At 58.9% G+C, this 56,805-nt stretch carries 53 protein-coding genes (2 of these 53 running past the window's edge); 25 read left to right on the top strand and 28 right to left on the bottom strand.

Annotation, left to right across the window (positions count from 1 at the left end):
* The 4 genes from proB to rplU form a co-directional block, all read right to left on the bottom strand.
* Positions 1–623, bottom strand: partial view of a glutamate 5-kinase gene (proB, locus tag ACZ9BB_RS28150; RefSeq protein WP_019581269.1) — the 5' portion only. 496 nt of this gene lie to the left of the window's left edge; only the first 623 of its 1,119 coding nucleotides appear in the window; the start codon lies at positions 621–623; its stop codon lies off the left edge, out of view.
* Between the two features lie 123 nt (positions 624–746).
* Positions 747–1,970 carry an Obg family GTPase CgtA gene (gene cgtA, locus ACZ9BB_RS28145; RefSeq protein ID WP_253418535.1) on the bottom strand — a complete coding sequence of 408 codons (1,224 nt, stop codon included), beginning with the start codon at positions 1,968–1,970 and terminating at the stop codon, positions 747–749.
* A gap of 195 nt (positions 1,971–2,165) precedes the next feature.
* The gene (gene rpmA, locus ACZ9BB_RS28140; RefSeq protein WP_003228360.1) at positions 2,166–2,423 is read right to left on the bottom strand and encodes a 50S ribosomal protein L27; all 258 of its coding nucleotides are present in this window, start codon (positions 2,421–2,423) and stop codon (positions 2,166–2,168) included.
* A 33-nt stretch (positions 2,424–2,456) separates the two neighbouring features.
* The gene (rplU, locus tag ACZ9BB_RS28135) at positions 2,457–2,771 is read right to left on the bottom strand and encodes a 50S ribosomal protein L21 (RefSeq protein ID WP_007901869.1); all 315 of its coding nucleotides are present in this window, start codon (positions 2,769–2,771) and stop codon (positions 2,457–2,459) included.
* A 240-nt stretch (positions 2,772–3,011) separates the two neighbouring features.
* Here rplU and ACZ9BB_RS28130 point away from each other — a divergent pair, with 240 nt between their 5' ends.
* The 3 genes from ACZ9BB_RS28130 (at position 3,012) to ACZ9BB_RS28120 (ending at position 4,933) form a co-directional block, all read left to right on the top strand.
* On the top strand, positions 3,012–3,980 hold the full coding sequence (locus ACZ9BB_RS28130) for a polyprenyl synthetase family protein (RefSeq protein WP_476218029.1): 969 nt from the start codon (positions 3,012–3,014) through the stop codon (positions 3,978–3,980).
* A 145-nt stretch (positions 3,981–4,125) separates the two neighbouring features.
* A complete protein-coding gene (locus tag ACZ9BB_RS28125; RefSeq protein WP_476218027.1) occupies positions 4,126–4,467 on the top strand; it encodes a zinc ribbon domain-containing protein YjdM in 342 nt (113 codons plus the stop codon).
* A 208-nt stretch (positions 4,468–4,675) separates the two neighbouring features.
* Positions 4,676–4,933: a PA4570 family protein gene (locus ACZ9BB_RS28120; RefSeq protein ID WP_476218025.1), complete on the top strand. Its 258-nt coding sequence runs from the start codon at positions 4,676–4,678 to the stop codon at positions 4,931–4,933.
* Positions 4,934–5,066: 133 nt separating this feature from the next.
* On the opposite strand, the gene ACZ9BB_RS28115 is transcribed toward ACZ9BB_RS28120, so the two are convergent.
* The 3 genes from ACZ9BB_RS28115 to ACZ9BB_RS28105 form a co-directional block, all read right to left on the bottom strand.
* Positions 5,067–5,684, bottom strand: coding sequence for an FKBP-type peptidyl-prolyl cis-trans isomerase (locus ACZ9BB_RS28115; protein WP_007901858.1), 618 nt, complete (start codon positions 5,682–5,684; stop codon positions 5,067–5,069).
* Positions 5,685–5,814: 130 nt separating this feature from the next.
* The gene (locus ACZ9BB_RS28110) at positions 5,815–6,111 is read right to left on the bottom strand and encodes a DUF6482 family protein (RefSeq protein ID WP_476218023.1); all 297 of its coding nucleotides are present in this window, start codon (positions 6,109–6,111) and stop codon (positions 5,815–5,817) included.
* 200 nt (positions 6,112–6,311) lie between these two features.
* Positions 6,312–6,800 carry a TIGR00645 family protein gene (locus ACZ9BB_RS28105; protein ID WP_223485901.1) on the bottom strand — a complete coding sequence of 163 codons (489 nt, stop codon included), beginning with the start codon at positions 6,798–6,800 and terminating at the stop codon, positions 6,312–6,314.
* Between the two features lie 159 nt (positions 6,801–6,959).
* Here ACZ9BB_RS28105 and ACZ9BB_RS28100 point away from each other — a divergent pair, with 159 nt between their 5' ends.
* A complete protein-coding gene (locus ACZ9BB_RS28100) occupies positions 6,960–8,789 on the top strand; it encodes a hypothetical protein (RefSeq protein WP_476218020.1) in 1,830 nt (609 codons plus the stop codon).
* Positions 8,790–8,794: 5 nt separating this feature from the next.
* Here ACZ9BB_RS28100 and ACZ9BB_RS28095 read toward each other — a convergent pair whose 3' ends face one another.
* Positions 8,795–9,136 carry a PA4575 family protein gene (locus tag ACZ9BB_RS28095; RefSeq protein WP_258617202.1) on the bottom strand — a complete coding sequence of 114 codons (342 nt, stop codon included), beginning with the start codon at positions 9,134–9,136 and terminating at the stop codon, positions 8,795–8,797.
* Between the two features lie 326 nt (positions 9,137–9,462).
* The gene (locus ACZ9BB_RS28090) at positions 9,463–11,901 is read right to left on the bottom strand and encodes a Lon protease family protein (protein WP_476218017.1); all 2,439 of its coding nucleotides are present in this window, start codon (positions 11,899–11,901) and stop codon (positions 9,463–9,465) included.
* Positions 11,902–12,186: 285 nt separating this feature from the next.
* On the opposite strand from ACZ9BB_RS28090, the gene ACZ9BB_RS28085 reads away from it, so the two are divergent.
* From ACZ9BB_RS28085 to ACZ9BB_RS28070, 4 genes are all read left to right on the top strand, one after another.
* Entirely contained in the window at positions 12,187–12,675 is a 489-nt protein-coding gene (locus tag ACZ9BB_RS28085; RefSeq protein ID WP_476218015.1) for a DUF3015 domain-containing protein, read from the top strand.
* A gap of 93 nt (positions 12,676–12,768) precedes the next feature.
* Positions 12,769–14,622 carry an Lnb N-terminal periplasmic domain-containing protein gene (locus ACZ9BB_RS28080; RefSeq protein WP_476218013.1) on the top strand — a complete coding sequence of 618 codons (1,854 nt, stop codon included), beginning with the start codon at positions 12,769–12,771 and terminating at the stop codon, positions 14,620–14,622.
* Between the two features lie 127 nt (positions 14,623–14,749).
* Positions 14,750–15,106 (top strand): hypothetical protein, encoded by a 357-nt coding sequence (locus tag ACZ9BB_RS28075; protein WP_476218011.1) that lies wholly within the window; start codon positions 14,750–14,752, stop codon positions 15,104–15,106.
* Positions 15,107–15,178: 72 nt separating this feature from the next.
* The gene (locus ACZ9BB_RS28070) at positions 15,179–15,673 is read left to right on the top strand and encodes a GreA/GreB family elongation factor (RefSeq protein ID WP_476218009.1); all 495 of its coding nucleotides are present in this window, start codon (positions 15,179–15,181) and stop codon (positions 15,671–15,673) included.
* Between the two features lie 158 nt (positions 15,674–15,831).
* Here the strand turns inward: ACZ9BB_RS28070 and ettA are convergent, their stop codons facing one another.
* Positions 15,832–17,496 (bottom strand): energy-dependent translational throttle protein EttA, encoded by a 1,665-nt coding sequence (gene ettA / locus ACZ9BB_RS28065; protein ID WP_476218007.1) that lies wholly within the window; start codon positions 17,494–17,496, stop codon positions 15,832–15,834.
* A 262-nt stretch (positions 17,497–17,758) separates the two neighbouring features.
* On the opposite strand from ettA, the gene ACZ9BB_RS28060 reads away from it, so the two are divergent.
* The 5 genes from ACZ9BB_RS28060 (at position 17,759) to ACZ9BB_RS28040 (ending at position 26,220) form a co-directional block, all read left to right on the top strand.
* Complete coding sequence (locus ACZ9BB_RS28060) at positions 17,759–21,607, top strand: sensor domain-containing protein (protein WP_476218005.1); 3,849 nt, start codon at positions 17,759–17,761, stop codon at positions 21,605–21,607.
* Between the two features lie 280 nt (positions 21,608–21,887).
* Positions 21,888–23,141, top strand: a complete 1,254-nt coding sequence (gene glyA, locus ACZ9BB_RS28055; RefSeq protein WP_008008672.1) for a serine hydroxymethyltransferase — start codon at positions 21,888–21,890, stop codon at positions 23,139–23,141.
* 277 nt (positions 23,142–23,418) lie between these two features.
* Complete coding sequence (locus ACZ9BB_RS28050) at positions 23,419–24,732, top strand: C4-dicarboxylate transporter DctA (protein ID WP_476218002.1); 1,314 nt, start codon at positions 23,419–23,421, stop codon at positions 24,730–24,732.
* Positions 24,733–24,799: 67 nt separating this feature from the next.
* Positions 24,800–25,504 (top strand): FadR/GntR family transcriptional regulator, encoded by a 705-nt coding sequence (locus ACZ9BB_RS28045; protein ID WP_476218000.1) that lies wholly within the window; start codon positions 24,800–24,802, stop codon positions 25,502–25,504.
* A 26-nt stretch (positions 25,505–25,530) separates the two neighbouring features.
* Positions 25,531–26,220 carry a GntR family transcriptional regulator gene (locus ACZ9BB_RS28040; RefSeq protein WP_476217998.1) on the top strand — a complete coding sequence of 230 codons (690 nt, stop codon included), beginning with the start codon at positions 25,531–25,533 and terminating at the stop codon, positions 26,218–26,220.
* Positions 26,221–26,343: 123 nt separating this feature from the next.
* On the opposite strand, the gene yjiA is transcribed toward ACZ9BB_RS28040, so the two are convergent.
* From yjiA to ACZ9BB_RS28025, 3 genes are all read right to left on the bottom strand, one after another.
* Positions 26,344–27,315, bottom strand: coding sequence for a GTPase (gene yjiA / locus ACZ9BB_RS28035; protein ID WP_476217996.1), 972 nt, complete (start codon positions 27,313–27,315; stop codon positions 26,344–26,346).
* Positions 27,316–27,436: 121 nt separating this feature from the next.
* Positions 27,437–27,634, bottom strand: a complete 198-nt coding sequence (locus ACZ9BB_RS28030; protein ID WP_007895266.1) for a YbdD/YjiX family protein — start codon at positions 27,632–27,634, stop codon at positions 27,437–27,439.
* Positions 27,635–27,648: 14 nt separating this feature from the next.
* A complete protein-coding gene (locus tag ACZ9BB_RS28025) occupies positions 27,649–29,715 on the bottom strand; it encodes a carbon starvation CstA family protein (protein ID WP_476217995.1) in 2,067 nt (688 codons plus the stop codon).
* A 160-nt stretch (positions 29,716–29,875) separates the two neighbouring features.
* Here ACZ9BB_RS28025 and ACZ9BB_RS28020 point away from each other — a divergent pair, with 160 nt between their 5' ends.
* A complete protein-coding gene (locus tag ACZ9BB_RS28020; protein WP_064620492.1) occupies positions 29,876–30,244 on the top strand; it encodes a PilZ domain-containing protein in 369 nt (122 codons plus the stop codon).
* Positions 30,245–30,311: 67 nt separating this feature from the next.
* Here the strand turns inward: ACZ9BB_RS28020 and radA are convergent, their stop codons facing one another.
* The 3 genes from radA to katB are packed head-to-tail and all read right to left on the bottom strand — an operon-like array spanning position 30,312 to position 33,878.
* A complete protein-coding gene (radA, locus tag ACZ9BB_RS28015) occupies positions 30,312–31,679 on the bottom strand; it encodes a DNA repair protein RadA (RefSeq protein ID WP_476217993.1) in 1,368 nt (455 codons plus the stop codon).
* 45 nt (positions 31,680–31,724) lie between these two features.
* Positions 31,725–32,279, bottom strand: coding sequence for an ankyrin repeat domain-containing protein (locus ACZ9BB_RS28010; protein ID WP_476217991.1), 555 nt, complete (start codon positions 32,277–32,279; stop codon positions 31,725–31,727).
* Between the two features lie 57 nt (positions 32,280–32,336).
* On the bottom strand, positions 32,337–33,878 hold the full coding sequence (katB, locus tag ACZ9BB_RS28005; RefSeq protein WP_476217989.1) for a catalase KatB: 1,542 nt from the start codon (positions 33,876–33,878) through the stop codon (positions 32,337–32,339).
* 285 nt (positions 33,879–34,163) lie between these two features.
* On the opposite strand from katB, the gene mscL reads away from it, so the two are divergent.
* Positions 34,164–34,577: a large-conductance mechanosensitive channel protein MscL gene (mscL, locus tag ACZ9BB_RS28000; protein WP_237883028.1), complete on the top strand. Its 414-nt coding sequence runs from the start codon at positions 34,164–34,166 to the stop codon at positions 34,575–34,577.
* A 34-nt stretch (positions 34,578–34,611) separates the two neighbouring features.
* On the opposite strand, the gene ACZ9BB_RS27995 is transcribed toward mscL, so the two are convergent.
* The gene (locus ACZ9BB_RS27995; protein WP_476217987.1) at positions 34,612–35,388 is read right to left on the bottom strand and encodes a ferredoxin--NADP reductase; all 777 of its coding nucleotides are present in this window, start codon (positions 35,386–35,388) and stop codon (positions 34,612–34,614) included.
* Between the two features lie 295 nt (positions 35,389–35,683).
* Here ACZ9BB_RS27995 and ACZ9BB_RS27990 point away from each other — a divergent pair, with 295 nt between their 5' ends.
* Both ACZ9BB_RS27990 and ACZ9BB_RS27985 read left to right on the top strand, forming a co-directional pair.
* A complete protein-coding gene (locus ACZ9BB_RS27990; RefSeq protein WP_476217985.1) occupies positions 35,684–36,394 on the top strand; it encodes an autoinducer binding domain-containing protein in 711 nt (236 codons plus the stop codon).
* 191 nt (positions 36,395–36,585) lie between these two features.
* Positions 36,586–37,710, top strand: coding sequence for a methyltransferase (locus ACZ9BB_RS27985; RefSeq protein ID WP_476217983.1), 1,125 nt, complete (start codon positions 36,586–36,588; stop codon positions 37,708–37,710).
* A gap of 70 nt (positions 37,711–37,780) precedes the next feature.
* On the opposite strand, the gene ACZ9BB_RS27980 is transcribed toward ACZ9BB_RS27985, so the two are convergent.
* Genes ACZ9BB_RS27980 through ACZ9BB_RS27970 form a run of 3 tightly spaced genes read right to left on the bottom strand, consistent with a single transcriptional unit; the run spans position 37,781 to position 40,450 of the window.
* Entirely contained in the window at positions 37,781–37,948 is a 168-nt protein-coding gene (locus tag ACZ9BB_RS27980; RefSeq protein ID WP_258622847.1) for a DUF2474 domain-containing protein, read from the bottom strand.
* Between the two features lie 51 nt (positions 37,949–37,999).
* Positions 38,000–39,007 carry a cytochrome d ubiquinol oxidase subunit II gene (gene cydB, locus ACZ9BB_RS27975; RefSeq protein ID WP_476217982.1) on the bottom strand — a complete coding sequence of 336 codons (1,008 nt, stop codon included), beginning with the start codon at positions 39,005–39,007 and terminating at the stop codon, positions 38,000–38,002.
* A 3-nt stretch (positions 39,008–39,010) separates the two neighbouring features.
* The gene (locus ACZ9BB_RS27970; protein ID WP_476217981.1) at positions 39,011–40,450 is read right to left on the bottom strand and encodes a cytochrome ubiquinol oxidase subunit I; all 1,440 of its coding nucleotides are present in this window, start codon (positions 40,448–40,450) and stop codon (positions 39,011–39,013) included.
* A 525-nt stretch (positions 40,451–40,975) separates the two neighbouring features.
* On the opposite strand from ACZ9BB_RS27970, the gene ACZ9BB_RS27965 reads away from it, so the two are divergent.
* Positions 40,976–42,214: an MFS transporter gene (locus ACZ9BB_RS27965; RefSeq protein ID WP_476217979.1), complete on the top strand. Its 1,239-nt coding sequence runs from the start codon at positions 40,976–40,978 to the stop codon at positions 42,212–42,214.
* A gap of 11 nt (positions 42,215–42,225) precedes the next feature.
* Here ACZ9BB_RS27965 and ACZ9BB_RS27960 read toward each other — a convergent pair whose 3' ends face one another.
* Entirely contained in the window at positions 42,226–42,777 is a 552-nt protein-coding gene (locus ACZ9BB_RS27960; RefSeq protein WP_476217977.1) for a DJ-1 family glyoxalase III, read from the bottom strand.
* A 67-nt stretch (positions 42,778–42,844) separates the two neighbouring features.
* Complete coding sequence (locus ACZ9BB_RS27955; protein WP_476217975.1) at positions 42,845–43,291, bottom strand: DUF4879 domain-containing protein; 447 nt, start codon at positions 43,289–43,291, stop codon at positions 42,845–42,847.
* Positions 43,292–43,512: 221 nt separating this feature from the next.
* Between ACZ9BB_RS27955 and ACZ9BB_RS27950 the strand changes: the two genes are divergently transcribed.
* On the top strand, positions 43,513–44,808 hold the full coding sequence (locus ACZ9BB_RS27950) for an NCS2 family permease (RefSeq protein ID WP_105343705.1): 1,296 nt from the start codon (positions 43,513–43,515) through the stop codon (positions 44,806–44,808).
* Complete coding sequence (trmA, locus tag ACZ9BB_RS27945) at positions 44,805–45,884, top strand: tRNA (uridine(54)-C5)-methyltransferase TrmA (protein ID WP_476217972.1); 1,080 nt, start codon at positions 44,805–44,807, stop codon at positions 45,882–45,884. Before ACZ9BB_RS27950 ends, trmA begins: the two co-directional genes overlap by 4 nt.
* A 52-nt stretch (positions 45,885–45,936) precedes the next feature.
* Here trmA and ACZ9BB_RS27940 read toward each other — a convergent pair whose 3' ends face one another.
* Together ACZ9BB_RS27940 and ACZ9BB_RS27935 are read right to left on the bottom strand one after the other, a co-directional pair.
* Positions 45,937–46,383 carry a DUF2442 domain-containing protein gene (locus ACZ9BB_RS27940; protein WP_018925807.1) on the bottom strand — a complete coding sequence of 149 codons (447 nt, stop codon included), beginning with the start codon at positions 46,381–46,383 and terminating at the stop codon, positions 45,937–45,939.
* Complete coding sequence (locus ACZ9BB_RS27935; RefSeq protein ID WP_476217970.1) at positions 46,380–46,808, bottom strand: DUF4160 domain-containing protein; 429 nt, start codon at positions 46,806–46,808, stop codon at positions 46,380–46,382. The genes ACZ9BB_RS27940 and ACZ9BB_RS27935 overlap by 4 nt, the downstream gene beginning before the upstream one ends.
* A gap of 285 nt (positions 46,809–47,093) precedes the next feature.
* Here ACZ9BB_RS27935 and ACZ9BB_RS27930 point away from each other — a divergent pair, with 285 nt between their 5' ends.
* From ACZ9BB_RS27930 to ACZ9BB_RS27920, 3 genes are all read left to right on the top strand, one after another.
* Positions 47,094–48,014, top strand: a complete 921-nt coding sequence (locus ACZ9BB_RS27930; RefSeq protein WP_476217968.1) for a LysR family transcriptional regulator — start codon at positions 47,094–47,096, stop codon at positions 48,012–48,014.
* 130 nt (positions 48,015–48,144) lie between these two features.
* Positions 48,145–48,585: a type II 3-dehydroquinate dehydratase gene (gene aroQ, locus ACZ9BB_RS27925; RefSeq protein WP_476217966.1), complete on the top strand. Its 441-nt coding sequence runs from the start codon at positions 48,145–48,147 to the stop codon at positions 48,583–48,585.
* A 5-nt stretch (positions 48,586–48,590) separates the two neighbouring features.
* The gene (locus tag ACZ9BB_RS27920) at positions 48,591–49,445 is read left to right on the top strand and encodes a shikimate dehydrogenase (RefSeq protein ID WP_476217964.1); all 855 of its coding nucleotides are present in this window, start codon (positions 48,591–48,593) and stop codon (positions 49,443–49,445) included.
* A gap of 72 nt (positions 49,446–49,517) precedes the next feature.
* Here the strand turns inward: ACZ9BB_RS27920 and ACZ9BB_RS27915 are convergent, their stop codons facing one another.
* Positions 49,518–50,195 (bottom strand): TetR/AcrR family transcriptional regulator, encoded by a 678-nt coding sequence (locus ACZ9BB_RS27915; protein ID WP_476217962.1) that lies wholly within the window; start codon positions 50,193–50,195, stop codon positions 49,518–49,520.
* Positions 50,196–50,298: 103 nt separating this feature from the next.
* A complete protein-coding gene (gene quiC / locus ACZ9BB_RS27910) occupies positions 50,299–52,200 on the bottom strand; it encodes a 3-dehydroshikimate dehydratase QuiC (RefSeq protein WP_476217960.1) in 1,902 nt (633 codons plus the stop codon).
* 488 nt (positions 52,201–52,688) lie between these two features.
* On the opposite strand from quiC, the gene ACZ9BB_RS27905 reads away from it, so the two are divergent.
* Positions 52,689–54,026 (top strand): MFS transporter, encoded by a 1,338-nt coding sequence (locus ACZ9BB_RS27905; RefSeq protein WP_476217958.1) that lies wholly within the window; start codon positions 52,689–52,691, stop codon positions 54,024–54,026.
* 95 nt (positions 54,027–54,121) lie between these two features.
* Positions 54,122–55,744, top strand: a complete 1,623-nt coding sequence (locus ACZ9BB_RS27900; RefSeq protein WP_476217956.1) for a methyl-accepting chemotaxis protein — start codon at positions 54,122–54,124, stop codon at positions 55,742–55,744.
* 6 nt (positions 55,745–55,750) lie between these two features.
* Here the strand turns inward: ACZ9BB_RS27900 and ACZ9BB_RS27895 are convergent, their stop codons facing one another.
* Positions 55,751–56,629: a DMT family transporter gene (locus ACZ9BB_RS27895; RefSeq protein WP_476217955.1), complete on the bottom strand. Its 879-nt coding sequence runs from the start codon at positions 56,627–56,629 to the stop codon at positions 55,751–55,753.
* A gap of 174 nt (positions 56,630–56,803) precedes the next feature.
* On the bottom strand, positions 56,804–56,805 hold a 2-nt sliver of the coding sequence (locus tag ACZ9BB_RS27890; RefSeq protein ID WP_476217954.1) for a sugar phosphate isomerase/epimerase family protein. The gene runs 814 nt beyond the window's last position; only 2 of the gene's 816 nt are visible here; its start codon lies off the right edge, out of view; only part of the stop codon is in view: it crosses the right edge, with 2 bases visible at positions 56,804–56,805.

The raw sequence follows: 56,805 nt of genomic DNA, 5'->3' as shown, positions 1-56,805 counted from the left end.
CCACCCGCCACCGCATCCAGCGCTGGATCATCAGCCCGCGCCTCGTAAATCAGCTTGGCGTCCGGATTATTGCGCGGATCGGCATCGAACATGCCGTCACGATCGGTGAGGATCACCAGCAAATCAGCTTCGACCAGGTTCGCTACCAGCGCCGCCAACGTGTCGTTGTCGCCAAAACGGATTTCGTCCGTAACCACGGTATCGTTCTCGTTGATCACCGGGATCACTTTGAGCTCGACCAGCGCACGCAGCGTACTGCGCGCGTTCAGGTAGCGCTTGCGGTCGGACAAGTCGTCGTGGGTCAGGAGAATCTGTGCGGTATGCCGGCCATGCTCGGCAAAGCTCGACTCCCAGGCCTGCACCAACCCCATCTGACCGATGGCGGCAGCCGCCTGCAATTCGTGCATTGCACTGGGTCGCGAGGTCCAGCCCAAACGGCTCATGCCTGCCGCCACCGCCCCGGAGGACACCAGCACCAGCTCAACGCCCGCCTCATGCAGGGCAACCATCTGCTCGACCCAGACACCCATTGCCGCGCGATCCAGGCCCTTGCCGTCCGCCGTCAGCAAAGCGCTGCCGATTTTCACGACCCAACGCTGCGCACCTGTCACCTTGCTCCGCATCATCTTCAACCTTAGCTTGAGGACAGCACGACCCAGCGCTGCCCGTAACGTTATTCGTGACTACCGATTTCCAGATACTAAAACGCCGCTCTTGTGAGCGGCGCTTAAGTTTATCGCAACGAATCAGTCACGCACGTAAATGATTTCCGGACCGTCTTCGTCATCCACATCTTCTTCGTCCCAATCGTCGTCACCGATGTCATGGACCGACTTCACGCCGCTGCGACGCAGGGCACGCTGATCGTCCAGCGCCTGCAACTGGGCGCGAGCTTCGTCTTCGATGCGCTGATCGAGTTCAGCCAACTCTTCCTTGTAGGCTGGGTCGTTAGCCAGGCGATCAGCACGATCTTCCAGGTAACGCATGATGTCATGACACAGACGCTCGGTGCCTTGCTTGGCGATTGCCGAGATCACGTAGACCGGACCGGTCCACTCCAGACGATCAACGATTTCCTTGACGCGAGCATCGTGCTCTTCTTCGAGGATCTGGTCGCACTTGTTCAGCACCAGCCAGCGATCACGCTCAGCCAGGGACGGGCTGAACTTGGTCAACTCACTGACAATCACTTCAGCGGCATCTGGAGCACTGGTGTCATCCAGCGGCGCCATGTCGACGAGATGCAGCAGCAGACGGGTACGCGACAAGTGCTTGAGGAAGCGAATCCCCAGGCCCGCGCCGTCGGATGCACCTTCGATCAGGCCCGGAATGTCCGCCACCACGAAGCTCTTCCAGCGATCGACACTGACCACACCCAGGTTCGGCACCAGCGTGGTGAACGGGTAGTCGGCGACTTTCGGCTTGGCGGCCGATACCGAACGAATGAAGGTACTTTTGCCGGCGTTCGGCAAACCGAGCAGACCGACGTCCGCCAATACTTTCATTTCCAGTTTCAGGTCGCGCTGCTCACCCGGTTTACCCGGGGTGGTCTGGCGCGGCGCACGGTTGGTACTGGATTTGAAACGAGTATTACCCAGCCCGTGCCAGCCACCCTGAACCACGAGCAGACGCTGACCAGCCTTGGTCAGGTCGCCGATGACTTCCTGGGTGGCAGAGTCGATTACCGTAGTACCGACCGGCACCCGCAGGACCAGATCTTCACCTTTTTTGCCGGTGCAGTCGGTGCTGCCACCGTTGGAGCCGCGCTCAGCATCGAAGTGCCGGGTGTAACGGTAGTCGACCAGGGTGTTCAGGTTTTCGTCGGCCATCATGTAGATGGAACCGCCATCACCACCGTCACCGCCGTTCGGGCCGCCGTTTTCAATGAATTTTTCCCGACGGAAACTCATGCAACCGTTGCCACCGTCACCAGCCTTTACTCGAATCGATACTTCATCAACAAACTTCATAACAAAACGCCTCTCGCCATACGGACGAGCCGAAAAACAACCAAGACATAAGACTCTTGCAAAAATGAGCGCAGCGACCTCAATCAACGACCGCCAATACAGCGCTGGAGCCCATCACAAACAGCTTTGCAAGAGACTCACCCCACAAACGAAAAAGCCCCGTCGCAAGACAGGGCTTTTCCAGCGATCGCGCAATTAAGCTGCGACGACGCTCACGTAACGACGACCGAAGGCGCCTTTTACTTCAAACTTGATCACGCCTTCGATTTTCGCGAAGAGGGTGTGATCTTTACCCATACCAACGCCGTAGCCAGCGTGGAATTGGGTGCCGCGCTGACGCACGATGATGTTACCGGCCTTGATGACCTGGCCGCCATACATCTTCACGCCAAGGCGTTTGGCTTCTGAGTCGCGACCGTTACGGGTACTACCACCAGCTTTTTTGTGTGCCATGAGTTCAATTCTCCTAGTGAGGAATTAGGCTGATTAAGCCTGAATACCGGTGATTTTGATCTCGGTGTACCACTGGCGGTGGCCCATACGCTTCATGTGGTGCTTACGGCGACGGAACTTGATGATGCGGACTTTATCGTGACGACCTTGGGAGATCACTTCAGCCACAACGGTAGCGCCAGGAACAACTGGAGCGCCGATATTCACGTCGTCGCCATTGGCAACCAACAGAACGCGATCAAAAGTTACGGATTCGCCGGTAGCGATTTCCAGTTTTTCGATCTTCAGGTATTCACCTGGAGCAACTTTGTACTGCTTGCCACCAGTAACGATTACTGCATAAGACATGGTATTTCTCCGATAATCCTGCTCACCCAGCTCTTTATAAGAAGAGGTATTGGCTGGCATGGCTGCATAAGGCTGGAAGGCCTGTTTGCAATTGCGTAAGGCAGGTGCTGCCCAGGAAGTTCAGGGTGCGCGATTGTACGCAAGGCACGGGCGCCTTGCAATAGGCCGTCCATCGCGCCTTGACAGGCCCGGACGTGGGTCCTAGCATGCCGCGCAACCCTTCTGGAGCGACTGTCGCTGATGCAACCCCAAGCTTTCTACCGCGCGGTGGCGGACGATTTTAGCGCCGTCGACGGCATCATCAAGAAGCAGCTGACTTCCCGAGTGCCACTGGTATCGAAAATCGGCGACTACATTACCTCGGCCGGTGGCAAACGCCTGCGTCCTTTACTGGTCCTGCTGTGTGGCAAGGCGCTGGGCCGCGAAGGCGATGATCTGCGCCTGCTGGCTGCGACCATCGAATTCCTGCACACCGCCACCCTGCTGCATGACGACGTGGTCGACATGTCCGGCATGCGCCGTGGCCGCTCGACCGCCAATGCCATGTGGGGCAATGCGCCGAGTGTGCTGGTAGGCGACTTCCTGTATTCGCGTTCTTTCGAAATGATGGTCGAACTGGGCTCCATGCCGGTGATGAAGATCCTTTCGCAAGCCACGCGCATTATCGCTGAAGGCGAAGTGTTGCAGCTGTCGAAGGTCCGCGACGCCAGCACCACTGAAGAAACCTACATGGAAGTCATTCGCGGCAAAACCGCGATGCTCTTCGAAGCCTCGACCCACAGTGCCGCGGCCCTCGCCGGTGCCTCGCAGGAACAGAGCGAAGCATTGCGGACCTTTGGCGATCACTTGGGTGTGGCCTTCCAATTGGTCGACGACCTGCTGGACTACCGTGGCGACGCCGAGACCCTGGGCAAGAACGTCGGTGACGATCTGGCCGAGGGCAAGCCGACCTTGCCGCTGATCTACACCATGCGCGAAGGCACTGCGGAGCAGGCTGCACTGGTTCGTCAGGCGATCCAGAAAGGCGGCATCGAAGACCTGGAAAGCATCCGCGAAGCCGTTGAAGCTTCCGGCTCGCTGGATTACACCGCGCAACTGGCCCGCGACTACGTGGCCCGTGCAATCAAGTGCCTCGACGCCCTGCCCGCCAGCGAATACCGCGATGCATTGGTGGAATTGAGCGAATTCGCGGTCGCCCGCACGCACTGATCCCCGCCTTGTAGGAGCGGCCTGTGGCGAGGGGGCTTACCCCTCGCCACAGGCCGCTCCTATAGATCTATAGCATCCCGCCCGCTCTCGCATAAAACCCTATATAATGTGCGCTTTTTAGCCATCCTGAATCCAAGGAGCTTTAGTGAGCACGTTGCCACCCTGCCCGAAATGCAATTCCGAATACACCTACGAAGACGGCGCACAACTGATCTGCCCGGAATGTGCCCACGAATGGTCCGCCAATGGCGAAGCCGAAGTGGCCACTGATGACACCGTGAAAAAGGATTCGGTCGGCAATGTCCTGCAGGACGGCGATACCATCACTGTGATCAAAGATCTCAAGGTCAAAGGCACGTCGCTGGTGGTCAAGGTCGGCACCAAGGTCAAGAACATCCGCCTGTGCGATGGCGACCATGACATCGACTGCAAGATCGACGGTATCGGCCCGATGAAGCTCAAATCCGAGTTCGTCAGAAAAGTCTGAGCCTGCTGTACTCCATCCCGCGCCTGGCGTGGGATGGTGCTTCGCCATTCCCCGCGTCCCCCCCAGTATTCCCGCGCAATAGCCAAACGCCAGTCGGTTTGACCTCCTGCAATCTCTCTGCAGAAAAAAACACAAACCGCCAATAGACCCTTGCTATTTGATGAATAAGAATTATTCTCATTGAATCCAATCAATGGAGATGAGCCCCATGACTTATTTGATCGATGCCTGGCTGGACCGCCCACACCCCTACCTCAGAATCCTGCATCGGGAAACCGGGGAAGTTTGTGCGGTGCTTGAAGAAGAAGCCTTGAGCGAGCTGCAGGATCAGGGTGATCTGGACGTCAACGGCCTGAGTTCCAGCGAGCCGGTGGTACTCAAGGAACTGGTGCGCAATTTGTTTCTGTTCTGCTATGCCCGGGCGTTGCGCCCGACGAGTGAGCTGCACAACAAGATCGAAATATGAGTAACACTGCAAATCTCTGTAGGAGCGAAGCTTGCTCGCGAAACAAGCAACGCGATTTGAGCTTGAAACAGAGTTGATGCCTTCGCAGGCAAGCCTCGCTCCTACAGGATCACAGGATCACAGGATCACAGGATCACAGAACGTCGAGCAGTTCGACGTCGAATACCAGTACGCTGTGCGGCGGGATGCTGCCAACGCCTTGAGCGCCGTAAGCCAGTTCGCTCGGCACGTACAGACGCCATTTGCTGCCGGCATTCATCAGTTGCAGGGCTTCGGTCCAGCCAGCGATCACGCCGCCTACCGGGAATTCTGCAGGCTGACCACGATCGTAGGAGCTGTCGAACACAGTGCCGTCGATCAGGGTGCCATGGTAGTGAGTGCGCACTTGGTCTTCACGGGTTGGCTTGGCGCCTTCACCTTGAGTCAGCACTTCGAATTGCAGGCCGGAAGCCAGAGTAGTGATGCCTTCGCGCTTGGCGTTTTCAGCCAGGAAAGCCAGGCCTTCGCCCGCAGCGGCTTCAGCCTTGGCTGCAGCTTCGGCTTGCATGATTTCGCGGATCACCTTGAAGCTGGCGGACATTTCTTCCTGACCCACACGGCTTGGCTTACCGGCGAACGCGTCAGTCAGGCCTGCGAGGATCGCGTCCAGGCTAACGCCCGGTGGCGGGTTGTCACGCAGCTGGTCGCCCAACTGACGGCCAATGCCGTAGCTGACGCGGGTTTCGTCGGTGGACAGATTTACTTCGGACATGACACTGCTCCGTTGTGCGGACGGCCCTGGAACTTGCCGTGCGTGCACAGCGCATCCCGGAGCGCCCGGAATCAAAAGGGCGAGCAGACTAGCACAGATGCCGTTACGTTGATGAGCCGTGTCGGCCCTGTCACGCGGAACGGAAGGTGATAGGAACTTTCAGGCTTTCCTCGGTGCTGGCACCGCACATTTCATCCTGAACCGAGGTATGCACGACGTTGAACGACAACTTGGGACAGGCGTGAAGCACTTCACGCGCATGCTCGACCGAGCGCAGATGCATTGTTTCGCCGTGTGAATCGAGCAATCGATGCGACAAGCCATGCATCCGAGCCTCCAGCACGTAGAACACGCCTTCCATCGAGATCAGATTCAGCTCATCGACCTTTCCGGCGATGGCATATGCATTCAACTCTTGCAGGTTCATGAGCGCACCTCACAGTGGCGAGCCAGGTTCCTTACATGGATATGCCTCGACGCGCCAAAGTACAAGCCACAAACAACACCACCTGTCTGTTTCACAAAACTGTGGGAGCGTGGCTTGCCCGCGATGGCATCACCGCGGTTTATCGTCAGACCGAGGAGATGCTATCGCGGGTAAGCCACGCTCCCACAAGGATCAATCGATCAGTGCTTGGTCAGCTTGTCCAGATAGCCCATGGCAAATGCCGACACCACGAACGTCATGTGAATGACCACATACCACTTCAAATGCTCGGGATCGACGTTCTTGGCGTCCATGAAGATACGCAGCAGGTGGATGGACGAAATCGCCACGATCGAAGCCGCGACCTTCATCTTCAACGAAGATGAGTCCATGGTACCCAACCAGTTGAGCTTTTCCTTGCTGTCGTCGATGTCCAGCTGGGATACGAAGTTTTCGTAACCGGAGATCATCACCATCACCAGCAAGCCGCCCACCAGCGCCATGTCGATCAGCGACAGCAGCACCAGAATCAGATCCGACTCGGCCATCGAGAACACGTTAGGGATGACGTGGAAGACTTCCTGGAAGAATTTCAGTGCCAACGCCAGCAAGCCCAAAGACAAACCGAAATAGATCGGCGCCAGTAGCCAGCGGGAGGCGTACATTGCATTTTCGACAAAGCGTTCCATTAAATCTCACATCAGGGCTGAAAATGGCGGCGAGTATACCAGCCACCTGTTACACCCAGAAACCGCCGGAAAATCCGTGACCTGCGTGTGTGTGACAAAATTTTTCTGCTAGTGTCCTGATCATTGACAGGTCAACGACGTCGGACAGGAAGACTGGGAATGGATGTGCGATTGCCGTTAACGAGTGCCGGACTTTGCCTCGCGCTGCTGCTCGGCGGTTGTTCGCCCAGCGACGAGAAACGCCAGGTCAGCCTCGAAGAAAAGACCGCACAGTTCGAAAAGTCCCTGGATGCGATCGAGGATCCGAAACTCAAGGATGCCGTAGCCGCGCTCGGCGGTTCTCTGTTGTTACTTGAGCGCGCGCAACTCAAGCTCGACAGCAAACCGGTGGTCACCGAATACGGCGAAGACACCCTTGCCGTACTCAAGCACTACCCCACGCCCCAGGCGCTGGTCGATACCTACATCAATGGCCTGTTCGTACTGCACAAGGAGTCCAGCTCGGATTACCTGACCGATCTGCAGCCCGTATTCCCCTTCAACTTCAACATTCCGGGCGCGTTCTTTTTTCCTCATGGCCTGGAGTGGCAATCGGTGACCCTGAGCAATAAGCGCGTCATCCCCTTTCAGCCGGAATGGTCGGAAACCGATCCCGGCATTCAACTGAGCCCCTCGAGCGCCAACCTGACCAACCCCGATGATTTGACGGTGACCTACCCCTTCATCGAAGGCCTGGATGTGGATAAGAAGAGCCAGCCACAACCGGTGAGCCTGCAAGGCAAGGTGGAAGTCACCGCCCCGCGTCGGCTCTACAGCTTCGACCTGACGAAAAAGGACATCGGCCAGACTCGCACCAACGACAACCTCAGTGTCACCCTGCTGAAACTGGCCAACAACTACGCCGAAATCGAATTCAGTAACAGCTCGCCGCCAGCCCCCGAGATCGCAGATATACCGTTCAACCCGCTGATCGTTCAGGCCCGGGACGCTACCGGGCAATTCCTCTCTCGCTCGGGCGCGATCAACGAAACCGCCGAGCAAATTGCGTTCTATCAAAAACAACTGGCGCACATGCAACAGCAGAAGACCTGGAGCGAAGCGTTCGAAAAACAGCTCGATGACGATCAGCGGGCGTTTGAAAAGCGACAGACCCGGCACTACACCAAGGTGTACTTCAACGGGTCGATCGACACCCTTGAAGTCAGTCTGCTGGACTTTTCGGCAGTCACGGTAACCCGCAAGGACCTGAACCTGCTGGTACGCCGATTCGACCAGCACACCACGAAAAAAACTATCCAGCCACTGACCTTGCCCGTGGTGGTGTATGACGACCAGGCCGCGACCTGGCTCAAGGGTGCGACGCTGGGCGAGGAACAACTGAGGAAGAGCATCAGCATCCGTCAGTCGGTCGATGATCCGAGCGCCGCGCGCATCGAGTTCGATCACCCTAGAAGTTTCAATGACGAACTGCTCGGCACCTCGTTCAATCCCGGCGAAAGCCCGGTGACATTTTTTACCCAAGATGGCAAAGGCCAGCGCGATGGGCCGATCGAACTGCCGCCCGAGGCGTATCAGGTCGACCCGCTACGCGGCAGCATCACCTACGATCTGAATCTGTTTGCAGAAACACCGGCCTACGCGGTCGGCTCAATGCCGCTGTTCCTGGCGACTGTCGACAAGCAAACGTACGACGCCCATCAATTGCCCAAGGGTCTTGAGCTTAAGGGTAATGCGTTGGTGGTTGATCTGAAGCTGTTTCCCGCCCAGGACTGGCGTTTTTTCGCCAAGGACGACAGCGGTCATTATCTGAAGGAGATTCTTTCGGTCAGTCACGACGCGAGTGCACAAGGCCCGGCATTATTTGCAGTGCATTACTTCTATGGCCAGCCCACACGTCTGGAGACTTATCAGCGAACCGACCTCACCACCGTGCAATACGGTTTCGAGGTCAAGCTCGACAAGGCTGAGTCAGGCAACCTGGATCAATAGCCTGTTCAGTGCTCGGGCCGAAACTCGGGACCACTGAGGTTGCGATAACGGCCACCGTTGATCTCTCGCAACTGGGCTTGCAGATGCAGGCACCAGATTTGCGGATCATCAGCCAGCTCGTAGCCATGCAGGGTCAGACTTTCAACGATGGTGTCGAGGATCGATTCAGCTGCGACCGGCCCACGGAAAGGGCCTTGGGCCTTGATGGCTGAAGGCTGCTCGCCGGCCATGCCGGCGGCGAAGAGCAAGGTCCACATGCCCGTATCTCCCGCCAGTGGGCGGATGGCACACTCGATACGGGTCACAAGACCCAGGCATTGACGGGTGAGGCAGAGGTTGCGCGACATGGCGGCGACCCTCGGTAAATCCGGTATTCAACCTCCACGGGAAGGCTGTCTCGATCCAGTGATTACTGTCGATGTCCTTGAGCAGATAATAGAAGAAAAGTGTGGCTCGCACGCGAACCAGAACCAGAAGGCGCCGAGTGGTCACTGCGTGAATATTGACGCCATAATTGTGGCGAGGGGGTTTGCCCCCGTTGGGCCGCGAAGCGGCCCCGAAAGCGGCTGAAGCGGTTGATTAGAAACACCGTATCCATCGTTTACGACTGCTTCGCAGCCGAACGGGGGCAAGCCCCCTCGCCACAGGAAGCTTGCTACTTTTGGCGGACAACTCAAGCCGGTTTGATTTCCAGCATTGCTTCCTGCGCCAACTCCTTTTCGGCTTCCTTGAGGTCTTCCTCGCTGACCATTTCCGCAATCACCCGCAAGCGTTCCACTACCCGCGCATTGATGCTGCCTTCAGGGAAATCGCCATTCTCATCTGGCGCACCGGCCGGCTCGCCGACCAACAGGCTCAGGGCCTCGTCGGCCTGGCGCACCGCGTAGACATGGAACTGCCCCGCGCGCACCGCCGCCAGCACCTTCTCGTCGAGCATCAGCGTGGCCACGTTGGCCTGAGGGATGATCGCCCCTTGCTCACCGGTCAGGCCGCGAGCTTCGCAAAGCCGGAAGAAACCTTCGATCTTCTCGTTGACCCCGCCTACCGCCTGCACTTCACCGAACTGGTTGATCGAACCGGTAATCGCAAAGCACTGCTTGAGCGGGGTTTTCGACAAGGCCGAGATCAGCGTGCACGCCTCACCCAGGGACGCGCTGTCGCCATCGACATAACCATAGGACTGCTCCAGCGCGATGCTCGCGGAAATCGCCAGCGGGAATTCCTGGGCATAACGGCTGCCCAGGTACCCGGTGAGGATCATCACGCCTTTGGAGTGGATCGGCTGGCCGAGGTTGACCTCGCGCTCGATATCGACGATACCGCTGCCGCCCGGATAAACCGTGGCAGAAATGCGCGCCGGCACCCCGAAGGCCGAATCACCGACTTCCAGTACTGTCAGCCCGTTGCACTTGCCGACGGCCGCGCCATCGGTGTCGATCAGAATGATTCCGGCCAGCATGTCATCGAGAATCCGCGCCGAAACGCGCCCGGTACGAGTGGCCTTGGCCTTGAGCGCACGCTCGATGTGCCCGGCGTCGGTCATGTCGTCGCCCGCCAGGTCGCGAATGAAATCCGCCTCGCTGACCAGCTGGAACAGATCGCCGATTCGCGCCGACAAACGCCCCTGGTGCTCGGCCAGACGCGCGCTGTAAGTCGCCAGACGCGCCACCGCATCGGCGGTCAGCGGCGCCATGCCTTCCTCGGAGGTACGGGTTTTGAGCAACTGGGCGAACTGCTCCAGGCTCTCATCGACCATCGGGATGTCTTCGTCGAAATCCACCAGGACGCGGAACATCTCCTGGAAGTCCGGATCGAGGTCTTGCAGCGTGTAATACAACTGCCGGGCGCCGATGATGACGACTTTGACCTGCAACGGAATGTGTTGCGGTGTCAGCGTCACGGTAGCCAGGCGGCCCAGCTCGCCGAGTGGCGATTCCATTTTCAGCTTGCGCGATTGCAGGGCACGCTTGAGCGCATCCCAGACAAAAGGTTCGCTGAGCATTTTTTCCGCTTCGAGGATCAGGAAGCCGCCATTGGCCCGGTGCAGCGCACCCGGTCGCAGCTGCCGATAAGTGGTGTAGAGCGCGCCCTGATCGGTGCTGTATTCGATGCGACCGAACAGGTTGTCGTAGGTCGGGTGCGGCTCGAACACCACGGGCGCACCGCCGCTGAACGGATGACCGACCACCAGGCTCGGGGCGTATTGCTCTTCAAGCAATTTGCGGGCGATGGCGTCGGTCTTGCTGTCGTCCACCAGTTGCTCGACCACTGTCTTGAGCAGGTACACCTGCATCGCTTGCAGATAACCACAAACGCCAGCGTTTTCCGCGTACTTTTCCGACAGCGGCGCGAGCAATGGCTGCAAGGCCAGGGTGATGGTTTCTTCGTTGAGCTGACGCAGTTGATTGCTCGACTCGCGCTTCCATTGCGGCAGGCTGGCAAGTTCTTCGTTCAACCGCTCTTCCAGCCCGGAAATATCGTCATGAAAACGTTCGCGCTCGGCTTCCGGCAACTGGGCGAACTCAGCCTCATCCAGTGCCTTGCCTTCGCTCATCGGCGTGAAGGCGATGTTGCTGCTGTCGCGGTAGAGCGCGACCTCTTTTTCCAGCGCCAGACGTTCGATTACATCCAGTGCCCGGTCATAACGCTGGTTGAAAGCGCGGTCGATGGCGCTTTTCTTCTGCTGATAGGACGGGTGTTCGAACACTGCCGGAAAAGTCGCCAGCAGGTTGTCGATCAGGCCATTGATATCACCGATAAAGGCCCCGGCGGTGCCCGATGGCAACTCCAGGGCGCGAGGTTCGCGCGGCTCATCGAAATTATTGACGTAGACCCAATCCGCCGGGGTCTGCAGGCGTTTGCCTTCGGCCTTGAGGTAGCGTTTGACGAACGAAAACCGGCCGGTGCCGGGCTCGCCCATGACGAATACGTTGTAACCGGGGCGTGGCATGGCCACACCGAACTGCAAGGCTTCGACCGCACGTTCCTGGCCAAGCACACCGCGGAAGGGCTCCAGATCATTGGTGGTAGAGAAGCTGAACTGTTCAGCGGAAAACGGACGGGTCAGCGCTTCAGGCGCTAGACGCAAGCTGGCAGCAACAGGATCAGGCATCGGGCTTCCTTACATCAGGCGGGGCAGATAGCGGCATTCTGGCGCTGCCCGTACCTCACTGGCAAGGCGCACCTCAAGCCAAAGCCTGGACAAACCGTCAGCCTCGGGCCGAAAGGGTCAAAATCAATGTTTTCAGGGAATGTCTCGCAAAAAGTAACGCAACCCCCGGAACGTGCCTAAACTCCAAGCTGCGCGGCTGGAACGAAATAAACGAATAACCGGCCCACTGGCACCATTAGGGGCCAGCACCCTGTCCATTGGTATGCACACAAAGAGAACATAGCTATGAAACGGATTCTTCTCGGTACTCTCTTCACCGCTGTATCCATCAACGCCATGGCTCAGGCGCCAGGCGGTCCGGACTGCGGTTGGGGCAACATGCTGTTCGAAGGTCAGCGTGGCACCCCGGCACACTTCCTGGCATCCACCACCAACGGCACTTCCGGGAACGCAACCTTCGGTATGACCTCCGGTACCAACGGTTGCTCGACCAATGCGTCGCTGACCTATGGCGGCAAATCCTGGATCGCCATGAATGGCATGATGAACGAGCTGTCCGAAGACATGGCCAAAGGTCAGGGCGAAGCGTTGACCACTTACGCCGTGGTACTGGGCGTGGCGCCGGAAGACCGTGCGCATTTCGCCGCGGTGACTCATCAGCACTTCCAGCAAATCTTCAGCAAGGCTGACGTGACCGCTGAAGATGTGCATACCAACACCCTGGCCGTACTGAAGAATGATCCTCGTCTGGCCAAGTACGCTACTCAAGCTTAAGCTCGACCCGCACCCGCTCCTTTCGGGGAGCGGTTTTTGTTTTTTGGACCTGACCCTTTGGGTCTTTGTTTCCTCGAGTTCAAGTAGTCTCTTATGCTCAAACGCCTTGCCTGGCTGGCGCTCTGTGTCTGCGCCCCGCTGTCCGCCGCGCCACACATCGACAATCAACGTTTGCAGCAACTGGCCAACAATCCGTTCTGGATTTCCCTGGGACATTACGAAACCGCCAAGCTCGGCGGCTGGCGCAGCTATGTCAGCGACAGGAAATTCTTTCTCGCCCCCGATGGCAACGAACACCCCGACCGTGAACTGGCGGCGACCGTGCAGGCGCTGTATGCCCCGGCCAGTACCGGTGAGCAGCATGCCCAATGCGTCTATCCGGCCCGTACCCGCTGGCTGAAGGCGCAGCTTGAGCTGACCGGCCTGCCAACGCCGGACTGCGCCGAATTCAAGCAATGGTTCAAGGACGTTGCGCCCCACAGCGCGGTGATGATTTTCCCGGCGGCCTACCTGAACAGCCCGTCATCGATGTTCGGCCATACCTTGCTGCGCATTGATCAGGCTAGTGTGCAGAGCGACAAGACATCGCTGCTCAGTTACGCGATCAATTTCGGTGCCTACATTGAAGGGTCGGACAACAGCATTCTGTATGCCTGGAAAGGCTTGATGGGCGGCTATCCCGGCCTGTTCGCGCTGGTGCCCTACCAGGAAAAGCTCTCCGAATACCGCAGCCTGGAGAACCGCGATCTGTGGGAATACCGCCTGAACCTGACTCAGCAAGAAACCGAGCGCATGGTCGAGCACGTCTGGGAGCTCAAGCAGATCCAGTTCGACTACTTCTTCTTCGACGAAAACTGCTCCTACCGCCTGCTTGAGCTGCTGCAAGTGGCGCGGCCAAACCTGCATTTGACCGAGCAATTCCCGTTGACCGCTATCCCCACCGACACCGTCAAAGCGGTGAAAGCCGCCGGGTTGGTGGAGTCGATCGAGTATCGCCCGTCCCGTGAGCGTGAACTGCTGAGCCGTGCCGAGCCATTAACCTCTGGGGAGCAGGATTGGGTGCTGAAAGTCAGTGCCGATCAGCAGCAATTGCAGAGCCCTGCGTTCAAGGCTCAACCTCGCGACCGTCAGGCGTTGATCATTGATGCGGCTTATCGTCTGGAGCGTTATCGCGCCAACGGACAGGAACGCGACCCGGCACGGGCCCAGCGCAGTTTCGAATTGCTGCGCGCAATCAATCAAAACCCGCCCCCGGAACTGGACATACCGCAACCCGGTTTACCCGAAGACGGCCACGAGTCCCGCACCTGGCAGGCCGGCATCGGCACCCGGGGTGACAAGGCCTTCGGCGAATATGGCCTGCGCATGGCCTATCACGACCTCAATGACAATGCCGAAAGCTTCCCCCTCGGCGCGCAGATCGAAATCCTGCAGATGAAACTGCGCCAGTACGAAGGCAATGACTGGCAGTTGCAGCAACTGGATCTGGCGACCATTCGCTCCCTGACCCCGCGCAACGCGCTGTTGCAGCCGCTGTCGTGGCAAGTCACCGCCGGCCTGGAGCGCGTACCGGGCAAGCATGATGACGAAACCCTGGTCAGCCATGTCAATGGTGGCGGCGGCGGGACCTGGAAATTGGGCGACGACATGCTCGGTTTCGCCCTGGGCACCGTGCGTGTGGAGCATAACAACGACTTTGCGGGTTTCATTGCACCAGCGGCGGGCTTCAACAGTGGCCTGCTGTGGAGAAACCCGTTGGGCAATTTCGGCCTGGAAGCCAAGGGCGATTACTTCACCAATGGCGAAGTGCGCCGTAGTGTGAGCTTGAATCAGCAGTGGGAACTGTCGCGCAACCTCGGTTTACGCTTGAGCGCCCAACGCGAATTCAGCCACCTGGCCTCACCCGAAAACGAAGTGATGCTTGAGGTGAAGTGGTATCACTATTGATCTGACACACCACACCCCCTGTGGGAGCGGCGTTACCCGACAGATTAATCACCGCCGTTTCACATACATCCGACAAATCCGCTTCTAAACTTCCCTTATAGACCGTTGAGCGGCTCGGGAGTCCGGGATGTGGCGTTGCGTGGGTGTGTTGGGATTGTTGGTATTGCTCACGGGGTGCCAGTCGACCCACGAGGATCTGATCGCCAAGGGTTATCCGCCGGCGTTCGCCGATGGCTTCGATGACGGCTGCAGCAGTGGCCGGCAAGCCGCCGGGGCGATCACCGGTGAATTTCGCAAAAATGTGCCGCGTTACCTCAAGGACAAGCAATACGCCGAAGGCTGGACCGACGGTTTCCGTCAATGCCAGGCCATGCGGGAAAACGAGGATCGTAATGAGTACAGGGACCGCCATTGGGACGAGCGCGAACGGGCCTGGCAACAAGAGAAAGACCGGGACGCCGCACGAGCCTATCGCTCGCAATAAGTCGTTTACAGACATTCGTCGAAACTTAAAGCCTGTGACCAATGGCCCAAACCCCTATAACGGGAGAAAAGCATGAGTCGCGCCTTCGTCAATGAAGATAACGCCGCTGCGCAAGCCGATCAGCCGGTCGAACGGCAAGTCAGCGCGCAGCCCAATTACGTCACGCCTGCCGGCCTCGCACAGCTTCAGGCGAAAGTCGACAAGCTGCAAAACCTGCTCGATGAGGAAAGCGCCAAAGGTGACCTGGCCGACAAGCAACGCCAGGCCGACCTCGATCGTGACTGGCGCTACTTCAAGCAGCGCCTGCAAAGCGCCCAGGTGGTCGCACAGGCCTCCTCGACCGACAAAGTGCAGATCGGCAACTGGGTGACCTTCGCCGACGAACACGACCATGAACAGCGTGTGCAATTGGTCGGAGAAGACCAGGCGGATGCCGCCCATGGGCTGATCAATTGGAGTTCGCCGCTGGGACGGGCGTTGCTCGGGGCGAAAGTGGGCGATGAGGTGTTGTGGAAGCGGCCGGCGGGGGATTTGGTGATTGAGGTGTTGGCCGTCGAGGCGGGGTGACCTTCAGACCGTCTTCGCGGGCAAGCCTCGCGCCTACAGATCGTGCAATTCTTCTGTAGGCGCGAGGCTTGCCCGCGAAGGCCGCGCCACGGTCTGACTGAACGCCCATAAAAAAACGGAGCCCCCGAAGGCTCCGTTTTTATGCAACCAACCTGAAATCAGGCCAGTTTCTTGTGCCGTACCCGGTGCGGCTGGGACGCCGCTTCGCCGAGGCGTTTCTTGCGATCGGCTTCGTACTCGGTGTAGTTACCTTCGAAGAACACCGCTTGCGAGTCGTCTTCGTACGCCAGGATGTGAGTCGCGACGCGGTCAAGGAACCACCGATCGTGGGAGATCACAATGGCGGCGCCCGGGAAGTCCAGCAAGGCTTCTTCCAGGGAGCGCAGGGTTTCAACGTCGAGGTCGTTGGACGGTTCGTCGAGTAGCAGGACGTTGCCGCCCTCTTTCAGGGTCAGGGCCAGGTGCAAGCGACCACGCTCACCACCGGACAGGTCCTTGACGAACTTCTGCTGATCGCCGCCCTTGAAGTTGAAGCGACCGACGTAGGTACGCGACGGGATCTCATAGTTGCCGATGCGAATCTGGTCGGAACCGTCGGAAATCTGCTGGAACACAGTCTTGCTGCCATCCAGATCTTCACGGCTTTGATCGACGCACGCCAGTTGCACGGTTTCGCCGACTTCGATGCTGCCCGAGTCCGGCGTTTCCTTGCCCATCAGCATGCGGAACAGGGTCGATTTACCGGCACCGTTACCGCCGATCACGCCAACGATGGCGCCTTTAGGCATGGAGAACGACAGGTTGTCGATCAACACGCGATCGCCGTAGCCCTTGCTGACGTTCTTGAACTCGATGACCTTGTCGCCCAGGCGCGGACCGGCCGGGATGTAGATCTCGTTGGTTTCGCTGCGCTTCTGGAATTCCTGCGATTGCATTTCTTCGAAGCGTTGCAGACGCGCCTTGGATTTGGACTGACGGGCCTTCGCGCCTTTGCGCACCCACTCCAGTTCTTCCTTCATGGCCTTTTCGTGGGCCGACTGCTGCTTGGATTCGGCCGCCAGACGATCGGACTTGGCTTCGAGCCAACCCGAATAGTTGCCCTCGTACGGGATACCGGCGCCGCGGTCGAGCTCGAGGATCCAGCCGGCAACGTTGTCCAGGAAGTAACGGTCGTGCGTGATCGCAACCACAGTGCCCGGGAAATCGTGCAGGAAATGCTCCAGCCAGGCGACGGAGTCGGCGTCCAGGTGGTTGGTCGGTTCGTCGAGCAGCAGCATATCCGGGGCGGACAGCAGCAGGCGGCACAGGGCCACACGGCGCTTTTCACCACCGGAGAGGTGTTCGACTTTGGCGTCCCAGGCCGGCAGACGCAGCGCATCGGCGGCGACTTCCAGCTGGCGGTCCAGGTTGTGTCCATCGCTGGCCTGCAGGATGGCTTCAAGTTTGGCCTGTTCGGCAGCCAGCTTGTCGAAGTCGGCATCCGGTTCAGCGTAAGCCGCGTAGACCTCGTCCAGGCGCGCCTGGGCGTTCTTGATCACACTGACCGCTTCCTCGACCACTTCACGCACGGTCTTGGTCGGGTCCAGGATCGGCTCCTGCGGCAGGTAGCCGATGTTCAGGTCCGGCATCGGACGGGCTTCGCCGTCGAACTCGGTGTCGACGCCCGCCATGATTTTCAGCAACGTGGACTTACCCGAACCGTTGAGGCCGAGTACGCCGATCTTGGCGCCGGGGAAGAACGATAGCGAAATGTTTTTCAGGATTTCCCGCTTCGGCGGAACAACTTTGCCCAGCCGATGCATGGTGAAGACGTATTGAGCCATGGAGAACCTAGGGTCAGTGACTGATGAATGATTGGAGCGCAGGCGATACCCGGCCAGACCATGCGCGTCGTTCGTTTGATGGGTATCAAGGCCTAGGAGCTGGAACGCTCCCGCGTAACCGGCAAAGCTACCTCATTGACAGAAGGCAGTCCAGCCGAGAGGGGCTGGCACTTCGCCATAACTCAAGGCATGCTAGCCGCCCTTCGGGCGTCCGGCTTATAGTGCACGTCGCGCCAGTCCAGCCAAACCGCAGGATTACAGTTTGTCCAATGTCACTCCGCCACCGTCCGTGAGCGCACTTAATCCTGCGACCGGCTCGCCCCTGCGCGGAACCTTGAAGGGCGCGCTGGCGACACTCGCGCTATTGCTGCTCGCATTGCTGTTCTGGCAACTGCTGGATCAGCTTCGCGAAACCCAGAAAAACCAACGCCAGTACACCATCGACTACACCGCCGACCTGGCTTCGCAAGTCAGCCTGAACATGGCCCTCAACGCGCAGATCGCCCTGAATCTGCTACCGATCGTCGAACAACCGCAAAGCGCCGACGAACAGCAGGCGTTGCTGCGTAAACTGCAACAATCGCTGCCCGACCTGCGCAGCCTGGCGCTGCTCAGTCCTTCCGGAAAGATCCTCAGCGACAGCGCCGTCGGCAGTCAGGACGCCAATTATCTGAGCGAACTGGTCCAGCGCAGCCGCGCCCAGGCCCACTATTTCAGCAATGCCGATGACGGTTCGGTCGTGCACCTGCTCCTGCATCAGGCCAGTGGCAGCAGCCGCGGCTATTGGGTCCTGCGCCTGACGCCGACGTTCTTTTCCTCATTGACCAAACAGGCCAATGTCGGCGTTCGTCCCCTGTGGCTGGTGGAAAACCGCATCAATCATCAGATCATCAGCCGCGATGACGCCCTGCCGTCGGTCAAACAGGCCGTGCTGACGCCCGATGAACAGGCCAACAGCGTGCTGACCGTCCCCTTGAGCAGCAGCGATTGGCAACTGCGTGGACTGTTCGACCGGCAACGGGTGATCGAACAACTGCTACCGGCGTTCATCGGCAAATGCCTGCTGGGTCTGGCCTTCTCGCTGTTACCGTTCATCGCTTTGCTGAACATTCGTCGCCGCCAACGCCAACTGCATGAAGGCCGCCGACGCTATCAAGACATTTTCGAAGGCACCGGCGTCGCACTGTGCGTACTCGACCTGTCCGGGCTCAACAGTATTTTCGACAAGGCTCAACTCGACAGCAGCGAGCAGTTGAAAGCCTGGCTCGAAACACCGGAGCAACGTCAGCAACTGTTGCAGGAACTGCGCATCACCGAGGTCAACCAGGTCGCCCTGCAACTGCTCAATGTCAACTCCTGCGACCAAGCCTGGAAGCTGCTGATCAACGGTTGCCCACTGGACTGCACGGCCATCGGCAATCAAGTACTCGAAGCAGTACTGCACCGGCAGAAACAGCTTGAACTGGAAATCAAGCTTCGGGACGCCAATGGCCGCGACCAACACTTGTGGCTGGTGCTGCGCCTGCCGGAAGATCAAGCCGACTATAAAGCGGTGATCCTGAGCATCAGCGACATCACCAGCCGCAAGCTCATCGAATTGTCGCTGCTGGAACGTGAAGGGTTCTGGTCCGACGTGGTGCGCACCGTGCCGGATCACCTGTATGTGCAGGACGTGATCAGCCAGCGGATGATCTTCAGCAACCATCACCTGGGGCAAACGCTGGGTTACAACCGCACCGAACTGCACCAGATGGGCGAGTATTTCTGGGAAATCCTTTTGCACCCCGAGGATGCCGACTACTACCACCGCTCTCGCCAGTCCCAGCGTCACGCCGGTTACACCCAATTGCTGCAATGCCAGCTGCGCTTCCGTCATCGCGACGGCAAATGGCGACGTTTCGATATTCGCGAACAGGCCCTGGCGCGGGACAAGCACGATCAGGTCACGCGCATCATCGGCGTGGCCAAGGACATCACCGAACAGATCGAAGCCAGTGAGTCCCTGCGCGACAGCGAGCAGCGTTATCGCATGCTCGCCGAAAGCATCAGCGACGTGATTTTCTCCACCGACAGCAAGATGGCGCTCAACTACGTCAGCCCCTCGGTGCAAGCCGTATTGGGCTTCGATGCCGACTGGATATTCCAGAACGGCTGGCAATCGACCATCGCCAACCCGCAACAACTGACTGGCATCTACAGCCTGATGGACCGGGTCAGCAAAGCGCTGGACAAGCCCGAACAACTGGCGCTGCTGCGCAGTCAGGTGCAGACCCAGCTGTTTCTGTTCGATTGCCTGCGGGCCGACGGGCGCAAGATTCCCATCGAATTGCGTCTGGTGCTGGTCTGGGACGAGCATGGTGCCTTCGAAGGCGTACTCGGGGTCGGTCGCGACATCAGCCAGCAACGGCGGGCCGAGAAAGACTTGCGCATGGCCGCCACGGTATTCGAGCACTCGACCTCGGCGATTCTGATCACGGACCCGGCCGGCTATATCGTCCAGGCCAACGAGGCCTTCAGTCGCGTCAGCGGCTATGCGGTGGCCCAGGTCCTCGACCAGTTGCCGAACATGCTCACCGTCGATGAGCAGCAGGAAGCCCATCTGCGCTATGTGCTCAAGCAATTGCATCAGCACAGCACCTGGGAAGGCGAAGTCTGGCTCAAGCGGCGCAACGGCGAGCATTACCCGGCGTGGGTCGGGATTACGGCGGTGCTCGACGACGAAGGCGATTTGGCCAGCTACGTGTGTTTCTTCAGCGACATCAGCGAACGCAAGGCCAGCGAGCAACGGATTCACCGCCTCGCCTATTACGACGCCCTGACTCACCTGCCCAACCGCACGTTGTTCCAGGATCGCCTGCACACCGCGCTGCAATCGGCTGAACGGCAGAAGTCCTGGGTGGTGCTGATGTTCCTCGACCTGGACCGTTTCAAGCCGATCAACGACTCCCTGGGCCATGCCGCCGGCGACCGCATGCTCAAGGAAATGGCCACGCGCCTGCTCGCTTGCGTCGACGATGACGACACAGTGGCGCGCATGGGCGGCGATGAATTCACTCTGCTGTTGCAACCGCGGGTCAACCGGGAGATCGCGCTGAACCGAGCGATTCATGTGGCCGAGCAGATCCTCGCCAGCCTGGTGAAACCGTTCGTGCTGGAAGGCCGCGAGTTCTTTGTCACCGCCAGTATCGGCATCGCCCTGAGCCCTCAGGATGGCAGCGAACTCAGTCAACTGATGAAGAACGCCGACACTGCGATGTACCACGCCAAGGAGCGCGGCAAGAATAACTTCCAGTTCTATCAGACCGACATGAACGCCAGCGCCCTGGAGCGTCTGGAGCTGGAAAGCGACCTGCGCCATGCCCTGGAGCAGAACGAATTCGTGCTGTACTACCAGCCGCAATTCAGCGGCGACGGCAAACGCCTGACCGGTGCCGAAGCCCTGCTGCGCTGGCGCCATCCACGCCGCGGCCTGGTGCCGCCAGGAGATTTCATTCCGGTACTCGAAGAGCTCGGGCTGGTGGTGGATGTCGGCGACTGGGTGATCAGTGAAGCCTGTCGTCAGCTCAAGACCTGGCACCAGACCAAGGTGCGGGTACCGAAGGTCTCGGTGAACATTTCTGCCCGGCAGTTCTCCGACGGGCAGCTCGGCACGCGGATCGCCACCATCCTCAAGGAAACCGGCCTGCCACCGGCGTGCCTGGAGCTGGAGCTGACCGAAAGTATCCTGATGCGCGAAGTCAGTGAGGCGATGCAGATCCTCGCCGGCTTGAAAAACCTCGGCCTGAGCATTGCAGTCGACGACTTCGGCACCGGCTATTCATCGCTCAACTACCTCAAGCAATTCCCGATCGACGTGCTGAAAATCGACCGCACCTTCGTCGATGGCCTGCCCTCGGGTGAACAGGATGCGCAAATTGCCCGGGCGATCATCGCCATGGCCCACAGCCTCAACCTGGCGGTGATCGCCGAAGGCGTGGAAACCCACGAGCAGCTCGATTTCCTGCGTGAACATGGTTGCGATGAGGTTCAGGGCTACCTGTTCGGTCGTCCGATGCCGGCCAGCCGGTTCGAAGCGCAGTTCAGCAATGATGCGTTGTTCATGTTTGACTGAAGAGGAACTTCTGTGGCGAGGGGACTTGCCCCCGTTGGGTCGCGAAGCGGCCCCAAAACCTGCGATGACATTTCTTCAGACAAACCGCATTCGCGCAAATTACGACTGCTTCGCAGCCGAACGGGGTGATGCGGCATTCCGACAAGCCCCCTCGCCACAGACACTGAAAATCCTGCGCATGAACACCACTTGTCTGCGACATGATGTCCTTTCATATGCCATCTAAAACCCATTAGGTTAGAATGCCCCCCTTTTCTGCCCCCGATCCTTGAGGACCGCCATGTTCAGCCGTGATTTGACTATTGCCAAGTACGACGCCGATCTCTTTGCCGCCATGGAGCAAGAAGCTCAGCGCCAGGAAGAGCACATTGAGCTGATCGCTTCGGAAAACTACACCAGCCCTGCGGTGATGGAAGCTCAAGGCTCGGTACTGACCAACAAGTACGCCGAAGGTTACCCGGGCAAGCGCTACTACGGTGGTTGCGAGTTCGTCGACGTCGTCGAGCAGCTTGCAATTGATCGTGCCAAAGAGTTGTTCGGCGCCGATTACGCCAACGTTCAGCCACACGCCGGTTCGCAAGCCAACAGCGCCGTTTACCTGGCTCTGCTGCAAGCAGGCGACACCATTCTGGGCATGAGCCTGGCTCACGGCGGTCACTTGACCCACGGTGCCAGCGTTTCTTCCTCCGGCAAGCTGTACAACGCCGTTCAGTACGGCATCGACGCCAACGGCCTGATCGACTACGACGAAGTCGAGCGTCTGGCGGTTGAACACAAGCCGAAAATGATCGTGGCCGGTTTCTCTGCCTACTCGCAGATTCTGGATTTCCCGCGTTTCCGCGAAATCGCTGACAAAGTCGGTGCCTACCTGTTCGTCGACATGGCTCACGTAGCCGGTCTGGTCGCCGCTGGCGTCTACCCGAACCCGGTTCCATTCGCTGACGTAGTGACCACCACTACCCACAAGACCCTGCGCGGTCCACGTGGCGGCCTGATCCTGGCTCGCGCCAATGCCGACATCGAGAAGAAGCTGAACTCCGCGGTATTCCCGGGCGCCCAAGGTGGCCCACTGGAGCACGTGATCGCGGCCAAGGCGATCTGCTTCAAGGAAGCGCTGCAGCCTGAGTTCAAGGCCTACCAGCAACAAGTGGTGAAAAACGCCCAGGCCATGGCCGGCGTGTTCATCGAGCGCGGTTTCGACGTGGTGTCGGGTGGTACTCAGAACCACCTGTTCCTGCTGTCGCTGATCAAGCAGGAAATCTCCGGTAAAGACGCCGACGCCGCTCTGGGCAAAGCGTTCATCACCGTGAACAAGAACTCGGTACCGAACGATCCACGCTCCCCGTTCGTCACCTCCGGCCTGCGTTTCGGTACCCCGGCTGTGACCACTCGCGGCTTCAAGGAAGCAGAGTGCAAAGAGCTGGCCGGCTGGATCTGCGACATCCTGGCTGACCTGAACAACGAAGCGGTGATCGACGCTGTTCGTGAGAAGGTCAAGGCTATCTGCAAGAAACTGCCGGTGTACGGCGCTTAATTGCCCCGCTAAACCGCAGCAATGAAAACCGGCCAGCGATGGCCGGTTTTTTTTCGCCCGCATTATTTTTTTCAAACAGGGAAAACGCTCAAGGCCGGGGCATTGCGCCCAACTGGTAAGACCGGTCATGCCAATCGCGTAATTTTCGCTTGCGATCCACCAAAAACAGCGCCTAGACTGCGCCTGCACTGGACATACCGGTAAGACCACAATAATTAAGTCCTGAATCTGATGCGCATCGCGCACGGCAGCCAGGACACCGACCAGGATTCCTCCCATGCTCAGATGGTGCTCGCGTTCTATCTTCCTCCAAGTGGTTCTCGGACTGGTGCTCGGCATCGTCTGCGGGCTGGCCCTTCCCGAATATTCCGCCCAACTCAAACCCCTCGGCGACGGTTTCATCAAACTGATCAAGATGCTCATTGGCTTGATCGTGTTCTGCGTGGTGGTCAGCGGCATCAGCGGTGCCGGCGACCTGAAGAAGGTCGGACGCATCGGCCTCAAATCGGTCATCTACTTCGAAGTACTGACCACCATCGCCCTGGTGATCGGCCTGGTTTTCGCCTTCGCTACCGGCATCGGCAGCGGCGCGAATATCCATCTGGAGCAGCTCTCCACTGCCGACATGGGTGACATTGCCCAGCGCGGCCAACACATGCAAACCACCGCGCAGTTCCTGATGAACCTGATCCCGACCTCGGTGATCGGCGCCTTTGCCGACAACAACATCCTGCAAGTCCTGTTGTTTTCGGTGCTGTTCGGCAGCGCGCTGAACCTGGTGGGCGAAGCGGCGTCGGGTATTTCCCGGCTGATCAACGAGCTCAGCCACGTAATCTTCCGCATCATGGGCATGATCGTGCGCCTGGCGCCAATCGGTGTGTTCGGCGCGATTGCCTTCACCACCAGCAAATATGGCCTGGACTCGCTGCAGCATCTGGGCAGCCTGGTCGGTTTGTTTTACCTGACCTGCATGGCCTTCGTGGCACTGATTCTCGGCCTGGTGATGCGCCTTTGCGGCCTGAAGATGTGGCCGTTGCTCAAGTACCTGCGCGAAGAACTGCTGATCGTCCTGGGCACCGCTTCTTCCGACGCCGTGTTGCCACAAATCATGCGCAAGCTTGAGCATCTGGGCATCGGCAGCTCCACGGTCGGGCTGGTGATTCCGACCGGTTACTCATTCAACCTGGATGGTTTTTCGATCTACCTGACCCTGGCCATTGTGTTCATCGCCAATGCCACCGGCACGCCGCTGGCCATGACCGACCTGCTGACGATTCTGCTGGTGTCGCTGATCACCTCCAAAGGTGCCCACGGGATTCCCGGTTCGGCACTGGTGATTCTCGCCGCAACCCTGACGGCGATCCCGGCGATTCCGGTGGTGGGCCTGGTGCTGGTGCTGGCGGTGGACTGGTTCATGGGCATCGGCCGGGCGCTGACCAACCTGATCGGCAACTGCGTCGCTACGGTGGCTATCGCGCGTTGGGAAAAGGACATCGATATCCAGCGGGCGAACAAAGTGCTTTCCGGTCAGGTGGGTTATACCTTCCAGCCCAGGAAACCGGTCGCCCCGGCCCATCAGCAGGAATTCTGAATAATCGCCGTGCCTGCCCGCGGGCAGGCACGGTCATCAAACGTTATGGATGCTCATGGAGCGAACAGTGATTACCTCATCGACCGTTGTAAATTCAGTCGTAGAAAAACTTCGGGCCGCACTGGCCCGCGGTCAGTGGCGCTCCGGCGAAATGCTGCCAGGCCAGCGTGAACTGGCCGAACAACTGGGCATCAGCCGCCCGAGCCTGCGCGAAGCAGTGATCGTGCTGGAAACCCTTGGTCTGGTGCGATCCATGCCAGGCAAAGGCGTGGTGGTGCTGGAGGCCAATCTCAACGACAGCCAAAGCCACGACAGCGCGGTCGCCGGGGCCAGCCTGGAAGATGTGCTGCAGCTGCGCTACACCCTCGAACCCTTCATCGTCGGTCTGGTGGCACAGTCCATCAGCAGCAAGGAAGTCGGGCAACTGCGCCTGACCCTGATGGACATGCGCGAAGCCCTTGAGGCCAATGACAGCGAGGCCGGGGTCAGCGCCTACATCGCATTCCACGAAGAATTGTTCACGCTGACCTCGAACCCGATATTCCAGAGTGTGGTGCAGCAGACCAGCAACGCCCTCAAGCAAAGTGCCGAGGTGTTGCGCAATTCGCCAGAGCATCTGGCTGAACGCCTTGAAGAAAACGAAGCCGTGGTGCGTGCCATCCGCAGCAAGAACAGCGCCCAGGCCAGCGCCGAGATGCGTCGGCACATCCTTCGGGAAGGCCAACGCATGGGCATCGAATTGAACATCCCGGACGACCACCTCGGCAGTTGACCCCCTCTTCGCACTGGAGACAGGCCATGAACAGCTTCGCCTCACCACAGATATTCACTGCCCTGCCCTTTTCCCCGCCGGTGGAAGATCTCTACGCACAGATCTTCGATGCCATTCTCGAGCAGCGCATCGATGCGACCAGTCGCTTTACAGAAGAAAGCCTGGCACAGATGTTCGGTGCCAGGCGCAGTGACATTCGTAGTGTGCTGACGCAGTTGTCCCATCAGCAGATCATCATCTTGCGGACCAATCATCGCCCCCGAGTCGCCACGCCGGATGCCGAACAGACACGTCAGACCCTTCATGCCCGACGACTGACCGAAATCACGCTGGTGAAACTGGCCTGCCAGCAACCTCGTGCGCAAGATTTGAAACGCCTGCATGCCTTGATCGACAGCGAACGCCAATGCACGGCGCGTGGTTCGGCCATTCGATTGTCAGGGGAATTTCATCTGCAACTGGCCGAAATGGCGGGAAACGCTCCGTTGGCGCATTTTCTCGGCTCTCTGGTACCGCTAACTTCGCTGGCTATTGCGCAGTTTGATGCGCAGGCAGGCACTGATTGCGCGTGGCAGGAGCACGCGAAGATTGTCGATGCAGTGGAGCGTGGGGATGTAACGGCGGCCGAGTGGTTGATGACCCGGCACCTGGATCATTTGGAAGAGACATTACTGAACTCAGAACAGATATCTAGCCGAAATCGTGTTGCCGGCTAGATCGCCTTCGCGGGCAAGCCTCGCTCCTACAGTTTTGTGTGGGACCGCAAATGTGTGGTCACCCGATCATCTGTAGGAGCGAGGCTTGCCCGCGAAGACGTCGTCATTGATGTACACAACGCTTCAATCCGCAGCCACCCGCGCAAACCCCTCACGAATCTTCTCTTCCGGCAACTCATCGGCAATGAACACGATCACGCTTTCGCGCGTGTCATCGTCCGCCCACTCCGTATCCCAGTCGAATCCGTACAACTTCAAGACCCCCTGAAACACCATGCGTCGCGGTTCGCCAAGGATGTTCAAAACACCTTTGTAGCGCAGCAGTTGCTTGCCATGCTCTTCCAGCAGCTCGTTCATGAACTCGCTGAGTTTGTCGATATCCAGCGGCTTGTCGGTGCGCAGCACCAGGCTGGAGATGCGGTCGATGGAGGGTGCCTTGCTCACCGGACGCAAACTCACGCCACCGCCAAGGTCGGCATTGAGGTTGAAGCCGCGCACGTCGAGCAGTTCAGCCAGATCAATTTTGCCGTGGTCGACCACACGGATTGGCGCGCGACGGTTGATGCGGGTCAGTCGCTCGCTCAGTGCGGTAAAGGTCGCCTCGTCCACCAGATCGCGTTTGCTCACGAGCAGTCGATCGGCAAAACCGATCTGCGCCTGGGCGATAGTCTGGGTCAGGTGCAGGTCGGCGTGGGCCGCGTCCACCAGGGTGATGATGCCGTCGAGGATGTAGCGCTCACGCAGTTCTTCGTCGATGAAAAAGGTTTGCGCCACCGGGGCCGGGTCGGCCAGGCCGGTGCATTCGATCACCAGGCGGTCGAAGGCGATTTCGCCGCTGTCCAGGCGTTCCAGAAGCAGGTACAGCGCTTTGGTCAGATCGGTGTGGATGGTGCAGCAAACACAGCCGTTGGACAGCGTCATTACTTGCACCGGCTCGTCACCCAACAGCTGGGTGTCGATGCCGGCGTCACTGAATTCGTTTTCGATCACGGCAATTTTCAGACCGTGCTCGACTTTGAGCAGGTGGCGCAGCAAGGTGGTTTTACCAGCGCCGAGGAAGCCGCTGAGGATCGTGACAGGGATTGGCGCTAACAAAATATGGTCTCCCGGACGCAAAAAAACTGTAGGAGCCAGGCTTGCCGGCGAAAGCGTCCTGAAAATCGCCTTCGCCGGCAAGCCGTGCTCCTACAGTGGAGTATTGCTTAAACCGCGTGCATCAACAGCACTTCGGCCCACCCTTGCCACCATAACGGGCTTCCTGACGTTCACGAAAGAACATCTCGTAGCTCATCACCGGTTTGTCCGGGTGCTTGGTCTGCATATGCTCGACGTAGTTGTCGTAGTCGGGCATGCCGACCATCAGGCGCGCGGCCTGACCGAGGTATTTACCGAGGCGACTCAGGTCATTGAACATGGTGCAATCCTCAATTACGCATCCGGCTGAGCCTGGAACGGCGATTCTTTATCCGTACGTTCTTTTTTGCCCCAGGCGGCAATGCCGACCTTGAGCGCATAGAACAGGACGCTGAACACCACGAACAGGAACAGCGCGGTCAGCGTTGCGTTGGTATAGGCGTTGTAGATCACGTGCTGCATCTGCTCGATGCTCTTGGCCGGGGCGAGGATCTGCCCGTTGGCCAGGGCATCGCTGTACTTTTTGGCCAACGACAGAAAGCCGATTGCCGGGTTGGCGTCGAACAGCTTGATGAAGCCGGCGGTGGTGGTGCAGATCAGCAGCCACACGGCAGGCAGCATGGTCACCCAGACGTAACGTTGGCGTTTCATTTTGATCAGCACAACGGTTGCCAGCATCAGCGCGATTCCGGCCAGCATCTGGTTGGAGATACCGAACAGCGGCCACAAGGTGTTGATCCCGCCCAACGGGTCGATCACGCCTTGGTACAGCAGGTAACCCCACATCGCCACGCAACCGGCCGTGGCAATCAAGTTGGCGGTCCAGGACTCGGTGCGTCTCAGCGCCGGTACGAAGGAGCCGAGCAAGTCCTGCAGCATGAAACGTCCGGCTCGGGTACCGGCGTCGACGGCGGTCAGGATGAACAGCGCTTCGAACAGGATCGCGAAGTGGTACCAGAACGCCATGGTGTTTTCGCCCGGCAGCACACTGTGCAGGATCTGCGCGATACCGACCGCCAGGGTCGGCGCACCGCCGGCACGGGCCAGGACGGTGGTTTCACCGATGTCCTTGGCCACCGCTTGCAACGCTTCCGGGGTGATCGCGAAGCCCCAGTTGCTGACTGCTTGCGCCACTGCCACCACATCACCGCCGACCACGGCCGCCGGGCTGTTCATGGCGAAGTAGACGCCTGGCTCGATCACCGAAGCGGCAACCATGGCCATGATCGCCACGAAGGACTCCATCAACATGCCGCCGTAACCGATGTAACGGGCGTTAACCTCGTTATCCAGCAGTTTCGGCGTGGTGCCGGAGGAGATCAGCGCGTGGAACCCCGATACCGCGCCACAGGCGATGGTGATGAACAGGAACGGGAACAGACCGCCCTTCCATACCGGCCCGGTGCCGTCGATGAATTGGGTCAATGCCGGCATTTTCAGCTCGGGCATGGTGATCAGGATGCCGATCGCCAGCGCGACGATGGTGCCGATCTTCAAGAACGTGGACAGGTAATCGCGAGGAGCGAGGATCAGCCACACCGGCAACACCGCCGCCACGAAACCGTAGCCGATCAGCATCCAGGTGATCTGGATCCCGGTAAAGCTGAACGCCTTGGCCCACACCGGATCGGCAGCAATCTGCCCACCCAGCCAGATCGAACCCAGCAGCAACGCCACGCCGATCACCGAAATTTCACCGATGCGACCCGGGCGGATGTAGCGCATGTATATGCCCATGAACATCGCGATCGGGATGGTCGCCATCACGGTAAAGATGCCCCACGGGCTTTCCGCCAGGGCCTTGACCACGATCAGCGCCAGCACCGCAAGGATGATGATCATGATCAGGAAGCAGCCAAACAGCGCGATGGTCCCAGGGATGCGGCCCATTTCCTCACGGACCATATCGCCCAAGGAACGACCGTTGCGGCGGGTGGACATGAACAGAACCATGAAGTCCTGAACCGCACCCGCCAACACCACCCCGGCAATCAGCCACAGCGTACCGGGCAGGTAGCCCATCTGCGCCGCCAATACCGGACCGACCAGCGGCCCCGCACCGGCGATAGCCGCGAAGTGGTGACCGAAAAGGATGTGTTTGTTGGTCGGCACATAGTCCAGACCGTCATTGTTGATTACGGCAGGTGTAGCCCGACGCGAATCGAGTTGCATCACATTGTTAGCGATGAACAGGCTGTAGTAGCGGTATGCGACAAGATAGATAGCGACGGCTGCGACAACGATCCACAAGGCGTTGATCGCCTCGCCTCGACGCAATGCCACTACGCCCAGGGCGCACGCTCCTACGACTGCCAGCAGCAGCCAGGGTAAGTGGCGTAGCGGGCTATTATTATTTTTCATTTTATGATTCCAGCCAGAGTGGACAAGAAAGACAGGCATCTCGAGTTTAGCGCTACTGGCGGCAAAGACCATAGTTCGACATCAGTCTAGAGCCATCACTGTGCTGGCAGCCTCCGGCAATGCAGGTCTATAGTCAGCGAACCTTTACGAGGATTGCGCCATGAGCGAACAACCTGCCGATCGCCGCCGCTTCAGACGTATTGCGTTCGATGCCCGAACCGAGCTGAGCCAAGGGGAATTCACTTGGCCGGTGCGGCTGATTGACCTGTCGCTCAAGGGACTGCTGGTCGAGAAGCCCGAGCCATGGCTGGGTAATCGGGAATGGCATTTCCTGGTCGACATTCATCTCAACGATGACCTCGCCATCAAGATGGATGTGCAACTGACCCACGATGACCATGGCCAGCTCGGGTTCGTCTGCAAACACATCAGCCTGGAATCCATCGAGCGCCTGCGGCGGTTGATTGAGTTCAACCTGGGCGATCCCCGGGAACTAGAGCGCGAATTGGGTGCCCTGATCGAAGCCTGAAGGCCTCCCCCTTCCATTGTGGGAGCGAGCCTGATCGCTCCCACAGGGTTTGTGTCCCGTTTACGGTTTATTCGAACAGTGCGTCGAGGGCCTGTTCCAGACGCGTCACGGCAATAATCTGCAACCCCGGCGGCGCCTCTTTCGGGGCGTTGCCCTTAGGCACGATGGCGCGCTTGAAGCCGTGCTTGGCCGCTTCTTTCAAGCGTTCCTGGCCACTCGGCACCGGGCGTACTTCACCCGACAACCCGACTTCACCGAACACCAGCAGATCATGGGGCAGCGGCCGGTTGCGCAAACTGGATATGACTGCCGCCATCAAGGCCAGGTCGGAAGCGGTTTCCAGGACCTTCACCCCGCCGACCACGTTGAGGAACACGTCCTGGTCGTGAGTCGGGATGCCGCCGTGGCGGTGCAGAACCGCCAACAACATGGCCAGGCGATTCTGGTCCAGACCGAGCGTCACCCGGCGTGGGTTGGCCAAATGGCTGTCGTCCACCAACGCCTGGACTTCCACCAGCATCGGCCGAGTGCCTTCCCATGTGGCCATGACCACGCTGCCCGGGACTTCTTCCTGGGCCCGGGTCAGAAAAATCGCCGAGGGGTTGGAGACTTCCTTCAGGCCTTTGTCGGTCATGCCAAACACGCCCAATTCGTTCACCGCGCCGAAACGGTTTTTCACCGCCCGCAGAAGACGCAGGCGCCCATCGGATTCGCCTTCGAAATACAGAACGGTGTCGACCATGTGTTCCAGCACTCGCGGGCCGGCCAGCGCGCCTTCTTTGGTGACATGACCGACGAGGAAAATCGCCGTGCCGCTTTGCTTGGCGTAACGCACCAGTAATGCCGCACTTTCGCGCACCTGGGAGACGCCGCCCGGCGCCGATTGCAGTTGTTCGGTGAAAATCGTCTGGATCGAGTCAATCACCATCACCTTGGGCTTTTCCTGCCGGGCGGTGGCGATGATGGTTTCGATACAGGTTTCGGTCATCACCCGCAGTTGATCCTGGGGCAAGCCCAACCGCCGGGCCCGCATGGCCACTTGTTGCTGGGACTCTTCGCCGGTGACATACAGCGCCGGCATGCTCTTGGCGAGGTTGCACAAGGTTTGCAACAGAATGGTCGACTTGCCGATGCCGGGATCACCACCGATCAACACCACCGAGCCATCCACCAGGCCGCCGCCCAGAACACGATCAAGCTCGCTGGACGCGGTGGAGAAACGTGGAATTTCTTCGACACTGACTTCGGCCAGGGTCTTGATCTGCGCCTGCTGGCCGGTCCAACCGGTGCGACCGCTGGGAGCTGCGGCGCCGCCACTCTCCACCATGGTTTCGGTCAGCGTGTTCCAGGCCCCGCATTCGCCGCACTGGCCGGCCCACTTGGGGAAGGTTGAGCCGCACTCGGTGCAGCCGTACATGCGCTTGGCCTTGGCCATCTGAACTCCCGGCAAAAACCGCGATGATAGCTCAGCTGGCGCGGATCAGCGCGGCGCCGCTGTGCGGATTTCACCGCTGGCCAGACGCGCGGCACTGTTGCCCAGCGGATCTTCGGCGTTCATGTCCGCCCCTTTGGCCTTGAGTGCATCCAGCAACTCGACGCGCTTGAACAAGCCAGCGTACATCGCGGCAGTCTGCCCCGCCCCATTGCGTTGGTCAGGGCTGCAATTGGCGGCCAGCAGGGTTCGAGCGATCTGCACTTCGCCTTTGAAAATCGCGCCCATCAGCGCCGTATTGCCGCGTTGATCCTGGGCGCACGCGTCCGCACCGGCCGCGAGCAAACGTTCCACCGCAGCACTCTGGCCGTGATACGCGGCCAGAATCAGTGCCGTGTAACCCTTGCTGTCGCGGGTATCGAGGGAATAGCCGGCTTCGATGAAAGTCTCGAGCATGGGCACATCACCGCGTCGAGCGGCATCGAAATAGTAATCCTGTAATTGGGCTTTCAGCGCCTCGGGGTTCTTCGAGATTTGCATCTCGGGCCCGGCGAGCACACCGAACGACGCGCACGCCAGAAACACCGACAGATAAAAACGCATGGCAACGCTCCTTGATCAGACGGGACCTCGCATGAGGTCCCGCTTCAGGCAGATGAATCAGTCGACCAGTTTGGCCGACAGCGCCTTGACCCGAGCCAGATCACCCTTGGCTACTTTGGCCACCCCGGTCCCGTATTCCGGGTCGGCCTTGTAAAGGAAGGACAGGATGATGTGCTTGCTCTCGTCATCGGTGGTGGCCAGTGAGCCACCGAAGCTGTCGATCAGGTCCTGACGTTCTTTCTGGTTGAACGAGCGATACAGATCGCCGGCCTGCTTGAAGTTCTGCTCACGCTGAATCTTCGCCTGCTGCGTAGTACCCGACAGGGTCGACTGGCTGTAGCGCGCGGTTTGCGGCTCTTCACGGGACAGCAGACGGCTTGGCTGGTAATTCACGCCTGTGCTGCTGGCACCGATATTCATGGCGCCATCCTGATTACCATTGTTCACGGCGATTTTGGCTGCGTTGATCGGCAACTGCAGAGCGTTGGCCCCCAGACGATACAGTTGGGTGTCGGCATACGAGAACACTCGCCCTTGCAATAAACGATCTTCCGAAGGCTCGATACCTGGAACTAAATTGGCCGGGGCCATGGCCACTTGTTCGGTTTCCTGGAAAACATTCGCCGGATTACGGTTCAACACCATTTGTCCAACTTTTCGCTCAGGTACACCGGGCCAGATCTTGGTCGCGTCCAATGGATCGAAATCAAACTTGGACAAATCTTGAGGATTCAGAACCTGAATGTACAAGTCCCACTTAGGAAAGTTGCCCTTGTTAATATTGGCGACCAAGTCGTTGGTCATATGACTGTAGTCTTGACCTTGAACGTTAGTCACTTCTTTAGGATCGAGATTTTTTATCCCCTGCAAACTTTTCCAGTGAAACTTTACATAGTGCACATCGCCTTTGGCGTTCACTAACTTGTAAGCATGTACACCGTTACCGTCCATCTCCCTATAACTGGCCGGGGTGCCGGAGTTGGAGTACAGCTCAGTCAAGGTACGGGTGGCTTCTGGAACATGGGAGAAGAAATCGAAACGACGGGAGTCGTCGTCAAGGTTGGTGCGCGGATCCGGCTTGAAGGCGTGGACCATGTCCGGAAACTTGATCGCGTCACGGATGAAAAAGGTCGGGAAATTGTTGCCGACCAGGTCCCAGTTGCCGTCCGCGGTGTAGAACTTGGTGGCGAAACCACGCGGGTCACGCAAGGTTTCCGGCGAATGATTGCCGTGAACCACCGCAGAGAAACGCACAAATACCGGCGTGCTCTGGCCGCCAGCGAATACCTTGGCCTTGGTCAGGTCACTGAGGTCGTCAGTCACGGTGAACGTGCCGTGGGCGCCAGTGCCGCGGGCATGCACCACGCGCTCGGGAATACGTTCACGGTCGAAACGCTGGAGTTTCTGGATCAGTTGTACGTCTTGCAACAGCACCGGCCCGGTCGCGCCGGCGGTTTGCGAGTTCTGGTTGTCACCGACGGCGGCACCGTTATCGCGGGTCAACGTCGCTGCATTGACGGAGAAGGACAAGAGGCTGGCGGTCAGAACGCCAACGGTACGACGGAGGGGAAAAGCCCCGAGGCCAAGGGGAGTTGTCATGGAAGTTTCCTCTGGTTTTATAAGGCGCATCCTGGTGCGCCCCACAGAGGCTAGTGACCCAAAGACCAAAACATAAATAGAAATCCCGTACCGAGGCGATAGTGAAAAGGTTCTGGAAAGCCCGGTCTAGAGCGGTTAATCGCGCGCGAATGGTGGCATTTTGTAAACTTATTGCAGGAAGATGTGTCGATAGGAGCGAGCATTGTAAGGAGGTGTTTCGAGCAGGAGCCACCTTGCTGATTTACACTGCGTTCACCAACCTCATCTGTAACAAGGAAATAACCTATGGGCGTGATAAGTGAGTTCAAGGCCTTCGCGGTCAAAGGTAATGTGGTCGACATGGCCGTCGGTATCATCATCGGCGCCGCCTTCGGCAAAATCGTTTCGTCGTTTGTCGGCGACGTGGTGATGCCGCCAATTGGCTTGCTGATCGGTGGAGTGGACTTCAGCGACCTGGCCGTTACGCTCAAGGCTGCCAACGGTGATGTGCCAGCGGTGGTGCTGGCGTACGGTAAGTTCATCCAGAGCTTGATCGACTTCATCATCGTCGCCTTCGCGATCTTCATGGGCGTCAAGGCCATCAACCGCCTGAAACGCGAAGAAGCCGTTGCGCCAACCCTGCCGCCGGTTCCGACCAAGGAAGAAGAGCTGCTGAGCGAGATCCGCGATCTGCTCAAGGCCCAGAACAACCGGCCCTGACGCCCCCAGAAACGGCGCCTTCGGGACGCCGTTTTTACCAGTAGTTTTCCACTGCCACCTGGCCGGGTCGTCGGCTGAGGCTCAGGTGCATCTCCCGTTGCTTGAGCAACTGGCGCGTGTCATCGATCATCTGTGGATTACCGCAAAGCATCACCCGCGAATGCTCGGCCGTCAGCGCTAGACCGGCGGCCCGTTCCAGTTCGCCACTTTCTATTAGCCTGGTGATCCGCCCATTCAAGGCCCCCGGATGCTGCTCGCGGGTGACGGTGGCGATGAATTGCAGCTTATGCGCGAACCCGGCCAGATAGTCGCGCTGCGCCAACCCTGCAATCAACTCCTGGTACGCCAATTCCCGCGCTTCGCGCACGCTGTAGACCAGGATGATTCGTTCGAATTTCTCCCACACCTCGAAGTCCTGCAGGATCGACAGAAACGGTGCCACGCCCGTGCCTGTGGATAACAACCAGAGGTCACGGCCATCGACGAAGCGATCCAGCGTCAGATAACCAAAGGCCTGCCGATCGACCAGCAGCGTATCGCCGACCTCCAGCCGGCTCAGTTCACTGGTGAACTCCCCTCCCGGCACGACAATGGAGAAGAACTCAAGGAACTCGTCATGGGGGGACGAGACCATGGAATAAGCCCGCCATGCCGTGCTGCCATCAGCCTTGGTCACACCCAGCCGGGCGAATTGCCCCCCGCGAAAGCGAAAGCCCGGATCCCTGGTGGTCCGCAGGGTGAACAGGCTTGGAGTCAACGGCTGGACGTCAAGTAACGTCTGGCGAGTGAATTTTTCCGCACTGGCAGTCATGGGTTACTCCATTCAACAGATAACGCCAGTGTCCCGCAAAGCAGGCGGCGTAAACACTGATGATTTGTAATGTCTTTAAAGACATAACCCGGTAGTGCCGAGTAATAAGAACAACGACAGTTAGCGTTGAGTCTGTTTGTGCCTAGTAACAGAGTCTAAGAACCGGATATTCAGTTGCGCGTTTTTTCAAGAGCAAAAAAATCCAGCACACATGTAAGAAAAGTCCTACACTCGTGGCGTGCCAGATATTGGATCCAAAAAGCACCTATCAAGAAAGACCGTATGGAGTTACCCAATGAAAGTGTGGAAGGAGTCACAATTAACGCAGCTTTCTTACGCTCAGAAAATAGAGACCGCGTACGAGATGTCTCTCAACCTCGTTAAGAATTTGGGCTTTAATTTTTGTGCATTTTCAATAACATCCCAAACAAGAGGAATGCATTGCCATAAGGTCAACCTGAATAATTACCCCACCGAATGGAACACCAAATATGAACAAGAGCATTTCAGCGAAATCGATCCGATACTAGCCCATTGCAATCATTCCGAATGGCCGATTCTTTGGCATGAAGAAGTCTTCTCAAAAACACCGACGCTTTGGCAAGCACAAAAAATGCAGGGATTGCAGTACGGCTGGTCCCAATCCATTCATGATAAAAACGGCCTTTGCAGCATGCTGAGCCTTGCCAGAAGCCATTGCCCGATTACCGCGTATGACCTGTATAAAAATCTGGGCTATGCGATGTTCATTAGCCGTCACCTCCATGGGCTTGTCGCGAAAGATCTGCCTCCTTCCTCGACGAAACCGAACACCGTGCACCTGTCATGCCGAGAAATCGAGGTGTTGAAATACTCAGCCGATGGCAAGACGGCGGACGAGGTCGCGATCATCCTCAACCTGAGTCCAAGCACGGTACAGTTCCATATACGCGGCGCCATCCGAAAACTCGGCGTAAACAACAAAATTGCGGCAGTGATCAGAGCCGCGAGAGTGGGCGTCATCTGAATCTGTTTGAATCCGGTAATCCCCGCGAGTAATCCAAGCGAAAAAAACGTACCATCTGCGATCCAGTCCTGAGTGATGCCGTGTGAAACTCCACGACGTAGTCCACTCGGAATGGCTCGCCCGTTGTAAGCCTCTGCGCGGCGGGCCGCTCGTTGATTATCCTCCGCTGACTACCCAGAGCCCCTCGCCTCATGCCTCTGCTTGAAACCCCCTTCGCTCAACTCGATCTGATCCGCCAGCCAGAACAGCAGAACGAACCCTTGCAAGCGTTTGATGCGGCAGACGAATACCTGCTCAATCATCTGGCCGGGCAACAACCGGCAGCAGATACCCGGGTGCTGGTGCTCAACGACAGCTTTGGCGCATTGGCTGCCAGCCTGGTGGGCAAGGTTCGGGTGACCAGCAGCGGCGATTCGTTTCTGGCGTTTCAGGGGCTGGAAAAAAACCTGATACGCAATGGCCAGGCGTTTGATGCAGTGCCGAAGGTGCCTGCCAGCGAAACGCTCGTCGGGCCGTTTGACCGGGTTTTGATTCGCGTACCGAAAACCCTGGCCTTGTTGGAAGAGCAACTGATCCGTCTACAGGGTCAATTGGCGCCCGACGCTCAAGTGATTGCCGCCGCGATGGTGAAACATCTGCCACGCGCTGCGGGGGATCTGCTGGAGCGCTACATCGGCCCGGTGCAAGCCTCGCTGGCCGTGAAGAAGGCACGGCTGCTGATTGCCACGCCCCAAGACAAAGCCCCGGCGATCTCCCCCTACCCGACCCGCTATCGACTCGACGAACCTGCGATCGAATTGCTCAATCATGCCAATGTGTTCTGCCGCGAAGGGCTGGATATCGGCACGCGGGCCTTTTTGCCGCACTTGCCGAAAAACCTCGGCATAGCGCGAGTCGCCGATGTGGGGTGTGGCAACGGCGTGCTGGCGATTGCCAGCGCCCTGCAGAATCCTGAGGCCCATTACACGCTGGTGGACGAGTCATTCATGGCCGTGCAATCGGCTGCTGAAAACTGGCGCGCGGCGCTGGGTGAGCGTGACGTTATCGTGCGGGCCGGCGATGGTTTGACGGGGCAGGAGCCGCAATCCCTTGATGTGGTGCTGTGCAATCCGCCGTTTCATCAACAGCAGGTGGTCGGCGACTTCCTGGCCTGGCGCATGTTCCAGCAGGCGCGCGAAGCGTTGGTGGTGGGCGGCGCGTTGTACATCGTCGGCAACCGTCATCTGGGTTATCACAGCAAGCTTGCGCGGTTGTTCCGCGGCGTCGAGCAAGTAGCGGCCACACCCAAGTTCGTCATTCTCAAAGCACGCAAATAATCACGGACAAAAAAACCCTCCATCACAGGAGGGTTATAAATCCGTGCCGCAAGGCAACGGGATGGGAATTTCAGTGGGTACTCAGGCCCGCGGCATTCATGAACATGCGCATCAGGGTGGCCACGATGAACAGTGCCACGACGCTGCCGGCCCAGATCATCGCCAGCCAGCCGAGCCGCTGCCAGAGCGGCTTTTTCTCGGCGGCTTCGATTTCCTGCAAAGTGGGTTTGCCAGCCATCATCGTTTTCTCCTCTGCAACGGCGCAGGATTCAATTCTGCGCCGTAGTCGCTAGTGGTAACCATCTTCGTGGGTGACCTTGCCGCGGAACACGTAGTAGCTCCAGAAGGTGTACCCCAGGATGAACGGGATGATGAACAGCGTGCCCACCAGCATGAAGCCCTGGCTTTGCGGCGGCGCGGCAGCGTCCCAGATCGAGATCGATGGCGGCACGATGTTCGGCCACAGGCTGATACCCAGACCGCTGTAGCCGAGGAAGATCAGCACCAGGGTCAGCAGGAACGGCGTGTAATGCGCATTGCGGGCCACCGCGCGAATCAGACCGTACAGGGTCACCAGCACCAGAATCGGTACCGGCAAGAACCAGAACAGATTCGGCAGGGTGAACCAGCGCGCGGCGATCTCGGCATGGGCCAATGGCGTCCAGATGCTGACAATGCCAATCACCGCCAGCAACACGAAGGCCAACGGGCGCGCCAGGTCATGCATCTGTTCCTGCAACTTGCCCTCGGTCTTCATGATCAGCCAGGTGCAACCGAGCAGCGCATAAGCCACCACCAGTGCCGCACCGCAGAACATCGTGAACGGCGTCAGCCAATCGAGTGAGCCACCGGCAAACTGACGATTGACCACCGGCAGCCCATCGATGAACGCACCCAATGCCACGCCCTGAAAGAAGGTTGCGGCGATCGAGCCACCGATGAATGCCTTGTCCCAGAGATGGCGCTTGGCGTCCTTGGCCTTGAAGCGAAACTCGAAGGCCACACCGCGGAAAATCAGCCCGATCAGCATGAAAATCAACGGCAGGTACAACGCCGAGAGCACCACCGAATAGGCCAGCGGGAAGGCGCCGAACAAAGCCGCGCCGCCCAGTACCAGCCAGGTTTCGTTGCCGTCCCACACCGGAGCGACGGTGTTCATCATCACATCACGGTCGGTCTTGCCCGGAATGAACGGGAAAAGAATCCCGATCCCCAGGTCGAAGCCGTCCATGACCACGTACATCATGATGCCGAAGATGATGATCACGGCCCAGATCAGCGGAAGATCAATACCCATGACTCAAATCTCCTTGGTCAGGCTGTGGTTGTGATCGCCGTCACCGTTGTCGTCGGCGGCGGACAGCGGACGGGCCGGTGTGCGTTTCTGGCCAGGACCGCCTTCGTTGGTTTCCTTGCCTTCGTCGATCTTCGGCCCTTTGCGCACCAGGCGCATCATGTAGCCAAGACCGGCACCGAACAGCGCGAAATACACCACAACGAACATGATCAAGGTGATGCTCATCTGCATGAAGCTGTGCCCGGAGGACGCATCCGCCGTGCGCATCAGCCCATAAACCACCCACGGCTGACGGCCTATTTCGGTGGTGAACCAGCCGGCGAGGATCGCGATCAGGCCGGATGGGCCCATCCACAGAGCCAGGTACAGGAACGGACGCGAGGTATACAGCTTGTCGCGCTTGCGCAGCCACAGGCTCCACAACCCGGTGAAGATCATCAGGAAACCCAGGCCGACCATGATCCGGAACGACCAGAACACGATGGTCGAATTCGGCCGGTCTTCAGGCGGGAACTCCTTGAGCGCCGGCACCTGTTTGTCCAGGGTGTGGGTCAGGATCAGGCTGCCCAGGTACGGAATCTCGACCGCGAACCTGGTCTTTTCGGCTTTCATGTCCGGCCAGCCGAACAGAATCAACGGGGTCGGTTCATCACCGACATTTTCCCAGTGACCTTCAATCGCAGCGATTTTCGCCGGCTGGTGCTCGAGGGTATTGAGGCCGTGGAAGTCACCGATGACGGCTTGAATCGGCGCCACGATCAGCGCCATCCACATGGCCATCGAGAGCATGGTGCGGATGGCCGGGTTGTCCTTGCCGCGCAGCAAATGCCAGGCCGCCGACGAACCGACGAAGAAAGCGGTAGCGACGAACGCCGCCGTGGCCATGTGCATCAGCCGGTAGGGGAACGACGGGTTGAAAATCACCGCCAGCCAGTCCACCGGGATGACTTGCCCGTTGACGATCTCGTAGCCCTGCGGGGTCTGCATCCAGCTGTTGGAGGCGAGAATCCAGAAGGTGGAAATCAGGGTACCGATGGCGACCATGACCGTGGCGAAGAAGTGCAGCTTGCGCCCGACCCTGTTCCAGCCGAACAGCATGACGCCGAGGAAACCAGCTTCCAGGAAGAACGCAGTGAGCACTTCGTAGGTCAGCAACGGCCCGGTCACGGAACCAGCGAAGTCCGAGAAGCGACTCCAGTTGGTACCGAACTGATAGGCCATGACCAAACCGGACACCACGCCCATGCCGAAGTTGACGGCAAAGATCTTCGACCAGAAATGGTACAGATCGCGATAAGTGTCGTTGTGCGTCTTCAGCCACAGGCCTTCGAGCACCGCCAGGTAACTTGCCAGGCCAATGGTGATGGCCGGGAACAGGATGTGAAACGAAATGGTGAATGCGAACTGAATCCGGGCGAGATCAAGTGCCTCCAAACCGAACATAAGTCTTCCTCTGTCAGGTAATACCGGCTGAAGGCTTGTGGCCTACACCCACTGTCCTACGGATATGGAATGTGGCGAATTCGAATTCGTTCTTTTTTTACCATCATCACAACGTAGGGAATCTGGCCATCTGGCCGCCCGATCAATTCCACGAAGGGTCTTGATCTGGATCAAGCAACGTTGAAAGAGTAGTCGCATTTTTGCCGATGGACGGTGTGGTCTTTTGCCGCGTGACAGGTTGCCTCACGGGTTTGGTCATGCGTTGCAATACATTCCCTGTGGCGAGGGAGCTTGCTCCCGCCCGGCTGCCTAGCAGTCGCAAAACCGGGTAATGCGATGTGCCTGTGGTATGGGGTGGCGGGTTCGGGGCTGCTTCGCTGCCCAGCGGGAGCAAGCTCCCTCGCCACAGGGATTGGTATGTTCTGAGGGATCGGTGTCTAGCTAACTAAATTTTCCGCGCTCGCAACTTCTGGTTACAGGTTGGTGATAATCTCGCCCCTCCCCCTCGCCCAGATTTGTCTTCAGATGCCCAGCCAAGCGCCCCTGCTGTTACGTCATCACCGTCCGTTTATCGCGTTCTGGCTGGCTCGGGTATTTACTGCCAGCGGTTTTCAGATGCTGACCGTGGCCATTGGCTGGAATCTGTATCAACTGACCGGCAACGTACTCGATCTGGGGCTGGTGGGACTGGTGGAATTTGCCCCTCGAGTGTTGTTCATGCTGCACACCGGGCATGTCGCGGACCGCTATGACCGGCGCAAGGTCGCGGCGATCTGTCAGTTCCTGCAAGCGCTGATCGCCCTGTCGCTGGCCATCGGCAGCGCGACCGATCAGGTCACCCGGGAGATGATCTTCATCCTCGCGTTCGTGCTCGGTGCCGCTCGCTCCTTCGAAATGCCAACCACCCAGGCTTTGCTGCCGAGCATCGTGCCCAGTGCCCTATTCCCGCGTGCGGTTGCTGCCGCGCAGTCTGCGCAACAATCGGCCACCATCGTCGCCCCGGCCCTCGGTGGATTGCTTTATGCCTTCGGCAGCGTCTGGGTCTATGGCCCGACGGTGATCCTTTACCTCATCGCCTGTTCGTTGATGCTCAACCTCCCTGCCCGGCAAACGCCGCTGAACAAGGGCAAGGCAACCCTGGATTCGCTGCTGGCGGGCATCCGCTTCATTCGCAGCCGTCCAGATATTCTCGGGGCGATTTCTCTGGATCTGTTTGCCGTCCTGCTGGGTGGCGCGACTGCGCTGCTGCCGGTGTTCGCCAAAGACATTCTGCTGACTGGCCCCTGGGGCCTGGGCCTGCTGCGTTCGGCCCCGGCAGTTGGTGCGTTGCTGATGTCGCTGTTTCTGGCGCGATTTGCCGTGGAGCGCAATGTCGGACGGGTGATGTTCACTGCCGTGGGCGTATTCGGCGTGGCAACGATCGCCTTCGGCCTGTCGACTTCGTTCTGGTTTTCACTCGCTGTGCTGGTGATATTGGGCGCGGCGGACATGATCAGCATGGTAATCCGCGCCTCGTTCGTGCAACTGGAAACCCCCGACGAGATGCGCGGCCGGGTCAGTGCCGTGAATGGCCTGTTCATCGGTGCTTCGAATCAGCTCGGCGAGTTCGAGTCCGGCTTGACGGCCCACTGGTTCGGCACTGTGCCAGCAGTGGTGATGGGCGGCATCGGCACGCTGATGGTCACCGGGGCCTGGATCAAACTGTTCCCGACCCTGGCCAACCGCGACCGCATGCATGTGCCGGTGGAAGAAGTCAGGGCCTGAAGCAGTTCTCTCTACACCACCAACTCCCCCGCCACCGTTGACCGCATGGCTTTGCCACAAAGCGCCTCCACCAGCGCCAAGGCAAACTCCAATGCGGCGCCCGAACCCTGGGCGGTGATGCAGTTGCCATCGACTACTACCGGTTGATCGATGAAGTTACAGCCTTGCAGTTGATTGCTGACCGAGGGCAGGCAAGTCATGCGCCGCTGACGCAGCACGCCAAAAGTCTGCAGCGCCAGCGCCGGCGCTTCGGCGATGCCGGCAAACAAGCGTCCAGCGGCGACCTGGTCCTTGATCAATTGTTGCAGGGGTTGGTGGGCCGCCAAATGCTGCGCCCCCACAGCGCCGCCGGGCAAAACAATCAAGTCGAAGGGTTGGGCCAGTAAATCCACCAACATCGCATCGGCGGTCAGGCGAGTGCCGCGAGCGCAGGTAAGCATGCGTCGCGACTCGATGCTGGCCACCACCACTTCAACCTTGGCGCGGCGCAGCACATCGATCAGGGTCACGGTTTGCAGATCGTCGATGCCCTCGGCGAGGGTAATCAGAGCTCTAAAGGTCATGGGCGCGGTCCACTGGATGATCTTTAAAGCGTAGTCAGCTTTCCTGCCCCTTGTTCGAGCCCTGCCGTTACTTGATGTAAAGCTGCGTCGACATCGTGTTGCCCGGCGCGTTGATCGAGGTGTTGCTGAACGTGAAGGTGCCGTCCTGCTTGCCGGCCAGATCGAAGATATACAAATACCCGACGGTTTTTCTCCCGACGGTGCATTCGGTCAGGTTGCCATTATCAAAGGCACAGACGGGGGTCCGGGTGCCATTCAGATCAAAACCGTCCAGCCCGACATGCGCCCCACGACCATAGCCGACCTCCAGCACATAGACCTTGATGTTCGGCCCCTTGTGGTCGCATCGGGTTTGCGCTTGGCCATCCGCGATACCTTCAAAACCACAGCCTGGCGATTCGACCTTGAGTACCTTTACCTGAGTCAACGGCGGCGCGGAAGCCGCCGAAGCCATTTGCGCCCCCAGAGACAGGGTCATCAATATTCCGAACCCGGCAATCAGTCGCTTTTTCATGCAATACCCATGTCCCCAAAACCAGCGCGCAGTATGGCTCAGTTGGCATTACCGCAAAACATCGACGACGATCGCAGCCATAAGCAGCCATAGCCCCACGCTGCTGGTATGATGCGCGGCTTTTTCCGACCCACAGAAAATTCCCAGGCGCCTGCTGCGGCCTGTGCTTTGCTGTTGAGGTCGATACATTCACGGCGCCCGGCGCGCCACGGGGAGCAGACATGCTGGAAAGGCTGTTTCAACTCAAGGCACACAACACCAACGTGCGGACCGAGATTCTGGCGGGCGTCACGACCTTTTTGGCCATGGCCTACATTCTGTTCGTCAACCCGAGCATCCTCGGCGAGACCGGCATGGACAAGGGCGCGGTGTTTGTCGCCACCTGCCTGGCAGCCGCCATCGGCTCGACGACCATGGGCCTGATCGCCAACTACCCGATCGCCCTGGCACCGGGCATGGGCCTGAACGCCTTCTTCACCTACACCGTAGTCCTGCACATGGGTCACACCTGGCAAGTGGCGCTGGGCGCGGTGTTCCTCTCGGCGGTGATGTTTTTCCTGCTGTCGATCTTCCGCATCCGCGAATGGATCATCAACAGCATCCCGCTGGCGCTACGCTCGGCGATTGCCGCCGGTATCGGCCTGTTCCTGGCGCTGATCGCCCTGCACAACGCCGGCATCGTCGTCAGCAACCCGGCGACCATGGTCGGCCTCGGCGACCTGAAGCAACCGGCACCGATCCTCGCGACCCTGGGCTTTGCCCTGATCGTCGCCCTGGAGGCCCTGAAAGTCCGTGGAGCAGTGCTGATCGGCATTCTGTCGGTGACCATCGTCTCCATCCTGTTGGGCTTCAGCCCGTTCGGCGGCGTGATGTCGATGCCACCGTCGCTGGCGCCGACCTTCCTGCAACTGGACATCAAAGGCGCACTGGATATCGGTCTGGTCAGCGTGATCTTCGCGTTCCTGTTCGTCGACCTGTTCGACAACTCCGGCACCCTGATCGGCGTCGCCAAGCGCGCCGGCCTGATGGGCAAGGACGGCCACATGCCGAAAATGGGCCGCGCCCTGATCGCCGACAGCACCGCGGCCATGGCCGGTTCGTTGCTGGGCACCTCGACCACCACCAGCTATATCGAATCCGCAGCCGGCGTGAGTGCCGGTGGCCGCACTGGCCTGACCGCCGTTGTGGTGGCGATTCTGTTCCTGCTGGCGCTGTTCTTCTCGCCATTGGCGGCCAGCGTTCCGGCCTTCGCCACGGCGCCTGCGTTGCTGTTCGTCGCCGTACTGATGACATCGGGCCTGGCGGAAATAGACTGGGACGACATCACCGTTGCCGCGCCAGTGGTAGTCACCGCGCTGGCTATGCCATTCACTTACTCCATCGCCAACGGTATCGCCTTCGGATTCATTTCCTGGACCGCCATCAAGTTGCTGTCCGGCCGTGGCCGTGAGCTGAACTCAGCGTTGGTGGTTCTGTCGATTCTGTTCGTGATCAAGTTAGGTTGGTTCAACGCATGACTTTTGATTCCCAAGCCTACGCCGTTCAGCTCGAAGATAAGGTCACGCGCCTGCGCGACCTGCTGGCCCCGTTCGGTGCCCCCGAACCTGCGGTGTTCGATTCGCCGCTGAAAAACTTCCGCCTGCGCGCCGAATTCCGCCTGTGGCGCGAAGCCGGCGAGCGCCATTACGCGATGTTTTCCCAGGAAGACAAACGCACGCCGATCCTGATCGAAGAGTTTCCAATCGCAAGCCTGCGCATCAATGAACTGATGCCGCTGCTCAAGGCAGCATGGAAAGCCAGTGCCGCCCTGAGCCACAAGCTGTTCCAAGTGGAGTTCCTGACCACCCTGGCCGGCGATGCGATGATCACTCTGTGCTACCACCGCCCGCTGGACGAACACTGGCACGCGGCGGCGTCGAAACTGGCCGCCGACCTGAACGTCAGCATCATCGGTCGCTCGAAGGGCAAACGCGAAGTGATCGGTCACGATTACGTGGTTGAGAAACTTGACGTCGGCGGGCGCACCTTCAGCTATCGCCAGCCGGAAGGCGCGTTCACCCAGCCCAACGGCACGGTGAACCAAAAGATGCTCAACTGGGCGTATGACGCCCTCGGCGATCGGTCCGACGATTTGCTGGAGCTGTATTGCGGCAACGGCAACTTCACTCTGCCTCTCGCTACCCGCGTACGCAAAGTGCTGGCCACCGAAATCAGCAAGACCTCGGTCAACGCCGCGCTCAGTAACCTGAGTGAAAACGCGGTGGGTAACGTCACGCTGGTGCGCTTGTCTGCCGAAGAGCTGACCGAAGCCCTGAACGAAGTTCGCCCGTTCCGCCGCCTGCACGGCATCGATCTCAAGAGCTACGAGTTCGGCAGCGTGTTCGTCGATCCACCCCGCGCAGGCATGGACCCGGACACTTGCGAACTGACCCGGCGCTTCGACAACATCCTCTACATTTCCTGCAACCCGGAAACCCTCGCGGCCAACATCGCCCAACTAAACGACACCCACCGCATTACTCAATGCGCGATGTTCGACCAGTTCCCGTGGACCCATCACATGGAGTCCGGCGTGTTGCTGACCCGTCGTTGATTGCAGCCGTTACACAAATCAGCCGTCCATTGGACGGCTTTTTTGTGGGCGATCAAAGAGCCGCATCGACCTTGCGTGGGCGACCGCCCTTCTTGCCGTTGGCCCGAGCTGCCTCGGCTTTGGCGGTGCTGCTCTGACGGCCATTGCGCGAGGCGACCACCGAGGCCGCCATATCCATCAGCGGTTTGCTCGCCGAAATCAAACCGGCGATGGAGACCTGCAGATCCTTGTCTTCATGAAAAAGCGCGGCTCCGGCGAAACCGATTTTCAAACCGGCGAAATCCTCGGTCTCAAAACCATCGAACTCTGGATAGTTTTTCACTGGCAACAACACACCGCTGCCATCCTCGAAACCGACGGCGAGACATGGATCAAGAAAGATCACCGTCGTTGCATTCAATCCACTGCGACGGCGTAACTCGCCACTCTCGATTGCTTCGTCCAAAACGCCTTCGGTCACAGGGTGATCTACCTGCATTTTTGCACTTATCGTTTTCATAATTCGATCTCCACGCCCTCCGGTGCTCCCATCAGCGTCAATAAGGTCTTGTTTCCTTCAGGCTCATAGCGAGCCGAACCAATCATGTAAGTCGTGCTGGCAATCCTCTTCATCACGACCACTTCATTGCCCTGCCAATCCCATAACTGATTGTCGAGGCAGGCCGTCTGCAATTTGCTCCACCAGATGCCACGGGCTCGCCGCAAATGGGCAGGTTGCCTGAGCGCCTGGCGTAACCCTTCCAGCATGGCCAGAGGAGGTCGATGCGAATGAGGAACGACATCCCAGAGCTCTACGCCGTTGTGCCAGAAGCTGAACCGAAAGCGTGCGCTCCATGTGCCTCCATCGACGTGAACGTGTGGTGGGCAATGCTCGTCACGCAACATGACTACCAGTGACAACCCCTTGTAGCGGCATACATTCATGCTAACCCATCCGTTAGGTTATAGAATCCGAAGATTCGCCATTCCTTGAAAAATCCGATAACTGGCGCTAACCGTTCGATCAGCTGACCACGTTTGAGCCTAGCGTTTCAGGTCGACCGCCCCCCGCCGATCAGGGCAAAAAAGAGTAAGCAATCCTTTCACTGCCAATATCTGGCCGGTGATGAACTCAACGGCGCTGGTGGTTGAAACGAACCCTGTATTTGTACGTCTGCATTTGATAAATACCACCTCAGGCATCCCATTTGATTCTTGGTGTAATCAATCATGCAGCGACATTTCGACGATCTTCAATTAGGCAGCATCGAATTGTTTTGCCTGGCCGCCGAAGCCGGTAGCTTTACTGCCGCCGCACTGGTGGCGGGCGTAACCCCGGCAGCCGTCAGCCGCTCGGTGTCGCGTATGGAAGAACGTCTGGGTGTGCGGTTGTTCGCGCGGACCACCCGCAGCGTCAAGCTGACCGACAGCGGTCGGCGCTATTTCAAGGAGTGTCGCCTGGCTCTGGCGCAACTGGTCGAGGCCCAGCGCGAGGTGATGGGGCAGCAGCAAGAACCCTCCGGCACCTTACGTATCAGCATTCCCACTACCTACGCCCATCATCGAATCCTGCCCTTGCTGCCGGCATTTCGGGCGCGCTTTCCCGCCGTGAAAGTCGAGGCGCACATCAGCAATCGCAACATCGATTTCGTCGGCGAAGGCTATGACATGGCAATCCGTGTGCGCGCCATTCCCGACTCCGGGCTCATTGCCCGACCGCTGGAGGACGCCGCGCTGGTGATGATTGCCAGCCCTGATTATCTGAAGCGCGCTGGCATCCCGCAGACCCTGGATGATTTGGCGCAGCACGAATGCATCCAGTTCGAACTGCCCAGCAGCGGCCGACGCATTGCCTGGTTGTTCAATGAAAATGGCGCACCGCGGGAGATTCTGGCCGAGGGCAACTACTGTTGCTCCGACGATGTATTGGGCGGTGTGACGTTGGCGAAACACGGTGCCGGGTTGTTTCAAACTTATCGCTTCATCGTCGAAAACGAGCTGGCGGATGGCTCGTTGGTGGAAGTGCTCAAGCCCTATGGTGGACGCTCCCGCCCCTTCACCCTGCTCTATCCACAAAGCCGTCATGTGCCGTTGCGGCTAAGAGTGTTTATCGACTTTCTGGTTGAGCGTCTGCCACGCATCAATGCATGACCGTCCGATCACCGCACAAATAATCCAGCCTCGACGCCTCTTCAATTGACCTTATTAACCAGTTAGTACAATTTATCTCCACAGGCTGAAACCCTCGGCCAATGCCAAAAACAATAAGTGGAGAAACCCGATGTCCCCTATCGTTCTGGTGCTCAATGGCCCGAACCTGAACCTGCTGGGCACCCGTGAACCGGCGACTTATGGTCACGAAACCCTGGCGGACATTTCCGCGCTGTGCGGTCGCGCCGCCGAAGAGTTCGGCCTGACGGTGGAGTTTCGCCAGACCAACCATGAAGGCGAATTACTCGACTGGATTCACGCTGCCCGTGGCCGTTGCGCCGGGATCGTCATCAACCCGGCCGCCTGGACTCACACCTCGGTCGCCATTCGCGATGCCCTGGTCGCCAGCGAACTGCCGGTGATCGAAGTGCACCTGTCCAACGTCCATGCCCGCGAACCCTTCCGGCATCACTCCTTTGTCTCGTCCATCGCCACGGCAGTGATGTGCGGTTTCGGCAGCCACGGCTATCGTTTGGCGCTGGAGCATTTCAGCCAACGTTTGAAAGGTTAAGCGTCATGACACAGAACACTGTGGTACTGGCCGGGCTGATCGGTGCCGGCATTCAGGCTTCCCGCACCCCGGCGCTGCACGAGCACGAAGGCGATGCGCAGGGTTTGCGTTACCTGTATCGGTTGATCGATCTGGATCAGTTGAAACTCGACAGCGGCGCCCTGCCCGACCTGCTGATGGCGGCCGAACGGATGAATTTCACCGGGCTGAATATCACCTTCCCGTGCAAGCAGACCATCATCCCGTTGCTAGACGAATTGTCGCCGGAGGCCCGCGGCATTGGCGCGGTGAATACGGTGGTGCTGAAGGACGGTAAACGCATCGGCCACAACACCGATTGCCTGGGTTTTGCCGAAGGTTTTCGTCGCGGTCTGCAGGACGTTGCCCGTGAGCGTGTGGTGCAAATGGGCGCCGGTGGCGCGGGCGCGGCGGTGGCCCACGCGCTATTGAGCGAAGGCGTACAACTGCTGAGCATTTTTGATGTGGATAACAGCCGCGCCCAGGCGTTGGCGAACAACCTCAACCAGCATTTTGGCTTCGGCCGGGCCGTTGCCGGCCATGACTTGGCGAGTACCCTGGCCGAGGCCGACGGACTGGTGAACACCACGCCGATGGGCATGAAAAAGCTGCCGGGCATGCCAGTGCCGGTGGAGCTGCTTCGGGCGCAGTTGTGGGTTGCGGAGATCGTTTACTTTCCGCTGGAAACCGAACTGTTGCGCAATGCTCGCGCGTTGGGTTGCCGAACCCTGGATGGCGGCAACATGGCGGTGTTTCAAGCGGTGAAAGCGTTTGAACTGTTCAGCGGGGTGGTGCCGGATGCTCAGCGAATGCTGGCGCATTTTCAGAGCATGAATGGTTGAGGAAACGATTTGAGGGCTGCTTCGCAGCCCAACGGGGCGATACGGCGTTCCGACAAGCCCCCTCGCCACAGTTCAGGCCTGCAGATACCGCAAAACCGACTCGCAGATCATCGCCCGATGACGCTGCTTGATGCTTTCGTCCGGCAAGTCGATCTGAAAAATCTCACCGAAAGTATGACGGTTCGACACGCGATAAAAGCAAAATGAACTGATCAGCAGATGCACATCCAGCGGATCAAGGCCGGCGCGGAATACACCCTCTGCGACCCCGCGCCGCAAAATCTCGCCCAGTGAATCGAGGATGGTGTTGTTCATCGCCTTGATCGCATCGGAACGCTTCACGTACTCAGCGTTGTGAATGTTCTCGATGCAGACGATACGCACGAAATCGACGTTGCGATCATGGTGATCGAAGGTGAACTCCACCAACCGCCGAATCGCCTCCACCGGCGCTAGCTCGGCCAGGTGCAAACGGTTTTCGGTGCTGCGAATATCCCCGTAGAGTTTCTCCAGCACCTCGACGTAGAGCTGTTCCTTACTGCCGAAGTAGTAATAGATCATGCGTTTGGAGGTATGGATGCGCTCGGCGATCGCATCGACGCGGGCACCGGAAAGCCCCTGCTGAACGAACTCGACAATGGCCTCTTGAAGGATGTTCTCGCGGGTCTTTTCCGGGTTGTTCTTGCGGCTCTTGCGAGGCTCGACAATGGGTGCGTCGGGCACTACGGAGAGTTCTGAAATTATTGTCATTGCGGGCTCACGGCCATCACTGCACACCCTGGCGATTATGGGCCGCTGCGCACAGTGAAGGAAGCCGTGCGGCAGCGGTTTTGTACCCGTGTTTACGATTTTCCTACAACTTTGCCTGACGTACGCCACCACTTCGGGATTTGGCCATGGCTGCCAGTCGTACCGCGACGTTGGCAGCGCCGTAACCCGCGTAGCCATTTTTGCGCTGGATGATCTCAAAGAAGAACCGCCCTTCGAACGGCTCGGTGTACACGTGAAACAGCTCGCCACCCTGAGCATCGCGGTCGTAGAGCACGTTGAAATACGCCAGTTCGCTGAGGAATTCGTCGTCGAAATCGAAGCGTGCGGCGAGGTCGTCATAGTAGTTGAGCGGGATATCCAGAAGTGGCACACCCGCCGCCTTGGCGCGGCTGACTTCGGCAAAAATGTCGTAACAATCGAAAGCGATGTGATGCACGCCGGAACCGCGATAACTCGACAGTGCGTGTGAGATCGCGGTGTTGCGGTTCTCGGAAATGTTCAGCGGCAGGCGGATCGAACTGCAACGACTGCGCAAGGCGCGGCTCTTCACCAAACCGTACGGGTCGGGCAACACCACTTCATCATCAGCTTCAAAATCCAGCAGGCTTTTATAAAACAGCACCCAACTGTCGAGGCTGTCGGCGGGCAACGCCATAGCCATGTGGTCGATGCGCTTGAGGCCTCCGTGGGCCGCAGCCGTCGGTTGCAGATTGAAGTCAGTGCCGTAGACGTCAGCATCCTGGTCCACCAGGTAAATCAGGCTGCCATCAGGCGCTCGCACGGCAGCGAGTTCCAGTTCATTGGGGCCCACCAGCCCGCGATACGGCTGGCCTTTATAAGCCACGGCACGTGCCAACGCACTGGCGCTGTCCTTGACCCGAACGGCGGTGGCACACAGCGACGGACCATGGGACTCGAAAAAACTGTGAGCGAAAGAATAGGGCTCGGAGTTGAGGATCAGGTTGATATCGCCCTGACGCAACAGGCTGACACTCTTGGAACGGTGCTGCCCGGCCTTGACGAAACCCAGCCGCTCCAGCCAATGGGTCAGCTTGGCGCCGAGGCTTTCGTCCACGGCGAACTCAAGAAACTCGATGCCGTTGTATTCGCTGGCGCTTGGGGTGTCGAACAGAATGTCGCGATTGGCCGTTGGCGTAGATTCCTGCTCCAGACGCTGCCGGGTTTTCTCTTCCAGGTACAGCAACGAACGCAAACCGTCGGCGGCGTTGGCCCGTGGCGGTGCGGCACGGAAGCCGTCGTTGAAGATCTCCAGCGACAGCGGGCCGGTGTAGCCACTCTTGATGATCGGCGCGAGAAAGCCCGGCAGATCGAATTCGCCCTGGCCCGGGAAGCAACGGAAATGTCGGCTCCACTCCAGCACGTCCATGGCCAGGATCGGCGCGTCGGCCATTTGCACGAAGAAGATTTTGTCACCAGGAATCTCGGCGATGGCGCTCGGATCGCCCTTGAGCGACAGCGTATGAAAACTGTCCAGCAACACGCCGAGGTTCGGATGATCGGCCTGGCGCACGATGTTCCACACCTGCTGATACGTGTTCACGTGTCGACCCCACGCCAGCGCTTCGTAGCCGATCCGCAAACCACGAGCGCCGGCCCGTTCGGCGAGCAGGCGCAAGTCATCGACCAGGATCTGCTCATCACCGATGGAGTCGGCCGAGGCGTTGCTGCACACCAGCACCAGGTCGGTGCCCAGTTCCTGCATCAAATCGAACTTGCGCTCGGCCCGTTCCAGATTGCGCGGCAGGCGATCGCGGCGGCAACCTTCGAAATCCCGGAAGGGTTGAAACAGTGTGATGGCGATTCCGAGATCGGCGCACATCTGCCTGATTTCCCGAGGGCTGCCGTCGTAGTAGAGAAGGTCGTTTTCGAAAATTTCCACCCCGTCAAAACCGGCGGCGGCGATGGCTTCGAGTTTTTCCGGCAGGGTACCGCTCAAGGAAACGGTGGCAATGGAACGCTGCATGTGTCGACTCCCAGTGGTGGGGACATTCTTGTTGGGTAAATTATTGGCTTGACGAATCCACACAGCAATTCAAAGTGTACTACCCAGTTAGTTTTGCGGGCGATTATCGAACACAATGGCGGTTGGCGAATTGACGATTTTTCGTCCACTGCGCAACATCGACTACACATTGAGTCCGGTCACGACCCATGGACTCGGTTACCAAAGACCCTGAACACCACATAAAAATTTCAAAAAACGGGTACACGCTCATGCGCTCATTCAACGCCTTGTTTGCTTGCTCCACCGCCCTCGCACCTCGCCTGGCATCCATCCGAAGCTTGCGCCCCCCTCGGCCGAACCGTGCCGCTCGCTGAATAAAACGTTGTCGTCACCTGACGAAAACACCTCAGCCGATCAATCCCACCCGCGCCCGTCGCCATCGATTGATCACGCGCCCTTGAAGTCCCGACAAGCCTCGCTTGTCAGTCATTGAACGGATGGCACACATGTTTCCTTCTCAAAGCTCTCGCGTGGCTTCGGCCCAAAGCGTCGCCACTGGCGGCATCGGCGACAAAATCCGCGGCGCCATGGCCGTCGGCAAAACCCGTTGGGGAATGCTGGCGCTGGTATTTTTCGCCACCACCCTGAACTACATCGACCGCGCCGCCCTGGGCGTGATGCAGCCGATCCTGGCCAAGGAAATGAGCTGGACGGCGATGGACTACGCCAACATCAACTTCTGGTTTCAGGTCGGCTACGCCGTCGGTTTCGTGCTGCAAGGCCGGTTGATCGACCGGGTTGGCGTGAAGCGCGTGTTCTTCTTCGCGGTACTGCTCTGGAGCCTGGCCACCGGCGCTCATGGCCTGGCCACTTCGGCGGCGGGCTTTATGGTCTGCCGGTTCATTCTTGGTCTGACTGAAGCCGCCAACTACCCGGCCTGCGTGAAAACCACCCGGTTGTGGTTCCCTGCTGGCGAGCGCGCCGTGGCCACCGGTATTTTCAACGCCGGGACCAACGTCGGCGCGATGTTCACTCCGATGCTGCTGCCACTGATCCTTCACGCCTGGGGCTGGCAAGCCGCGTTCCTGTGCATGTCGGCACTGGGCGGCATCTGGTTGCTGTTCTGGGGTCTGAAGTACTTCAACCCGGAAGACCACCCGAACGTCAAACAATCGGAACTGGACTACATCCAGAAGGAAGTCGAACCGGAACAATCCCGCGTACCGTTCTCGAAAATTCTGCGCATGCGTGGCACTTGGGCCTTCGCCCTGGCCTACTCGATCACCGCGCCGGTGTTCTGGTTCTACCTGTACTGGCTGCCGCCGTTCCTCAATCAGCAATACAACCTGGGGATCAACGTGACCCAGATGGGTATCCCGCTGATCATCATCTACCTCACGGCTGACTTCGGCAGCGTCGGCGGCGGGATCCTGTCTTCGTTCCTGATCGGTCGCGGGATCAACCCGATCAAGGCGCGACTGATGTCCATGTTCCTGTTCGCCTGCTGCATCATCGGCGTGGTCATGGCCGCAGGTTCGAGCAGTCTGTGGCTCGCGGTGTTCGCCATCTCCCTGGCCATCGGCGCTCACCAGGCCTGGACCGCGAATATCTGGAGCCTGGTGATGGACTACACGCCTAAACACATGATGAGTACGGTGTTCGGCTTCGGCGGCATGTGCGCAGCCATCGGCGGGATGTTCATGACCCAGTTGGTCGGCCACATTCTGACCATCACCAACAACAACTACACCGTGTTGTTCACCATCATTCCGGCGATGTACTTCATTGCGCTGACCTGGCTGTACTTCATGGCACCGCGCAAGATTCCGACCTTAAAAGATTGATACACCGCAAACGCAGGCCTGATCCCGGGCCTGCGTTTTTTTATGTGCGCGGTTTATCCATTTCCCTTTTTTTCTCAACGCCACAGAGGCACACCATGTCGCCAGGTAACTTGAACATCGCCAAGCGTGCCGTGATCAGCTTCGGCGTCATCGCCCTGCTGGTCCTGTTGCAGGGACTGTTCGCCCTCAAACAGGTCGCGCAGGTTCGCGCCACCGGCCAGCACACTGAAAACATCTCCCTGCCCAGCATTCGCCACCTGGGTGAAATACGCGACTACATCCTGAGCATTCGCGTACTCAGCTTGCGCATGGCGCTCAACCGCGATCCAAAAGTGCTCGACGCCACCGTCACACGCCTGCATCAAGTGCAGGGGTGGCTTACAGAGACGCTGGAAAAATTCACCCCGCTGGTCAGTGATTACAACCGGGGGCCGTACGAAAAGTTCGTCGCCACCGTCACCAGCTACCGCCAGGCGCTGGCGCAATACGAAGCGCTGTCGCGAGACAACCGCAGCGAAGAAATGACCGCGTTGCTCAATGGCAAAATCCAGGACTACTCGACCCAGACCGGTGACCAGTTCGCCGAATTGATGGCGCTTTCCGCCAACGAAGTCAGCCTCTCGGCCAACCAGGCCGACTCGCTCTACAACCAGGTAAAAATCACCGTGATCGGTGCGCTGATCGCGGTCGCGCTCCTGACCCTGTGCCTGGCCTGGCTGTTGATTCGCAGCATCGTCATGCCGATCCGCCAGGCGGTCGAAGTGGCCGAGCAAGTGGCCGCCGGTGATCTGAGTCAACCGATCCGCAGCCACGGCGCCGATGAAACCGCACGCTTGCTCAAGGCCCTGTCAGCCATGCAGACCAGCCTGCGGGAAACCCTGCAACTGATCAGCGGCACGTCGACGCAACTGGCAGCCGCCGCCCTGCAGATGAATCAGAGCACTCAGCAGGATTCCAGTCGGCTGCAACAGCAACACAATGAAATCGAGCAGGCCGCCACGGCCGTCAACGAAATGACCGTCGCGGTGGAAGAAGTGGCGCGCAACGCGGTGTCGACTTCCGACAGCACTCGCCAGTCAACGCAACAAGCCAACCAGGGCCAGGCGCGGGTGATTGAAACCCTGGACTCGATTCAGGCGATGAGCAGCAATGCGGGCATCGCACTGCAACAGGTCCAGACCCTGGCCGAGCAGTCCCGGGAAATCGGCAAGGTGCTGGATGTGATCCGCGCCATCGCCGAACAAACCAACCTGCTCGCGCTCAATGCCGCCATCGAGGCCGCACGGGCCGGGGAAGCCGGGCGTGGTTTCGCGGTAGTGGCCGATGAGGTTCGGGCGCTGGCGCATCGCACTCAGCAATCAACCCGGGAGATCGAACAGATGATTGGCCGGGTTCAGGGCGAGACCGACGGTGTGGTGATGTCGATGCACGACAACAGTCAGCGTGTCGCCGAAACTTTGTCGATTGCTGAACAGGCTGGGCTGGCGCTGGCAGAAATCACCCGGGCGATGGAGCAGATCCATGAGCGTAATCTGGTGATTGCCAGTGCCTCGGAAGAACAGGCGCAGGTGGCCCGTGAGGTGGATCGTAATCTGCTGAACATCCGCGACCTGTCGCTGGAAAGCGCCGATGCCGCAACCCGGACCAGCGCCACCAGCCAGGAATTATCGCGACTGGCGGCCGGCTTGCAAAACCTGGTGGTGCGTTTCAGGTTTTGACCGGCCTCAGCGGCGGCTTTGTTGCCACGCCGCCGCCAACCCGCTGCAGCAAATCACTGCGATCCCGACCACCGTGGTCAGGGTCGGCGTGTGAGAAAACAGCAACCAGCCCAGCAAACCGGCAAAGACAATCTGGCAATAGCCGAACGGCGCCAGCAACGCGGGGGCGGCGTGGCGGAACGCCTGGGTCAGAAACAGGTGCGCCGTCATCCCGCAGGCGCCTAGTGCAACCATCATCAATCCATGCCCAAGGCTTGGCACTTTCCAGAAAAACGGCACCAACGCACTCATCACCAGGGTGTTGCACAGGCCGGCAAAGAAGTTACTGGTGGTCGGGCTGTCGATTTCACTGAGCTTGCGGGTGAGCAATTGATAGAAGCAGAAAAACAGCGCCGAACAGAGCGGCAGCAAGACCGCTGGCGTGAACAGATCACCGCCGGGGTGGACGATGATCAATACGCCGACAAATCCGCAAATCACCGCGATCCATTGGCCACGGGTGACCCGCTCACGCAGCAGTGGCACCGACAGCGCGGTGACCAGAACCGGTGCGAGAAAGTTGACCGCCGTGGCTTCGGCCAACGGGATGTACTGCAAACCGGTGGTGAAAAACAAACTGGTGCCCAACAGGCACAACGCCCTCAGCAACTGCAGCAACGGCCGTTTGGTGCGCAGGACTCGCAGCCCGGATTGCGGCAGGAAAATCCCGGCCATCAGCAGGGTGTGAATCACATAGCGGGCCCAGACCACCATGACGATCGGATAGAACCCCGAGAGATACTTCGACAAAGCGTCGTGACTGGAAAACAGGAAGGTCGCGACGACGATCAGCAGAATCCCTTTGAAGGGTTGGTTTACGCCGGAGAGCGGTGTGCTGATGGTCATGCAAGGCCTCTGGAATCAAATCAGAATGTGGCGAGGGAGCTTGCTCCCGCTGGACTGCGCAGCAGTCCCCAAATCAGCAAAGGTGTTCCGTCACTTCATATAAAGGGTCGTTGACGACCGCTTCGCGGCCAAACGGGACGGTGCGGCGGTCCGACAAGCTCCCTCGCCACAGGTTC

The sequence above is a fragment of the Pseudomonas sp. TE3552 genome (genome assembly GCF_056278945.1).
This window is presented reverse-complemented; position numbering and strand designations above follow the sequence as displayed.

Coding starts and splice junctions, on each gene's coding strand:
- aroQ (WP_476217966.1), top strand. CDS start 48,145: ATGTCCCCTATCGTTCTGGTGCTCAATGGCCCGAACCTGAACCTGCTG.
- ACZ9BB_RS27915 (WP_476217962.1), bottom strand. CDS start 50,195: ATGACAATAATTTCAGAACTCTCCGTAGTGCCCGACGCACCCATTGTC.
- ACZ9BB_RS27900 (WP_476217956.1), top strand. CDS start 54,122: ATGTCGCCAGGTAACTTGAACATCGCCAAGCGTGCCGTGATCAGCTTC.
- ACZ9BB_RS27930 (WP_476217968.1), top strand. CDS start 47,094: ATGCAGCGACATTTCGACGATCTTCAATTAGGCAGCATCGAATTGTTT.
- ACZ9BB_RS27920 (WP_476217964.1), top strand. CDS start 48,591: ATGACACAGAACACTGTGGTACTGGCCGGGCTGATCGGTGCCGGCATT.
- ACZ9BB_RS27985 (WP_476217983.1), top strand. CDS start 36,586: ATGCCTCTGCTTGAAACCCCCTTCGCTCAACTCGATCTGATCCGCCAG.
- ACZ9BB_RS27950 (WP_105343705.1), top strand. CDS start 43,513: ATGCTGGAAAGGCTGTTTCAACTCAAGGCACACAACACCAACGTGCGG.
- ACZ9BB_RS28050 (WP_476218002.1), top strand. CDS start 23,419: ATGCTCAGATGGTGCTCGCGTTCTATCTTCCTCCAAGTGGTTCTCGGA.
- ACZ9BB_RS27940 (WP_018925807.1), bottom strand. CDS start 46,383: ATGAAAACGATAAGTGCAAAAATGCAGGTAGATCACCCTGTGACCGAA.
- ACZ9BB_RS28090 (WP_476218017.1), bottom strand. CDS start 11,901: ATGCCTGATCCTGTTGCTGCCAGCTTGCGTCTAGCGCCTGAAGCGCTG.
- ettA (WP_476218007.1), bottom strand. CDS start 17,496: ATGGCTCAATACGTCTTCACCATGCATCGGCTGGGCAAAGTTGTTCCG.
- ACZ9BB_RS27970 (WP_476217981.1), bottom strand. CDS start 40,450: ATGTTCGGTTTGGAGGCACTTGATCTCGCCCGGATTCAGTTCGCATTC.
- ACZ9BB_RS28075 (WP_476218011.1), top strand. CDS start 14,750: ATGTGGCGTTGCGTGGGTGTGTTGGGATTGTTGGTATTGCTCACGGGG.
- rpmA (WP_003228360.1), bottom strand. CDS start 2,423: ATGGCACACAAAAAAGCTGGTGGTAGTACCCGTAACGGTCGCGACTCA.
- ACZ9BB_RS27990 (WP_476217985.1), top strand. CDS start 35,684: ATGAAAGTGTGGAAGGAGTCACAATTAACGCAGCTTTCTTACGCTCAG.
- ACZ9BB_RS28030 (WP_007895266.1), bottom strand. CDS start 27,634: ATGTTCAATGACCTGAGTCGCCTCGGTAAATACCTCGGTCAGGCCGCG.
- ACZ9BB_RS27995 (WP_476217987.1), bottom strand. CDS start 35,388: ATGACTGCCAGTGCGGAAAAATTCACTCGCCAGACGTTACTTGACGTC.
- ACZ9BB_RS27980 (WP_258622847.1), bottom strand. CDS start 37,948: ATGGCTGGCAAACCCACTTTGCAGGAAATCGAAGCCGCCGAGAAAAAG.
- ACZ9BB_RS27955 (WP_476217975.1), bottom strand. CDS start 43,291: ATGAAAAAGCGACTGATTGCCGGGTTCGGAATATTGATGACCCTGTCT.
- ACZ9BB_RS27960 (WP_476217977.1), bottom strand. CDS start 42,777: ATGACCTTTAGAGCTCTGATTACCCTCGCCGAGGGCATCGACGATCTG.
- radA (WP_476217993.1), bottom strand. CDS start 31,679: ATGGCCAAGGCCAAGCGCATGTACGGCTGCACCGAGTGCGGCTCAACC.
- ACZ9BB_RS28010 (WP_476217991.1), bottom strand. CDS start 32,279: ATGCGTTTTTATCTGTCGGTGTTTCTGGCGTGCGCGTCGTTCGGTGTG.
- ACZ9BB_RS28085 (WP_476218015.1), top strand. CDS start 12,187: ATGAAACGGATTCTTCTCGGTACTCTCTTCACCGCTGTATCCATCAAC.
- ACZ9BB_RS28100 (WP_476218020.1), top strand. CDS start 6,960: ATGGATGTGCGATTGCCGTTAACGAGTGCCGGACTTTGCCTCGCGCTG.
- ACZ9BB_RS28130 (WP_476218029.1), top strand. CDS start 3,012: ATGCAACCCCAAGCTTTCTACCGCGCGGTGGCGGACGATTTTAGCGCC.
- ACZ9BB_RS27935 (WP_476217970.1), bottom strand. CDS start 46,808: ATGAATGTATGCCGCTACAAGGGGTTGTCACTGGTAGTCATGTTGCGT.
- cydB (WP_476217982.1), bottom strand. CDS start 39,007: ATGGGTATTGATCTTCCGCTGATCTGGGCCGTGATCATCATCTTCGGC.
- mscL (WP_237883028.1), top strand. CDS start 34,164: ATGGGCGTGATAAGTGAGTTCAAGGCCTTCGCGGTCAAAGGTAATGTG.
- ACZ9BB_RS28110 (WP_476218023.1), bottom strand. CDS start 6,111: ATGAACCTGCAAGAGTTGAATGCATATGCCATCGCCGGAAAGGTCGAT.
- quiC (WP_476217960.1), bottom strand. CDS start 52,200: ATGCAGCGTTCCATTGCCACCGTTTCCTTGAGCGGTACCCTGCCGGAA.
- ACZ9BB_RS28115 (WP_007901858.1), bottom strand. CDS start 5,684: ATGTCCGAAGTAAATCTGTCCACCGACGAAACCCGCGTCAGCTACGGC.
- ACZ9BB_RS28020 (WP_064620492.1), top strand. CDS start 29,876: ATGAGCGAACAACCTGCCGATCGCCGCCGCTTCAGACGTATTGCGTTC.
- ACZ9BB_RS28105 (WP_223485901.1), bottom strand. CDS start 6,800: ATGGAACGCTTTGTCGAAAATGCAATGTACGCCTCCCGCTGGCTACTG.
- ACZ9BB_RS27905 (WP_476217958.1), top strand. CDS start 52,689: ATGTTTCCTTCTCAAAGCTCTCGCGTGGCTTCGGCCCAAAGCGTCGCC.
- cgtA (WP_253418535.1), bottom strand. CDS start 1,970: ATGAAGTTTGTTGATGAAGTATCGATTCGAGTAAAGGCTGGTGACGGT.
- ACZ9BB_RS28095 (WP_258617202.1), bottom strand. CDS start 9,136: ATGTCGCGCAACCTCTGCCTCACCCGTCAATGCCTGGGTCTTGTGACC.
- ACZ9BB_RS28040 (WP_476217998.1), top strand. CDS start 25,531: ATGAACAGCTTCGCCTCACCACAGATATTCACTGCCCTGCCCTTTTCC.
- katB (WP_476217989.1), bottom strand. CDS start 33,878: ATGACAACTCCCCTTGGCCTCGGGGCTTTTCCCCTCCGTCGTACCGTT.
- rplU (WP_007901869.1), bottom strand. CDS start 2,771: ATGTCTTATGCAGTAATCGTTACTGGTGGCAAGCAGTACAAAGTTGCT.
- ACZ9BB_RS27895 (WP_476217955.1), bottom strand. CDS start 56,629: ATGACCATCAGCACACCGCTCTCCGGCGTAAACCAACCCTTCAAAGGG.
- ACZ9BB_RS28120 (WP_476218025.1), top strand. CDS start 4,676: ATGACTTATTTGATCGATGCCTGGCTGGACCGCCCACACCCCTACCTC.
- trmA (WP_476217972.1), top strand. CDS start 44,805: ATGACTTTTGATTCCCAAGCCTACGCCGTTCAGCTCGAAGATAAGGTC.
- ACZ9BB_RS27965 (WP_476217979.1), top strand. CDS start 40,976: ATGCCCAGCCAAGCGCCCCTGCTGTTACGTCATCACCGTCCGTTTATC.
- ACZ9BB_RS28080 (WP_476218013.1), top strand. CDS start 12,769: ATGCTCAAACGCCTTGCCTGGCTGGCGCTCTGTGTCTGCGCCCCGCTG.
- ACZ9BB_RS28070 (WP_476218009.1), top strand. CDS start 15,179: ATGAGTCGCGCCTTCGTCAATGAAGATAACGCCGCTGCGCAAGCCGAT.
- glyA (WP_008008672.1), top strand. CDS start 21,888: ATGTTCAGCCGTGATTTGACTATTGCCAAGTACGACGCCGATCTCTTT.
- ACZ9BB_RS28025 (WP_476217995.1), bottom strand. CDS start 29,715: ATGAAAAATAATAATAGCCCGCTACGCCACTTACCCTGGCTGCTGCTG.